The sequence below is a fragment of the Streptomyces sp. NPDC002328 genome (assembly GCF_042890065.1).
Taxonomy (GTDB): domain Bacteria; phylum Actinomycetota; class Actinomycetes; order Streptomycetales; family Streptomycetaceae; genus Streptomyces.
The window spans coordinates 172,040-228,382 of sequence record NZ_JBIARQ010000010.1 but is presented as its reverse complement, the minus strand read 5'-3'; the positions used below and the strand labels follow the sequence as shown (position 1 = coordinate 228,382).

At 71.7% G+C, this 56,343-nt stretch carries 55 protein-coding genes and 1 riboswitch (1 of these 56 running past the window's edge); of the genes, 13 read left to right on the top strand and 42 right to left on the bottom strand.

All coding sequences use genetic code 11. The features are described 5' to 3' along the window. Nucleotides 1-74 precede the first annotated feature (74 nt). On the top strand, nt 75-1,283 hold the full coding sequence (locus tag ACFYX4_RS25035) for a serine hydrolase domain-containing protein (protein ID WP_389337427.1): 1,209 nt from the start codon (nt 75-77) through the stop codon (nt 1,281-1,283). Between the two features lie 26 nt (nt 1,284-1,309). Here the strand turns inward: ACFYX4_RS25035 and ACFYX4_RS25030 are convergent, their stop codons facing one another. The 5 genes from ACFYX4_RS25030 to ACFYX4_RS25010 form a co-directional block, all read right to left on the bottom strand. Next, a complete protein-coding gene (locus ACFYX4_RS25030) occupies nt 1,310-1,831 on the bottom strand; it encodes a hypothetical protein (RefSeq protein ID WP_389337424.1) in 522 nt (173 codons plus the stop codon). 65 nt (nt 1,832-1,896) lie between these two features. After that, nucleotides 1,897-2,451: a hypothetical protein gene (locus ACFYX4_RS25025; RefSeq protein WP_389337421.1), complete on the bottom strand. Its 555-nt coding sequence runs from the start codon at nt 2,449-2,451 to the stop codon at nt 1,897-1,899. Then, complete coding sequence (locus ACFYX4_RS25020) at nt 2,435-2,929, bottom strand: RNA polymerase sigma factor (RefSeq protein ID WP_389337418.1); 495 nt, start codon at nt 2,927-2,929, stop codon at nt 2,435-2,437. Before ACFYX4_RS25020 ends, ACFYX4_RS25025 begins: the two co-directional genes overlap by 17 nt. After that, on the bottom strand, nt 2,926-3,690 hold the full coding sequence (locus ACFYX4_RS25015) for a class F sortase (protein WP_389337415.1): 765 nt from the start codon (nt 3,688-3,690) through the stop codon (nt 2,926-2,928). Before ACFYX4_RS25015 ends, ACFYX4_RS25020 begins: the two co-directional genes overlap by 4 nt. Then, nucleotides 3,687-4,124, bottom strand: a complete 438-nt coding sequence (locus ACFYX4_RS25010; protein ID WP_389337412.1) for a sortase-dependent protein — start codon at nt 4,122-4,124, stop codon at nt 3,687-3,689. Before ACFYX4_RS25010 ends, ACFYX4_RS25015 begins: the two co-directional genes overlap by 4 nt. A 219-nt stretch (nt 4,125-4,343) precedes the next feature. Between ACFYX4_RS25010 and ACFYX4_RS25005 the strand changes: the two genes are divergently transcribed. After that, nucleotides 4,344-5,003, top strand: a complete 660-nt coding sequence (locus tag ACFYX4_RS25005; protein WP_389337409.1) for a YceI family protein — start codon at nt 4,344-4,346, stop codon at nt 5,001-5,003. A gap of 108 nt (nt 5,004-5,111) precedes the next feature. Here ACFYX4_RS25005 and ACFYX4_RS25000 read toward each other — a convergent pair whose 3' ends face one another. Next, the gene (locus tag ACFYX4_RS25000; RefSeq protein WP_389337406.1) at nt 5,112-6,551 is read right to left on the bottom strand and encodes a gamma-aminobutyraldehyde dehydrogenase; all 1,440 of its coding nucleotides are present in this window, start codon (nt 6,549-6,551) and stop codon (nt 5,112-5,114) included. Nucleotides 6,552-6,717: 166 nt separating this feature from the next. Here ACFYX4_RS25000 and ACFYX4_RS24995 point away from each other — a divergent pair, with 166 nt between their 5' ends. The 7 genes from ACFYX4_RS24995 to ACFYX4_RS24965 all read left to right on the top strand — a co-directional run bounded on the left by ACFYX4_RS24995 (nt 6,718) and on the right by ACFYX4_RS24965 (nt 13,953). After that, complete coding sequence (locus ACFYX4_RS24995; protein WP_389337403.1) at nt 6,718-7,233, top strand: Lrp/AsnC family transcriptional regulator; 516 nt, start codon at nt 6,718-6,720, stop codon at nt 7,231-7,233. Between the two features lie 19 nt (nt 7,234-7,252). Then, nucleotides 7,253-8,617 carry an aspartate aminotransferase family protein gene (locus ACFYX4_RS24990; protein ID WP_389337400.1) on the top strand — a complete coding sequence of 455 codons (1,365 nt, stop codon included), beginning with the start codon at nt 7,253-7,255 and terminating at the stop codon, nt 8,615-8,617. Nucleotides 8,618-8,892: 275 nt separating this feature from the next. After that, a complete protein-coding gene (locus tag ACFYX4_RS24985; RefSeq protein ID WP_389337397.1) occupies nt 8,893-9,633 on the top strand; it encodes an ABC transporter ATP-binding protein in 741 nt (246 codons plus the stop codon). Beyond that, nucleotides 9,615-11,204, top strand: a complete 1,590-nt coding sequence (locus tag ACFYX4_RS24980) for a hypothetical protein (protein WP_389337394.1) — start codon at nt 9,615-9,617, stop codon at nt 11,202-11,204. Before ACFYX4_RS24985 ends, ACFYX4_RS24980 begins: the two co-directional genes overlap by 19 nt. A gap of 218 nt (nt 11,205-11,422) precedes the next feature. Continuing rightward, nucleotides 11,423-11,842 carry a VOC family protein gene (locus ACFYX4_RS24975; protein WP_389337391.1) on the top strand — a complete coding sequence of 140 codons (420 nt, stop codon included), beginning with the start codon at nt 11,423-11,425 and terminating at the stop codon, nt 11,840-11,842. A gap of 56 nt (nt 11,843-11,898) precedes the next feature. Continuing rightward, nucleotides 11,899-13,029: an LOG family protein gene (locus ACFYX4_RS24970; protein ID WP_389337388.1), complete on the top strand. Its 1,131-nt coding sequence runs from the start codon at nt 11,899-11,901 to the stop codon at nt 13,027-13,029. A gap of 159 nt (nt 13,030-13,188) precedes the next feature. After that, nucleotides 13,189-13,953, top strand: a complete 765-nt coding sequence (locus tag ACFYX4_RS24965; RefSeq protein ID WP_389337385.1) for an LAETG motif-containing sortase-dependent surface protein — start codon at nt 13,189-13,191, stop codon at nt 13,951-13,953. Between the two features lie 101 nt (nt 13,954-14,054). On the opposite strand, the gene ACFYX4_RS24960 is transcribed toward ACFYX4_RS24965, so the two are convergent. From ACFYX4_RS24960 to rpsB, 10 genes are all read right to left on the bottom strand, one after another. Then, nucleotides 14,055-15,074, bottom strand: a complete 1,020-nt coding sequence (locus tag ACFYX4_RS24960; protein ID WP_389337382.1) for an ABC transporter ATP-binding protein — start codon at nt 15,072-15,074, stop codon at nt 14,055-14,057. After that, nucleotides 15,074-16,693, bottom strand: a complete 1,620-nt coding sequence (locus tag ACFYX4_RS24955) for an ABC transporter permease (protein WP_389337379.1) — start codon at nt 16,691-16,693, stop codon at nt 15,074-15,076. The genes ACFYX4_RS24960 and ACFYX4_RS24955 overlap by 1 nt, the downstream gene beginning before the upstream one ends. A gap of 44 nt (nt 16,694-16,737) precedes the next feature. Continuing rightward, nucleotides 16,738-17,826 (bottom strand): thiamine ABC transporter substrate binding subunit, encoded by a 1,089-nt coding sequence (locus ACFYX4_RS24950; protein WP_389337376.1) that lies wholly within the window; start codon nt 17,824-17,826, stop codon nt 16,738-16,740. A gap of 80 nt (nt 17,827-17,906) precedes the next feature. Then, nucleotides 17,907-18,013: riboswitch (TPP riboswitch) on the bottom strand. A 27-nt stretch (nt 18,014-18,040) separates the two neighbouring features. After that, entirely contained in the window at nt 18,041-19,147 is a 1,107-nt protein-coding gene (gene rlmN, locus ACFYX4_RS24945) for a 23S rRNA (adenine(2503)-C(2))-methyltransferase RlmN (RefSeq protein ID WP_389337373.1), read from the bottom strand. A 58-nt stretch (nt 19,148-19,205) separates the two neighbouring features. Continuing rightward, nucleotides 19,206-19,778: a GNAT family N-acetyltransferase gene (locus ACFYX4_RS24940; protein WP_389337370.1), complete on the bottom strand. Its 573-nt coding sequence runs from the start codon at nt 19,776-19,778 to the stop codon at nt 19,206-19,208. 86 nt (nt 19,779-19,864) lie between these two features. Next, nucleotides 19,865-21,085 (bottom strand): phosphatidate cytidylyltransferase, encoded by a 1,221-nt coding sequence (locus tag ACFYX4_RS24935; protein WP_389337366.1) that lies wholly within the window; start codon nt 21,083-21,085, stop codon nt 19,865-19,867. Further along, complete coding sequence (gene frr / locus ACFYX4_RS24930) at nt 21,085-21,642, bottom strand: ribosome recycling factor (RefSeq protein ID WP_044388432.1); 558 nt, start codon at nt 21,640-21,642, stop codon at nt 21,085-21,087. Before frr ends, ACFYX4_RS24935 begins: the two co-directional genes overlap by 1 nt. Nucleotides 21,643-21,815: 173 nt before the next feature. Then, nucleotides 21,816-22,574, bottom strand: a complete 759-nt coding sequence (pyrH, locus tag ACFYX4_RS24925; RefSeq protein WP_389337362.1) for a UMP kinase — start codon at nt 22,572-22,574, stop codon at nt 21,816-21,818. 188 nt (nt 22,575-22,762) lie between these two features. Beyond that, nucleotides 22,763-23,599, bottom strand: coding sequence for a translation elongation factor Ts (gene tsf / locus ACFYX4_RS24920; RefSeq protein ID WP_389337359.1), 837 nt, complete (start codon nt 23,597-23,599; stop codon nt 22,763-22,765). A gap of 157 nt (nt 23,600-23,756) precedes the next feature. Then, entirely contained in the window at nt 23,757-24,674 is a 918-nt protein-coding gene (gene rpsB, locus ACFYX4_RS24915) for a 30S ribosomal protein S2 (RefSeq protein ID WP_389337356.1), read from the bottom strand. Nucleotides 24,675-24,944: 270 nt separating this feature from the next. Between rpsB and ACFYX4_RS24910 the strand changes: the two genes are divergently transcribed. Continuing rightward, the gene (locus tag ACFYX4_RS24910) at nt 24,945-25,538 is read left to right on the top strand and encodes a murein hydrolase activator EnvC family protein (RefSeq protein ID WP_389337353.1); all 594 of its coding nucleotides are present in this window, start codon (nt 24,945-24,947) and stop codon (nt 25,536-25,538) included. A 19-nt stretch (nt 25,539-25,557) separates the two neighbouring features. On the opposite strand, the gene ACFYX4_RS24905 is transcribed toward ACFYX4_RS24910, so the two are convergent. From ACFYX4_RS24905 to proS, 18 genes are all read right to left on the bottom strand, one after another. Next, nucleotides 25,558-26,112, bottom strand: coding sequence for a TetR/AcrR family transcriptional regulator (locus ACFYX4_RS24905; protein WP_389337611.1), 555 nt, complete (start codon nt 26,110-26,112; stop codon nt 25,558-25,560). Nucleotides 26,113-26,230: 118 nt separating this feature from the next. Further along, nucleotides 26,231-27,073 carry an RNA polymerase sigma factor WhiG gene (gene whiG, locus ACFYX4_RS24900; RefSeq protein ID WP_389337350.1) on the bottom strand — a complete coding sequence of 281 codons (843 nt, stop codon included), beginning with the start codon at nt 27,071-27,073 and terminating at the stop codon, nt 26,231-26,233. 344 nt (nt 27,074-27,417) lie between these two features. Next, a complete protein-coding gene (gene dprA / locus ACFYX4_RS24895) occupies nt 27,418-28,596 on the bottom strand; it encodes a DNA-processing protein DprA (protein ID WP_389337347.1) in 1,179 nt (392 codons plus the stop codon). Between the two features lie 212 nt (nt 28,597-28,808). Next, nucleotides 28,809-30,434: a YifB family Mg chelatase-like AAA ATPase gene (locus tag ACFYX4_RS24890; protein ID WP_389337344.1), complete on the bottom strand. Its 1,626-nt coding sequence runs from the start codon at nt 30,432-30,434 to the stop codon at nt 28,809-28,811. Between the two features lies 1 nt (nt 30,435). Continuing rightward, nucleotides 30,436-30,897: a YraN family protein gene (locus ACFYX4_RS24885; protein WP_389337341.1), complete on the bottom strand. Its 462-nt coding sequence runs from the start codon at nt 30,895-30,897 to the stop codon at nt 30,436-30,438. A 101-nt stretch (nt 30,898-30,998) separates the two neighbouring features. Next, nucleotides 30,999-31,307 (bottom strand): DUF2469 domain-containing protein, encoded by a 309-nt coding sequence (locus ACFYX4_RS24880; protein WP_003965949.1) that lies wholly within the window; start codon nt 31,305-31,307, stop codon nt 30,999-31,001. 56 nt (nt 31,308-31,363) lie between these two features. Continuing rightward, on the bottom strand, nt 31,364-31,888 hold the full coding sequence (locus tag ACFYX4_RS24875; RefSeq protein WP_389337338.1) for an NUDIX hydrolase: 525 nt from the start codon (nt 31,886-31,888) through the stop codon (nt 31,364-31,366). Beyond that, nucleotides 31,878-32,657, bottom strand: coding sequence for a signal peptidase I (lepB, locus tag ACFYX4_RS24870; RefSeq protein ID WP_389337335.1), 780 nt, complete (start codon nt 32,655-32,657; stop codon nt 31,878-31,880). The genes ACFYX4_RS24875 and lepB (ACFYX4_RS24870) overlap by 11 nt, the downstream gene beginning before the upstream one ends. Before the next feature lie 95 nt (nt 32,658-32,752). Next, nucleotides 32,753-33,733 carry a signal peptidase I gene (gene lepB, locus ACFYX4_RS24865; protein ID WP_389337332.1) on the bottom strand — a complete coding sequence of 327 codons (981 nt, stop codon included), beginning with the start codon at nt 33,731-33,733 and terminating at the stop codon, nt 32,753-32,755. Continuing rightward, entirely contained in the window at nt 33,621-34,715 is a 1,095-nt protein-coding gene (gene lepB / locus ACFYX4_RS24860; RefSeq protein ID WP_389337330.1) for a signal peptidase I, read from the bottom strand. The genes lepB (ACFYX4_RS24865) and lepB (ACFYX4_RS24860) overlap by 113 nt, the downstream gene beginning before the upstream one ends. Further along, nucleotides 34,708-35,424 (bottom strand): signal peptidase I, encoded by a 717-nt coding sequence (gene lepB / locus ACFYX4_RS24855; protein ID WP_389337327.1) that lies wholly within the window; start codon nt 35,422-35,424, stop codon nt 34,708-34,710. Before lepB (ACFYX4_RS24855) ends, lepB (ACFYX4_RS24860) begins: the two co-directional genes overlap by 8 nt. Nucleotides 35,425-35,469: 45 nt before the next feature. Continuing rightward, nucleotides 35,470-35,820 carry a 50S ribosomal protein L19 gene (gene rplS, locus ACFYX4_RS24850; protein ID WP_020138756.1) on the bottom strand — a complete coding sequence of 117 codons (351 nt, stop codon included), beginning with the start codon at nt 35,818-35,820 and terminating at the stop codon, nt 35,470-35,472. A gap of 133 nt (nt 35,821-35,953) precedes the next feature. Continuing rightward, nucleotides 35,954-36,787 (bottom strand): tRNA (guanosine(37)-N1)-methyltransferase TrmD, encoded by an 834-nt coding sequence (gene trmD / locus ACFYX4_RS24845; RefSeq protein WP_389337324.1) that lies wholly within the window; start codon nt 36,785-36,787, stop codon nt 35,954-35,956. Next, complete coding sequence (rimM, locus tag ACFYX4_RS24840; RefSeq protein ID WP_389337321.1) at nt 36,784-37,329, bottom strand: ribosome maturation factor RimM; 546 nt, start codon at nt 37,327-37,329, stop codon at nt 36,784-36,786. The genes trmD and rimM overlap by 4 nt, the downstream gene beginning before the upstream one ends. Before the next feature lie 84 nt (nt 37,330-37,413). Further along, on the bottom strand, nt 37,414-37,653 hold the full coding sequence (locus tag ACFYX4_RS24835; RefSeq protein WP_003973401.1) for an RNA-binding protein: 240 nt from the start codon (nt 37,651-37,653) through the stop codon (nt 37,414-37,416). 5 nt (nt 37,654-37,658) lie between these two features. Beyond that, entirely contained in the window at nt 37,659-38,081 is a 423-nt protein-coding gene (rpsP, locus tag ACFYX4_RS24830; RefSeq protein ID WP_389337319.1) for a 30S ribosomal protein S16, read from the bottom strand. 432 nt (nt 38,082-38,513) lie between these two features. Continuing rightward, nucleotides 38,514-39,110 (bottom strand): hypothetical protein, encoded by a 597-nt coding sequence (locus ACFYX4_RS24825; RefSeq protein WP_389337316.1) that lies wholly within the window; start codon nt 39,108-39,110, stop codon nt 38,514-38,516. 260 nt (nt 39,111-39,370) lie between these two features. Then, on the bottom strand, nt 39,371-40,786 hold the full coding sequence (gene proS / locus ACFYX4_RS24820) for a proline--tRNA ligase (protein WP_389337313.1): 1,416 nt from the start codon (nt 40,784-40,786) through the stop codon (nt 39,371-39,373). Between the two features lie 193 nt (nt 40,787-40,979). Here proS and ACFYX4_RS24815 point away from each other — a divergent pair, with 193 nt between their 5' ends. Continuing rightward, the gene (locus ACFYX4_RS24815; protein ID WP_389337310.1) at nt 40,980-41,885 is read left to right on the top strand and encodes an SAM-dependent methyltransferase; all 906 of its coding nucleotides are present in this window, start codon (nt 40,980-40,982) and stop codon (nt 41,883-41,885) included. 68 nt (nt 41,886-41,953) lie between these two features. Here the strand turns inward: ACFYX4_RS24815 and ftsH are convergent, their stop codons facing one another. From ftsH to ACFYX4_RS24785, 6 genes are all read right to left on the bottom strand, one after another. After that, a complete protein-coding gene (gene ftsH / locus ACFYX4_RS24810) occupies nt 41,954-43,888 on the bottom strand; it encodes an ATP-dependent zinc metalloprotease FtsH (RefSeq protein WP_389337307.1) in 1,935 nt (644 codons plus the stop codon). A 102-nt stretch (nt 43,889-43,990) separates the two neighbouring features. Continuing rightward, nucleotides 43,991-45,541 carry a signal recognition particle protein gene (gene ffh, locus ACFYX4_RS24805; RefSeq protein ID WP_389337304.1) on the bottom strand — a complete coding sequence of 517 codons (1,551 nt, stop codon included), beginning with the start codon at nt 45,539-45,541 and terminating at the stop codon, nt 43,991-43,993. A 220-nt stretch (nt 45,542-45,761) separates the two neighbouring features. Next, a complete protein-coding gene (locus ACFYX4_RS24800; protein ID WP_389337301.1) occupies nt 45,762-48,218 on the bottom strand; it encodes a [protein-PII] uridylyltransferase in 2,457 nt (818 codons plus the stop codon). 26 nt (nt 48,219-48,244) lie between these two features. Then, nucleotides 48,245-48,583, bottom strand: coding sequence for a P-II family nitrogen regulator (locus ACFYX4_RS24795; protein WP_003997576.1), 339 nt, complete (start codon nt 48,581-48,583; stop codon nt 48,245-48,247). Then, nucleotides 48,580-49,920, bottom strand: a complete 1,341-nt coding sequence (locus tag ACFYX4_RS24790; protein ID WP_389337298.1) for an ammonium transporter — start codon at nt 49,918-49,920, stop codon at nt 48,580-48,582. Before ACFYX4_RS24790 ends, ACFYX4_RS24795 begins: the two co-directional genes overlap by 4 nt. A gap of 396 nt (nt 49,921-50,316) precedes the next feature. Continuing rightward, entirely contained in the window at nt 50,317-51,807 is a 1,491-nt protein-coding gene (locus tag ACFYX4_RS24785; protein WP_389337295.1) for a hypothetical protein, read from the bottom strand. A 449-nt stretch (nt 51,808-52,256) separates the two neighbouring features. Here ACFYX4_RS24785 and ACFYX4_RS24780 point away from each other — a divergent pair, with 449 nt between their 5' ends. Then, nucleotides 52,257-52,913: a bifunctional DNA primase/polymerase gene (locus ACFYX4_RS24780; protein ID WP_389337292.1), complete on the top strand. Its 657-nt coding sequence runs from the start codon at nt 52,257-52,259 to the stop codon at nt 52,911-52,913. Nucleotides 52,914-53,180: 267 nt separating this feature from the next. Here ACFYX4_RS24780 and ftsY read toward each other — a convergent pair whose 3' ends face one another. Next, nucleotides 53,181-54,383 (bottom strand): signal recognition particle-docking protein FtsY, encoded by a 1,203-nt coding sequence (ftsY, locus tag ACFYX4_RS24775; protein WP_389337288.1) that lies wholly within the window; start codon nt 54,381-54,383, stop codon nt 53,181-53,183. A gap of 134 nt (nt 54,384-54,517) precedes the next feature. Here ftsY and ACFYX4_RS24770 point away from each other — a divergent pair, with 134 nt between their 5' ends. After that, nucleotides 54,518-55,486 carry an LLM class flavin-dependent oxidoreductase gene (locus tag ACFYX4_RS24770; RefSeq protein ID WP_389337285.1) on the top strand — a complete coding sequence of 323 codons (969 nt, stop codon included), beginning with the start codon at nt 54,518-54,520 and terminating at the stop codon, nt 55,484-55,486. Between the two features lie 102 nt (nt 55,487-55,588). Here the strand turns inward: ACFYX4_RS24770 and ACFYX4_RS24765 are convergent, their stop codons facing one another. Continuing rightward, nucleotides 55,589-56,343, bottom strand: the 3' portion of a protein-coding gene (locus tag ACFYX4_RS24765) for a sugar porter family MFS transporter (RefSeq protein ID WP_389337282.1). The gene runs 664 nt beyond the window's last position; only the last 755 of its 1,419 coding nucleotides appear in the window; the start codon falls outside the window, past its right edge; it ends in the stop codon at nt 55,589-55,591.

Sequence of the window (56,343 nt, the reverse complement as noted above, 5' to 3'; positions counted from 1 at the left end):
GGATCCGCGGACACGCGCACCGCCGGGAAGATCATCACGAGCTTTCCGACCGTCTCGTCCTCTGGAGCCCCTCCGTGCGCACTCACCGACGTACCGCCGTCCTCGCCGCCTCCCTGGTCCTCGCCCTCGCGGCGGCCGGACCGCTGGCCGCTCCCGCGTTCGCCGCCCCCGCGCAGGCCTCTCCCGCCTCGGCCCAGCATGCGAACGCCCCGCACACGAACGCCCAGCACACGAGCGCCGAGCACACGAGCGGGCTCGACAGCCAGGCGCTGCGTGCCGCGCTCGACGGCCTCCCGGGCCAGGACGCGACGGCGGCCCTGGTCCGGGTGGGCGGGAGCGACGGCGTCTGGCGCGGCAGCGCGGGCGTGCACGACCTGGCGAGCGGCCGGGCGGCCGACCCGAACGCCCGCTTCCGGGCGGGTTCGACGACGAAGGTGGTGACTGCGGCGGCCGTGCTCAGGCTCGCCGCCCGGGGCGAGATCGATCTCGACCGGCCGGTCCAGCGCTATCTGCCGAGCCTCCTCGGCCAGGACTTCCAGCCGGTCACCGTACGGCAGTTGCTGAACCACACCAGCGGCATCCAGGCCGGCGACGGCCTGGGGACCACCTTCGAGGAGCTGTACGCCCGCCGCTACGACACGATGACGCCGCAGCAGGTGGTGGCGTCGGCGGCGGCGAAGGGGCCGGAGTTCCGCCCGGGGAGCCGGCAGCACTACCTGAACATCAACTACACGATCCTCGGGCTGCTGATCGAGAAGGTGACCGGGCGGTCGTACGCCTCGGCGGCCACCGGGCTGGTGCTGAGGCCCGCCGGCATGCGGGACACGTACTTCCCGGGCGTCGATCCGCGGATCCACGGCCCGCACAACCGCGGCTACCAGGCGGTGAAGAGGGCCGACGGGACGACGGAGTTCGTCGACGTCACGGAGTGGAACCAGGCGGACCGGTTCGCGGCCGGGGACATGATCTCCACGACCGCGGACCTGGAGCGGCTGCTCACCTCGCTGTTCCGGGGCCGGATCGTGCCGGGGCCCCAACTGCGGGAGATGTTCACGGTCCCGGCGGACATCGAGGGGGCCACCTACAGCGCCGGCCTCCAGCGGTTCGAGTACGCCGGCCGGGTCTACTGGCTCAAGTCGGGTGGCCGGTACGGCTACAACTCGCTGATCGCCGGCACCCGCGACCTCGGCCGCACCCTGGTGTACTCCGTCAACTCCACCGACGCGAAGGGCGAGGGCATGAACCGGGTGGCCGAGCGGATCGCCATGGCCGCGCTCAAGTAGCCGCCCCGGTCGAGCAGCCGCCGCGCTCAAGTAGCCGCCAGGGTCCAGGCGTTCGGGGTGAGGGCCGCCAACCGCTTGATCTTCTCGCGGACGACGTACAGCGGGATCACCCCGAACACCCCGAACGCCATGTCGATCACGCTCCACCAGAAGGGGATCCCCCGGATCGGCCCGCAGATCAGGGCGAGCGGGACGACTCCGGCGCAGGCGATCATGCCGAACTCGACGACCCAGACGTTGCGGACGGGGTCGCGGTAGGGGCCGTAGAACGCGACCGCGATGACGAGGTGCGCGAACGCCAGCCAGTCGGTGCCGTAGAGGACGAAGGGGTAGTCGGCGTCGACGGTGTCGAGCCCCTGCCGGACGCGTTCGATCCAGTCCATCAGGGCGGGCAGGTGCTCCGGCACTGACAGGGACCGCAACAGGTCCTCGGTCCAGCGGAGTTCGTGCACCAGCGGGAAGGCCGTGACGCCGCTGAGCACCAGACAGACGGTGAAGAAGACAAGCCAGACGCGGATGCCCTTCAACAGGGCGGCTCTGTCGCTCATGAGGGCAGCCTACGCCTGAAGTTGAACGCGTTCAAAACCGCGTTCGCCTACGCCGCCCGCCCCCCTCAGCCGCGCCTCCCCCTGGCGACCCCCTCCGTCGAGTACGGACTCGACTCGACGGAGGCACCCGTCTCGGCCGCCGTCCCGGTGGTCGCCTCCGTCGTCGACTCGGTCGGCGGCCCGGACGGGGGAACCCGGTCCGATTCGGGGACCGGCATCGCGCCGGCGGTGCTGCGGTCGGGGACGGGAGTCCGGGAATCCTCGACAGGTGCCGGGGACGCGGCCGAGCCCGACGGCGACGGGGCAGGCGCCGTCGGCCGGGCGCTCCCGCCGGTCGCGGGGCTGCTCGCGGGCGGCGGGGCGAGCGGCCCCACCGGAGCCACGGGGTCCTGCGAGGCCGACAGCCGCAGCGGCAGGACGACGGCCGCGGCGACGGCGCAGGTCGCGCCGACCCCGGCCACCGCGCGCAGCACCCGGCGGCGGGCCGCGCCCCGGCGGATCTCCTCGTACCGTCCGGGCGGCGGGGCGAGGTGGCCGGCGGCGGGCCGCATGATGACGGCGAGGGGGTCGTCGGGGGCGTCGCGGGGGCCGTCGTCGAAGTCGTCAGCGGGTGTGATCAAGGCTTCTCCTCAGGTGGGCGCGGAGCAGTTCTCGGGCCGCGTGGAGGTCGGCCTTGACGGTTCCTTCCTTGCGCCCGGTCAGCAGGGACACCTCGCTGATGGGCATGTCAGCGTAGTAGTGCAGCAGGATCGGCACACGCAGCCGGTCCGGCAGGGACTGCACGAGCAGCCGCACCGAGGGGTCGGCCGGTTCCACCGGGGCGCGCACCGCGGCCTCGGCGGTGGCGCGGCGCACGGCTCTGCGTTCCCGCTCGACCTTGCGCCAGTGGTCGCGGACCAGGTTGGCGGCGGTGACGTAGAGGAAGCCCTGCGGCTCCGCCACCGCCGTCCAGCGGGCCCAGAGCCGGGTGAACGCCTCGGAGGCGATCTCGTGCGCCGTCCCGTCGTCGTCGACGAGACGGCGGCACCAGCCGGCGAGGCGGGGGTAGAGGGCGGCGAACAACTCGGCCGCCTCCTTCTCGCGGGACCGTTTCTTCACCGTTCTCCCGTGTCTCCCGCCGAGCCCCGCGCCAGGCCCCGCGCCGCGGACCGCGCCGAGCCTCGACCCGAGCCCCGCGCCGAGAACCGCCTGGCCCGTCCCGCCCGCCCCGGGTTCAGCGCGGCGAAGACGATCACGTTGTCGCGGTACTCGTCGCCGGTGCGGGGCCCGCCGCACGTGATGAGACGCAGCTCGGGCCGGTCCACGTTCCCGTAGACGTCCTCCGTCGGGAAGTCGGCCTTGGCGACCGTCCGGACGGAGGTGACGGCGAACTCGGCCGTCGTGCCGTTCTCCAGGCGCGCCGTGATCAGGTCGCCGCCGCGCAGCCGGTCGAGGCGGCGGAAGACGCCGTCCCCGAACTCGCCGACGGTGACGTGGCCGAGGATCACCGACGGACCGGTCTGCCCCGGCGTCGGCGAGTGGCGGTACCAGCCCGCGCGGTCCTCGGCCTCGATCGGGGGCACCTCCACGCTGCCGTCGGTGGCCAGCCCCAGCGCCATGACCGCGGTGTCCACCCCGATGACCGGGATCCGCAGCCCGACCGGCGTCGAGCGCGCGAGCGGACGGCCCGACACGGCGTCCCCGGCGGACGCGTCTCCCGGCAGCGCGTCGGACTGCCGGCCGGAGGGCTGGTCGGAGGGCCGGTCGGAGGGCTGGTCCGACGGCCGGTCGGAGGCCTGGTCGGCCTGCCCCCCGCCGCAGCCGGTGAGCAGTGCCGCCCCGGCCGCGGCGAGGAAGGCGCGCCTGGAGTACGGGCTCATGCCCCGGTCGTCCGCTGACGCCGAACGAAGTACACGCCCGCGCCGCCCGCGAGGAACACGGCGGCGGCGCCCGTGCCGATCAGCGCGGCGTCGCCGGAGGACTCCTGCGCGGTCGAGGCCGCGCCGGTGTCGGCCGCGCCCCTCGGGACGACGCCGACCTGGCCCGAGCCGGGGGCGGCCCGCGTGGCGTCCGGCGCCGGCGCGGGGACGGCGCTCGCGTCGGCGGGGCGCTCGGACGGGACGGGGCTCGCGTCCGTCGCGGGGGCCGCCCCGGTGGAGTGCTCGGTCGGGACGGCGCTCGGGTCCGTCCCGTCGGCGGACGCGGGCACGGCGGCGGCCAGCACGGCGGCGCCCGCGACAGCCAGGGCGGCGAGGCCGGTTCGACGGCTGACGCCGGTTCGACGGCTGCGGCCGGTTCGGCTCATGAAACGCATGAATCGCTCTCCTTCGTCGGTCCGCGCACACGGCACCCGGGCGAACTCCACGGGCTGTGTGACGGATCGAGCGGAGAGACGAGGCAGCGACCCGGCGGGTTGTAAAGGGATGGCAAAGTGTGGGATCCGGGTCGATGCTGGGGGGATCGGTGACGACCGTGTGCGCGAGTGTCGAAGGTGGCTTGCGGCCGTTTTCGGGGTCCCGTAAGTACCTGAAGCATGAACTTGTTCACCCGTGCTGCGTCCCTGCGCCGCCCGGCTCCCCCCACGGCCTCCCAACTCCCCGACGACGAAGCGGCTTTCGCCTCCTCCTCCCCGAGGGATCCCGCTCTGGCGGCGCTGACCGGGGAATGGATGATCGACCCGGCCCACAGCCGCATCGGCTTCTCCGTCCGCCACGCCATGGTGACGACCGTGCGCGGGGCGTTCACGGAATACCAGAGCCGGCTCTGGTTCGACGGGCGCGACCCGGCCCGCTCACGGGCCGAGATCGTGCTGTCCACCGCCTCCGTGGACACCGGTGTGGAGCAGCGCGACGCCCATCTCGTCGGCCGTGACTCCCTGGACGCGGCGACCTATCCCCGAATGCGCTTCATCAGCAAGGCCGTTCGCCGTACGGGCAGCGACGTCTACCGCATGACCGGCGACCTCACCATCAAGAGCGTCACCCGCCCCGTCGACCTGGAGCTCACCTACATCGGGCGGGTCACCGACCCGTTCGGGTACGAGCGGGTGGGCTTCGACGGCACGACCACCATCGACCGCTCCGACTGGGGCCTGACGTACAACACGAGACTCGCGGAGGGGGGAGCCATGGTGAGCGAGAAGGTGCGCCTCCAGTTCGACATCGCCGCGATCCGCAGCGGTTCCGGCGGCTGAGCGCGGGCGTCCCCCTGGCGGTCCGGGCGGCCGAGACGGACGTCCCCCTGCGGACCGGCCGTGGGACCGGCCCGCAGGGGGATGCAACCGCCCTTGCCCTCGCGGGAGTTACGCGTCGAGCGACGTCATCACGTGCTTGATCCGCGTGTAGTCGTCGAAGCCGTACCCCGAAAGGTCCTTGCCGTAGCCGGACTTCTTGAAGCCGCCGTGGGGCATCTCGGCGACCAGCGGGATGTGGGTGTTAATCCACACGCAGCCGAAGTCGAGCTTCTTGCTCATCCGCATCGCGCGGCCGTGGTCCTTGGTCCACACCGAGGAGGCGAGGGCGTACTCGACGCCGTTGGCCCACTCCACCGCCTGGTCCTCGTCGTTGAAGGACTGGACGGTGATGACCGGGCCGAAGACCTCGTTCTGGACGATCTCGTCGTCCTGCTTGAGGCCCGAGACGACGGTCGGCGCGTAGAAGTAGCCCTTCTCGCCGACCTGGTGGCCGCCCGCCTCGACCTTGGCGTGGGCGGGGAGGCGCTCGATGAAGCCGGAGACCTGCTTGAGCTGGTTGGGGTTGTTCAGCGGGCCGAAGAGGACGTCCTCGTCGTCCGGCTGCCCCGTCTTCGTCTCGGCGGCGGCCTTGGCGAGCGCGGCCACGAACTCGTCGTGGATGGCCTCCTGGACGAGGACCCGGGTGGCCGCCGTACAGTCCTGGCCGGCGTTGAAGAAGCCCGCCACCGAGATGTCCTCGACGGCCTTGGGGATGTCGGTGTCGTCGAAGACCACGACCGGGGCCTTGCCGCCGAGCTCCAGGTGGACCCGCTTGAGGTCCTTGGACGCCGACTCGGCGACGGACATGCCCGCGCGCACGGAACCGGTGATGGAGGCCATCGCCGGAACCGGGTGCTCGACCATCAGGCGGCCGGTGTCGCGGTCGCCGGTGATGACGTTGAAGACGCCCTTGGGGAGGATCCCCCCGATGATCTCGGCGATCAGGACCGTGGACGCGGGAGTGGTGTCCGACGGCTTCAGCACGACCGTGTTGCCCGCCGCGATCGCCGGGGCGAACTTCCACACGGCCATCATCATCGGGTAGTTCCACGGCGCGACCTGCGCGCAGACGCCGACCGGCTCCCGGCGCACGATCGAGGTCAGGCCCTCCATGTACTCGCCGGCGCTGCGCCCCTCCAGCATCCGGGCCGCGCCCGCGAAGAAGCGGATCTGGTCGACCATCGGCGGGATCTCCTCGGAGCGGGTCAGCCCGACGGGCTTGCCCGTGTTCTCCACCTCGGCCGCGATGAGTTCCTCGGCGCGCTCCTCGAAGGCGTCCGCGATCTTCAGCAGGGCCTTCTGGCGCTCGGCCGGGGTGGTGTCGCGCCAGCCCGGGAACGCCGCCTCGGCGGCCCGCATCGCGGCGTCCACGTCCGCCTGTCCGGACAGCGGGGCGGTCGCGTACGCCTCGCCGGTCGCGGGGTTGACCACCTCGGTGGTCCGTCCGTCGGCGGCATCCCGGAACTCACCGTCGATGTAATTGCGCAGACGACGCAGCTCGGTGCTCACTGCCGGCCCTCCAGTTCGCGTGTGTCCAATGGCTGAGACACCCACCCTAGTCCGTGCCCCGACGTTTTCAACACCCCTGATCCCATCGGGGCTGCGAAATCCGCAGGACTCGACGATGTAAACAACGAATTTCATCGCCTCGGCCTTGCGAAACTGTCGAGAGGTCGTGCACAGTGAGCCCGTGGCCAGTCGAAGCGCAGAGCAGCGGGACTCCCGCGAGTCCAGGAACGGCGCCCCCCATCTGGATGCCGTCAGCCTCGCCATCATCGAGCAGCTCCAGGAGGACGGCCGCCGGCCGTACGCCGCGATCGGCAAGGCCGTCGGCCTGTCGGAGGCGGCCGTGCGCCAGCGCGTCCAGAAGCTGCTCGACCAGGGCGTGATGCAGATCGTCGCCGTCACGGACCCGCTCACCGTGGGATTCCGCCGGCAGGCGATGGTCGGCATCAACGTCGAGGGCGACGTGGAGAAGATCGCGGAGGCGCTCACCGAGATGGCCGAGGTCGAGTACGTGGTGATGACCGCGGGCTCGTTCGACATCCTCGCCGAGATCGTCTGCGAGGACGACGACCACCTGCTGGACGTCATCAACAAACGCATGCGGACCCTGCCCGGCGTGCGCTCCACCGAGAGCTTCGTTTACCTGAAGCTGAAGAAGCAGACCTACATGTGGGGAACCCGATAACCGTGAGGACCCGATAACCGTGGACAGCAAGGACCTCAGCCGCACCGCGTACGACCACCTGTGGATGCACTTCACCCGCATGTCCTCGTACGAGAACTCCCCCGTCCCGACCATCGTCCGTGGCGAGGGGACGTACATCTACGACGACAAGGGCAGGCGCTACCTCGACGGTCTCGCCGGCCTGTTCGTGGTCCAGGCCGGTCACGGCCGCACGGAACTCGCGGAGACCGCGTTCAAGCAGGCGCAGGAGCTGGCGTTCTTCCCGGTCTGGTCCTACGCCCACCCCAAGGCCGTGGAGCTGGCGGAACGGCTCGCCCACCACGCCCCAGGCGACCTGAACAAGGTCTTCTTCACCACCGGCGGCGGCGAGGCGGTCGAGACCGCCTGGAAGCTCGCCAAGCAGTACTTCAAGCTCACCGGCAAGCCGACCAAGTACAAGGTGATCTCCCGCGCGGTCGCCTACCACGGCACCCCGCAGGGAGCCCTGTCCATCACCGGCCTGCCGGGGCTGAAGGCCCCCTTCGAGCCGCTGGTGCCGGGCGCGCACAAGGTGCCGAACACCAACATCTACCGCGCGCCGATATTCGGCGACGACCCGGAGGCCTTCGGCCGCTGGGCCGCCGACCAGATCGAGCAGCAGATCCTCTTCGAGGGCCCGGAGACGGTCGCCGCGGTCTTCCTGGAGCCCGTGCAGAACGCCGGCGGCTGCTTCCCGCCCCCGCCCGGCTACTTCCGGCGGGTCCGCGAGATCTGCGACCAGTACGACGTGCTGCTCGTCTCGGACGAGGTCATCTGCGCCTTCGGCCGCCTGGGCACCATGTTCGCCTGCGACAAGTTCGACTACGTCCCGGACATGATCACCTGCGCCAAGGGCATGACCTCCGGGTACTCCCCGATCGGCGCGTGCATCATCTCCGACCGCCTGGCCGAGCCGTTCTACAAGGGCGACAACACCTTCCTGCACGGCTACACCTTCGGCGGCCACCCCGTCTCGGCGGCCGTGGGCCTCGCCAACCTCGACCTGTTCGAGCGGGAGAACCTCACCCAGCACGTGCTGGACAACGAGGGCGCGTTCCTGTCGACCCTCCAGAAGCTGCACGACCTGCCGATCGTCGGCGACGTCCGCGGCAACGGCTTCTTCTACGGCATCGAACTCGTCAAGGACAAGGCGACCAAGGAGTCCTTCGACGCCGAGGAGACCGAGCGCGTCCTGTACGGCTTCCTGTCCAAGGCCCTCTTCGACAACGGCCTGTACTGCCGGGCCGACGACCGCGGCGACCCGGTCGTCCAGCTCGCGCCGCCGCTGATCTCGAACCAGGAGACCTTCGACGAGATCGAGCAGATCCTGCGCGCGACGCTGACGGAGGCCTGGACGAAGCTCTGACCCTCCCCCGGGTCATGTGACCTCGCCTCGGATCAGCGGATCGACCGCTCAGCACACCAGCTGATCATCCGATCCGCCGATCAGCTGATCGACCCCGGCCCCGGCGCCGTCCGTTCGAGTGAGAAACGGCGGCCCGGGGCCGTGTGCTGTCCGCGAGCCCGCCATGGGGTGCCTAGCGTGCACGTGACCGATCGGCCCCGCCTTCGTTCCCCCGGACGGGGGAACACACGGGGGATCGGCACGCGAACTACGGATCTGAACCGAGGTGTACGCCCATGGAGGCCCCGCCGGACAACGACGTGCTGTGGGCACGGTCCCTGCACTTCACTCACGACGACGGCTCCCCCGCGCTCGGCGGGATCTCGCTCGGCGTGCGCGAGGGCGAGATCCTCGCCGTCACCGGCCCGCGCGGCAGCGGCAAGACGACCCTGCTGCACTGTCTGTCGGGCCTCGTCCGCACCCAGCGCGGCGAGGTGTGGTTCAACAGCGTCCCCGTGCACACCATGGGCCCGCTCGCCCGGGAACGGCTGCGCCGCGACCGCTTCGGCTGGATCGACCCGGTCCCGGCGCTCGTCCCGGAGCTCAACGTCTGGGAGAACGCGGCGCTCCCCCTGATGCTGCGCGGCACCAGCCGCCGCCGCGCCAAGGTCGCCGCCCTGGAGTGGCTGGAGCGTCTCGACGTCGGCGACCGGGCCCGCTGCCGCCCGCACGAACTGACCCAGGCGGAACGCCAGCGCGTGTGCATCACCCGCGCCCTCGCCCCGGCCCCGTCGGTCCTCTTCGCCGACGAGCCGACCGCGCCCCTGCACCGCGCCGACCGCGCCCATGTGCTGCGCACCCTCACCACGGCGGCACGCTCGCACGGCATCACCGTCGTCCTCGCCACCCACGACGCGGACACCGCGGCCCTCGCCGACCGCACGGTGACCCTGCTCGACGGGCGAGAGGTGAAGACGATCCACCTCCCGCCCGTCGCCGAGACGGAAGGCCGGGCGGCGTGCTCGCTCTCCGCCTGACCCGCAGCGCCCACCCCGCCGTCCAGCTCCGCCGCCTGATGGTGGCGGCGGCCTCGGCGGGCACCGGCTTCCTCCTTCTGTGCGCCCTCGGCCACGCGCTGTCCCACCCGGACACCCCGGGCGCGTCCGCGCTCCGGCTGGCCTGGTGCGCGGTCCCGCTGGCCGCCACGGCCCACCTCGCCGTCGCGGTGGCCCGCACCGACCCCGGCACCCGGCCGCGCCCCGGACTGGCGGCGATCGGCCTGGGCCCCGGCCGCCTGATGGCGATCTCGGCCACCACGACGGCCCTCGCCACCGCCCTCGGCTCCCTCCTCGCCCTGCTGGTCTTCCTCCACCTGCGCGGCGACCTCACGGGCATGCCCTTCGACGGAGCGGCGGCCCCGGCCCTCGCCGCGGACACCCCCCTTCCCCTCCCCGCCACCCTGACCCTCCTCACCCTCCTCCCCCTCACCGCGTCGACCTCGGTGGCCCTGACCCTCCGCCCACGCGACAGCCGAACGCGGACAACACCCCCCGCAAAACCAGGCACCCCCATCCCCCGCATCACCCTGACCCGCCGCCCCCAGAAAGACAGCATCCGAGGGCGCGCGGCGCGGGGCACCACCCAACCCACGCAGCCTGCGGGCAGTCGTGCCGCTGGGGCGATGGGGGTCCCCCCGCTCGAGCGAAGCCGAGAGCGGGGGAGGGTGGGCGCAGGCGGCAACCGGCCGGCGCCGGACAGCGACACCCCACCCCCGGGCACCCCACACCCCGCCCGGACGACAGGCATCCCCCCGCTCATGCTGAGCAGGGGCGGCCACGCAAAGTCCGGCGCGACCGACATCCCCCCGACCTCGACCCTGTCCCACGGCACCCCCCAGACGCCGGACGCCCAATCCACCCCCCGGCCCAGCTCAACAGCCCCCACGGACGACGCCCTCCCCACCCCCACACCCCCCAACCCCACCGCCCTCCCCTGGGGCGCAGCCCTCCTCGCCGCCGGCCTGGCAGTAGAGGCCTACGCCGCCCGCACCACCACAACGGCAACCGGCGGCACCGACCTCACCCTCCCCGGCGGCCCCACCGGCCCCGCCACGGTCCTGGCCGGCTGGGCCCTCACCGTCCTGGGCCTCGCCCTGGCCGGCCCCGGCCTCACCCACCTCTGCGGCCGCCTCCTCCAGGCCGCCCGCCCCGGCGCGCTGCGCCTGCTGGCCGGCCGAGGCCTGATGCAGGAGGCGTCCCGCATCGGCCGCCCCCTCGGCATCCTCTGCGCCGTGGTCTCCGGCGTGTACACCATGTCGGCGCTGCACGACGCCATCGACCCCGCCGACCCCGCGAGCCTCGCCTTCGGCGGCCCCCTGGCCACCCTCGGCACCGCCCTCGTCGCCGGCTGCGCCCTCGCCACGCTCCTCACCACGGCCGTGGAGGCCCGTCAGGCCCGCGCCGACACCACCGCCGCCCTGCTCCGCCTCGGCGCTCCCAGCACCGCGCTGCGCAGCGCCGCGGCCCTCCGCGCCGGCGCGCTCGCCGCCCTGTTCGTCCCGCTCACCCTGACCGTGGCCGAACTGGCGTCCCTCCCCCTGACCGGCTGACCCACCCGACGAACCCACCCGATGAACCCGCGCAGAACACCCGCGCAGAACACCCGCGCAGAACACCCGCGCAGAACATCCGCGCAGAACACCCGCGCGAAAAACCCGGTGAGAAAAGTCCCCGCCCACCGATGAGTTCCGAACAACCCCCCGGTCTACAGAACCGAACGCACCGAGCACCACCCGCTCGCCGCAGGAACACCGATGGGAGAGACCCGATGACCGCCCGCGCCTACCAGCAGATGATCTTCGTCAACCTGCCCGTGAACGACCTCGACGCCTCGAAGAAGTTCTTCACCGAGCTGGGCTACGCGCTCAACCCCCAGTTCAGCGACGACAACGCGGCCTCCGTGGTCATCAGCGACACCATCGTGGCGATGCTGCTCACCAAGCCGTTCTACGCGACCTTCACCAAGAAGGAGATCGCGGACGCCACGAAGACCAGCGAGGTCCTCATCGCGCTGAGCGCCGAGAGCCGCGAGAAGGTCGACGAACTGGTCGACCGCGCCCTGTCGCTGGGCGGCAGCCCCGCCGGCGAGACGCAGGACCACGGCTTCATGTACGGCCGTTCCTTCGACGACCTCGACGGCCACACCTGGGAGGTCGTCTGGATGGACCCGGCGACCGTCCAGGACTGACCGCACGTCCGCCGAAGACCGACCGCCCACCCGGCGGCGCGGCCTAGCATGGGCGGGTGCAACCCACCACACCCGCCCAGCCGTTCGACGGTTCCCACGACCGTGAGATCGAGTCCCTCGCCGAGTTCGACGAGACGGTGGCAGCCCACGGCACGCTGGCCCGCTACCGTGTCCAGGCGGTCGACCTGACGGCCCGTACGGACGTCCTCCTCACCCTGGACACCACGGGCTCCGTCTTCCTCGGCTGCCCGATGGCCCCGGAGGCGGAGGCGAGGGCGCGCGCCGGCGGGGCCCTGGTCTTCCCGCCCGTCCCCGGCCTCTCCTTCGACCCGTACCGGGGCTTCGTCTACTCCCCCGACGAGTTGTTCGCGTCCCTGCGCGAGGGCGGCTACGAGGCGACCCCCGACGCCCGCGCCTACGCCTGGTTCCAGCGGACGAAGGCCGACGGCGACGTCTACGCCTCGATGCTCCGCTCGATCCACGACGACGCCGTCTCGGACGCCCTCGACGAACTCCTCGTCGGCGCACGGGTGGTGGGCGTGATGGGCGGCCACGCCATGGCCCGCGGCACGGACGCCTACGCCGGCGCGGCCCGCCTCGGCCGCGAACTCGCCCGCGCCGGGCTCACCGTCGCGACCGGCGGCGGCCCCGGCGCGATGGAGGCGGCCAACCTCGGCGCGTACGCGGTCCCCTTCGCCGACGGCATGCTCACCGAGGCGCTGCAACTCCTGGCCAAGGTGCCGCAGTTCACGCCCTCGGTCACCGACTGGGCGTCGGCCGCCTTCGAGGTGCGGGCCCGCTGGCCGCACGGCGGCCCCTCCGTCGGCATCCCCACCTGGTTCTACGGCCACGAGCCGCCGAACCCGTTCGCCGCGCACATCGCCAAGTACTTCTCCAACGCCACGCGCGAAGACGGCCTGCTGGCCCGCTGCACCGCGGGCGTCGTCTTCCTGCCGGGCGCCGCCGGGACCGTGCAGGAGGTGTTCGACAACGCGACGCCCAACTACTACGAGTCGCGCGGCGAGCCCACGCCGATGGTGCTCGTGGACCGGGCGCACTGGACGGAGCGGCTGCCGGCGTGGCCGTTGCTGCGGGCGCTCGCCCGGGAGCGTTCGATGGAGGGTCGAATAGCCCTGGTTGACCGGATCGAGGAGGCCCCGGAGGCGTTGAAACGTCTCGGCGGTTAATGAGCGGGCAAAGCCGAGGGCCGTGAACCCTTCCCGCATTGACAGTACTTATGGAACGCTTATAGACCTGTGAGCCCCCTGGGGTTGCTGCGACGCCAGCATCGGGGGCGTCACCGGACCCTCCACCCCCCGCAGTCGCGCATCACGTAAAGGACAAACGTGTCCCCATTCCGCCGTAACGCCGCTCTTTCGGGGCGCATCCTCGGTGTCACCGCGGCCTCGGCCGCCCTCGTGCTCGGGGCCTCGGGCTCCGCGCTGGCCGGCGACATAGCGGACTTCTCCGCGACCGCCTCCTGTGACGGCGCGAAGGGCGTCATCACCGTCACCGACAAGGACGCGACGGCGATCCCGGCCGTCGTCACGGTGTTCCTCCAGAACAACAACGCCGACCTCCGGCAGGTCGGCACGCCGCAGACGGTCATCGGCTCGGCCAAGGGCGCCACCGTCACCTTCGCCGAGGACTGGGAGCCGGGCGCCGTCTACCGGGTCCACGTCACAGCCGTCGACGCGGACCTGAACGCCGACATCACGCCCAACCTCACCACCCCGGCCAAGGGCTGCGCCGCAGCCGAGAAGCCCACCACTCCCACCACGCCCACCGCCCCGGCGACGACACCGTCGTCGACGCCGTCCGACACCGCCTCCTCACCCGCCGCGTCCGGGACGCCGTCGCCGTCGCCGTCGCCCTCGGGCTCCGCCTCGGCGGACGACGACAGCACGCCGTCGGACGACGCCGGGTCGGGCGCCGTCGCGGGCACGGGATCGAGCAACGCCCCGTCGCCCGGTCTCGGCGAGTCCAACCTGGCCGAGACCGGCGCCGACTCCCACACCGGTCTGGTCGCCGGCATCGCGGCCGCCCTGGTCGCCGTCGGCGGCGGAGCGGTCTTCTTCGGCATGCGCCGCAGGGGCACCGGCAACCGCTGAGCCCCGCACCGCACCGACCGTGGCCCGTCCCCCTGGGGGCGGGCCACCCGTGCGTCGATGCCCCTAAGGCCGGCCGCGTACGCGGCGGGCGAGGGCCGTCCTCAGTCGAGGACGACGATCTCCGTCGCGTCGAACGTCACGCCGACCGTGTCCCCGACCTCCGGCGCGAGCCGCAGCGCGCAGGCCGCTTCCAGGCGGGGCGCGTCGTCCGGCTGGAGGTGGAGGGCGACATGGGTTCCCTTGAAGGTGCGGGCGGCGACCGTGCAGCGCAGCCCCTCCTCCGCGTCGGCCAGGCGCACCCCGGCGGGACGGACGAGCAGCGTGCGCGCGCCCTGCGGGGAGCCAGGCGGGACCGGCGTCTTGCCCCACGGGGTGTCCGCGGCCTCCCCGGCGACGCTCGCCTCGACGACGTTGTCGAAGCCGAGGAAGCGGGCCACGAAGGCGTCCGCCGGCCGCTGCCACACCTCAAGGGGCGTGCCGGACTGGGCGATCCGCCCGTCCCGCATCACCACGACCCGGTCGGCCAGCGCGAACGCCTCGCCCTGGTCGTGGGTGACCGCGAGCACGGTGGTGCCCAACCGGCCGAACAGCTCCCGCAGTTCGACGACCAGCCGCTCCCGCAGCGACCGGTCGAGCTGACCGAGCGGCTCGTCGAGCATCAGCAGCCGGGGGCGGGGCGCGAGCGCGCGGGCCAGCGCCACCCGCTGCTGCTCGCCGCCGGAGAGCGCGGCGACGGCCCGGCGGGCGGCGCCCGGGAGGCCGACGAGGTCCAGCAACTCCCGCACCCGCTGCGTCTGTTGCTGCTTGCCGGTGCCGTGCATGCGCAGCCCGAAGGCCACGTTGCCGCCCACGTCCCGCTGCGGGAAGAGCTGGTGGTCCTGGAACATCAGGCCCAACTCCCGCTTGTGCGCGGGCACTCCTGACTGGTCCCGCCCGTCGAGCAGCACCCGCCCGGCGTCGAGGGGCTGGAGCCCGGCCACCGCCCGCAGCAGCGTGGACTTGCCGCTGCCGCTGGGCCCGAGCACGCACACCACCTCGTGCTCGGCGACGTCGAGGTCGACGCCGTCGAGCACGGCCCGCTCCCCGAACCGCACGGTCGCGCCCGCAAGCCGCAGCAGCATCAGAACTCCCCGGTCCGGTCGGTGCGCAGCCGCTCCAGCACCAGCAGGGCCACCGCGCACACCAGCATCAGAATCGTCGAAAGGGCCATCGCCTGGCCGTAGTTGAGCTCACCCGCGCGCCCCAGGAGCCGGGCCACGGCGACCGGCAGCGTCGGGTTGTCGGGCCGGGCGATGAACACCGTCGCCCCGAACTCCCCGAGCGACACGGCGAAGGCGAACCCGGCCGCGACCAGCAGCGCCCGCCGCACCATCGGCAGGTCGACCTCCCGCCACACCCGCCACGGCGACGCCCCGAGCACGGCCGCCGCCTCCCGCAGCCGTACGTCCACCGCCCGCAGCACCGGCAGCATGGTCCGCACGACGAAGGGCACGCCCACCAGCGCCTGCGCGAGCGGCACCAGGATCCAGGCCTCGCGCAGGTCGAGCGGAGGCTCGTCGAGCGTGATCAGGAAACCGAAGCCGACGGTCACCGCGGAGACGCCCAGCGGCAGCATCAGCAGCGCGTCGAAGCCCCGCACGAGGCGGCCCGCGCCGCTCCGGGTCAGCGCGGCGGCGGCCAGTCCGCCGATCAGCACGGCGATCGCGGTGGCGGCGAGGGCGTACTCGAGGGAGTTGCCGACCGCCTCGATCGGCGGGACCAGGAAGACGTTGCCGTCGTCCGAGGTCAGTGCCCGGTAGTAGGCGAAGTCCGGCGCGTCGAAGGAGCGTTGCACGAGCACCGCGAGCGGCAGCAGGAGCAGCGCGACGATCGTGACGAGGACGCCCGCCAGCAGCGCCCACTGTCCCGCGCCGCGCGGCCGTCGCGCCGTCATGGACGCGTCCACCAGCCGCAGCGCGCTCTCCCTGCGCCGGACCGTCCAGGCGTGCACGGCGAGGATCGCGCCCACCGCGACGAACTGCACGAGGGTCAGGACGGCGGCCGTGGACAGGTCGAAGATCTCCGAGGTCTGCCGGTAGATCTCCACCTCCAGCGTGGAGAAGGTGGGCCCGCCGAGGATCTGGACCACGCCGAAGGAGGTGAAGGTGAACAGGAAGACCATCAGCGCGGCGGCGGCCACGGCCGGCGCGAGCGCCGGGAGGGTCACCCGCCGCCACGCCCCGAAGGGCGAGGCCCCCAGCATCCGCGCCGCCTCCTCCTGCCGGGGGTCGAGCTGCGCCCACAGCCCGCCCACGGTCCGTACGACGACCGCGTAGTTGAAGAAGACGTGCGCGAGCAGGATCGCCCACACGGTGGTGTCCAGCCGTACGCCCCACAGCTCGTCGAGCAGTCCGCCGCGCCCGACCAGTGCCAGGAACGCCGTGCCGACGACGACCGTCGGCAGCACGAACGGCACGGTGACGACGGCCCGCAGCACCTCCTTGCCGGGGAAGGCGAAGCGGGCGAAGACATAGGCGGCGGGCAGCGCGAGCAGCAGGGTGAGCGCGGTGGAGGCGAGCGCCTGCCAGGTGGTGAACCACAGGACGTGCCGGATGTCGGACTGGCCGAGCACGTCGAGGAGCCGGCCGAACCGCCATCCGCCGTGGCCCTCGCCGTCCCCGTCGCCGTTCAGTCCGCGCGAGACGATCGCGGCGACGGGGTAGGCGAAGAAGACGCCGAAGAACGCGACGGGCAGGGCCATCAGCCCGAGCCGCGCCGCGTTCCCGGTGCGTCGCCGGCGGGTGGCTACTTCAGGACGAGCGAGGTCCACGTCTTGACCCACTGGTCGCGGTCCGCGGCGATCTTCGCCGGGTCCATGGTCTCGGGATCCTGGGCGGCGGGCCCGTACTTCGTGAACTCGGCGGGCACGGCCGCGCCCTTGACCACCGGGTAGACGAACATGTTGAGCGGCATGTCCTCCTGGAACTGCTTCGAGACCAGGAAGTCGATCAGGGCCTTGCCGCCCGCGCTGTTCTTCGCGTTGCTCAGCAGCCCCGCGAACTCGACCTGCCGGAAGCAGGTGCCGGTCGCGACGCCGGTCGGGGCGGTGGCGGGCTTCGGGTCGCCGAAGATCACCTCGGCGGGCGGGGAGGAGGCGTAGGAGACGACGAGCGGCCGGTCGGCGCCGGCCTTCTTGCCGCCGGCCGAACCGGAGAACTCCTCGTTGTAGGCCTGGTCCCAGCCGTCGACGACCTTGACGCCGTTGGCCTTGAGCTTCTTCCAGTACGCCTCCCAGCCGGCGTCCCCGTACTTCGCGGCGGTGCCGAGCAGGAAGCCGAGGCCGGGCGAGGAGGTGGAGGCGTTCTCGGTGACCAGGAGGTCCTTGTAGGCGGGCTTGACCAGGTCGTCGAAGGTGGCGGGCGGGGCCAGCCTCCGGTCGGCGAAGTACTTCTTGTCGTAGTTGACGCAGATGTCGCCGTGGTCGACCGGGGTGACCCGGTGCTTGTCCCCGTCGAGCCGGTACTCCGCGCCGACCTGGTCGAGGCCCTTGGCCGCGTACGGCTGGAACAGGTCGTTGTCGAGGGCGCGGGACAGGAGCGTGTTGTCGACGCCGAAGAAGACGTCGCCCTGCGGGTTGTCCTTGGTGAGGATCGCCTTGTTGACGGCCTGCCCGGCGTCGCCGTCCTCGAGGACCCGGACCTTGTACCCGGTCTGCTTCTCGAATTCGGGAAGCACGTTCTTGGAGACGGCCCACGAGCTGTGGCTGACGAGGGTGACGGTCTTGGAGCCGCCGTCCGAGCCGGAGCCCGAGTCGCCGGACGACGACGAACCGCACGCGGACAGCGTGACGAGGCCGAGGCTGACGGCCGCGGCGGCGAACGTCCTGGTGTGCACTGGATTCCTCCTGGGGGTGACCAGGAAGAGACGCGGCCCTGCCCGGGACCCGCGAGGGGAGCCCGGGCAGGGCGCAACAGCTCGAGTGATGACCGAACTTCCTACCCAGAATGACCTGGGCGAGGTTCAGAGGGTCTGCGGCCGGTTGCCGCACTCTCAGCGCTGTGGCGCTCCCCTGTCGGAATACGAAGGTATGAAGTTGTCTCGGAACAGACTACCGCTCGGTCGCCGCGAGCTGGCCACAGGCCCCGTCGATCTCCTGGCCCCGGGTGTCCCGGATGGTGACGGGCACGCCGTGCGCCGCGATGGCCTCGACGAACGCCTTCTCGTCCTCGGGCCGGGAGGCGGTCCACTTGGAGCCGGGCGTCGGGTTCAGCGGGATGAGGTTGACGTGCACGGGACGGCCCTTGAGCAGCCGGCCGAGCCGGTCGCCGCGCCAGGCCTGGTCGTTGATGTCACGGATCAGCGCGTACTCGATGGACAGGCGCCGCCCGGACTTCTCCGCGTACTCGAACCCGGCGTCGAGCACCTCGCGTACCTTCCACCGCGTGTTCACGGGGACGAGGGTGTCGCGAAGCTCGTCGTCGGGGGCGTGCAGCGAGATCGCGAGCCGGCACTTGAAGCCCTCGTCGGAGAACCGGTGGATGGCCGGCACCAGCCCGACCGTCGAGACGGTGATCCCGCGCTGCGAGAGCCCGAGCCCGTCGGGCGCGGGGTCGGTGAGCGCGCGGATGGAGCCGACGACCCGCTTGTAGTTGGCGAGGGGCTCGCCCATGCCCATGAACACGATGTTGGACAGCCGGGCCGGACCGCCGGGGACCTCGCCGTCGCGCAGCGCGCGCATGCCGTCCACGATCTGGTGCACGATCTCGGCGGTGGACAGGTTCCGGTCCAGGCCGGCCTGCCCGGTCGCGCAGAACGGGCAGTTCATGCCGCATCCCGCCTGCGAGCTGATGCACATGGTCACCCGGTCCGGGTACCGCATCAGCACCGACTCCACGAGCGTCCCGTCGAACAGCCGCCACAGCGTCTTGCGGGTCGTGCCCTGGTCCGTCGACAGATGCCGTACGACGGTCATCAGCTCCGGCAGCAGCGCCTCGCGCAGCTTCTCGCGCGCGCCGGCCGGGATGTCGGTCCACTCGGCCGGATCGTGCGCGTACCGCGCGAAGTAGTGCTGCGACAGCTGCTTCGCCCGGAACGGCTTCTCACCGATCTCCGCCACCGCCTCCTTCCGCTCGGCGGGCGAGAGGTCGGCGAGGTGCCGCGGCGGCTTCTTGGCTCCGCGGGGGGCGACGAATGTGAGTTCTCCGGGCTTAGGCATGGCTGTACCAGTGTGGCAGATCCAATCGGGTGAGGTTCCGCCCCGCCGCCGGCGGCGGTCAGCTCAGGGCGAGGCGCATCAGGATCCTCGGGTGGCCGGCCAGCACGGAGGTGGTGTCCGCGGCGTGGACGAAGCCGGCGCGTTCGAAGTTCTTCCGCAGGCCGGCGTAGGCCATCGTGAGGTCGACCCGGGCGTCGCCGTTGTCGAGGGGGTACGCCTCGATCGCCGGGGCGCCCTGGGCGCGGGCGAACTCCACCGCGCCCTCGATGAGCGCGTGGGAGACGCCCCGCTTGCGGTGACCGGGGCGGACCCGGACGCACCACAGCGACCACACCGGCAGGTCGTCGACGTGCGGGATCTTGCGGTTGCGCGCGAAGGATGTCTCGGCGCGCGGCGCGACGGCGGCCCAGCCGACCGGCACGTCACCGTCGTAGGCCAGCACCCCGGGCGGGCGCTCCGCACGGCACAGCCCTTCGACGTACTCGCCGCGGGCTTCTCCGCGCAGTTCGTTGTTGAGCCTGGACGGGATCCGGTAGCTCAGGCACCAGCACACGCCGGCCCCCGCCGACTTCGGCCCGAGCACGGCGCGCACGTCCTCGAAGACCGCGGCGGGACGAACCTCTGTGTCCATGCCCACACGATGTCACAACGAACGCGGCGGGCCCCCGCCCAGGACAGGACGGGGGCCCGTGCGCTGCACGTGTCGCGAGGGGCGGATCAGCCGGAGCCCACGAAGAGGACCAGCAGCAGCCAGACCACCGGGGCCGTCGGCAGGAGGGAGTCAAGCCGGTCCATGATGCCGCCGTGGCCGGGCAGGAGCGTGCCCATGTCCTTGATGCCGAGGTCCCGCTTGATCATGGACTCGCCGAGGTCGCCGAGCGTGGCGCTGACCGCTACCGCGAGGCCCAGCAGCAGCCCCTGCCACCAGGTGCCGCCGTCGATCATGAACTGCATGCACAGCGCGCCCGCGACCATCGCGAACGCCACCGCCCCGAGCAGGCCCTCGCGGGTCTTCCCGGGGCTGATGCGCGGGGCGAGCTTGTGCTTGCCGAAGCGCCAGCCGACGGCGTACGCGCCGGTGTCGCTGACCACCGTCAGCAGCAGGAACATGAGCACGCGCTGCGCGCCGTCCTCGGCCGTCAGCATCAGGGAGACGAAGGTGGCCAGGAACGGGACGTAGAAGGCCGCGAAGAGACCGGCCGTGACGTCCTTGAGGTAGCCCTCCGGCGGTTCCGTCATCCGCCAGACGAGGACCGCGAGCGCGGTCAGGGCCATGGCGACCCACGCGCCCTCGGTGCCCCGGAAGTACCCGGCGAAGACCATCGCCGCGCCGCCGATGGCGAGCGGCACGAGCGGCGCCTTGATCCCCTTGCGTTCCTGGAGCCTGCTGGTCAGCTCCCACAGCCCGACCACGACGGCGATCGCTATGACGCCGACGAACACGGCCTTGACGACGAACAGCGACGCGACGATCACCGCGCCGAGGCCGACGCCGACTCCTATGGCCGCGCCCAGGTCACGGCCCGCGCTCTTCTTCTGCGGTGCGGGCGCAGGCTGTGGGGCGTCGGGCATGGGCTCCGGATTCTGCGGCGCCGCCGCAGGGGGCTGCGCCGACGAGGTCTCGTCGCGGTACGGGGCGTCGCCGCCGCGGCGGCTCCCGTCGCGGAGGGACTCGTTGCGGAACGACGCGTCGCTGAACGGCGTGTCGTCCCGGAACGAAGGGCCGCCCGGCCGAGCGGCCCCCCGGTCGTCATCCTGGTGTCCGCCGTGAGCGGGTACGTCGGGGACGATGGGCATGGGGCGAGTCTGCTGCGCCTCAGGCGCATCGTACGCGGGACCCGCCGGGGCGGCCCCCCGGACAGGTCCCTGGTCGTTGGGCCCCCAGTACCCCGCCTGTGAACCGGCGTGCGGCGGAGCGCCCCAGGAAGAGTCGTTCATCAGACCTCGAGCAGCTCCGCTTCCTTGTGCTTGAGGAGCTCGTCCACCTGGGCGACGTACTTCGCGGTGGTGTCGTCGAGCTCCTTCTCCGCACGGCGGCCCTCGTCCTCGCCGACCTCGCCGTCCTTGACGAGCTTGTCGATCGCGTCCTTGGCCTTGCGGCGGACGGAGCGGATGGACACCTTGGCGTCCTCGCCCTTGCCCTTGGCGACCTTGATGTACTCGCGGCGGCGCTCCTCGGTGAGCTCGGGGAACACCACACGGATGATGTTGCCGTCGTTGCTCGGGTTGACGCCCAGGTCGGAGTCGCGGATCGCCTGCTCGATGTTGCGCAGCGCGCTCTTGTCGAACGGGGTCACGACCGCCATGCGCGGCTCCGGCACGGAGAACGAAGCCAGCTGGTTGATCGGCGTCGGCGCGCCGTAGTAGTCGGCCACGATCTTGTTGAACATCGCCGGGTGCGCACGGCCGGTGCGGATCGCGGCGAAGTCCTCCTTGGCGACCACGACGGCCTTCTCCATCTTCTCCTCGGCCTCGAGGAGGGTCTCTTCGATCACCACTTGCTCCTGCGTGTCTTGAGTAGGCCCGGCTGCGGTTCCTTGCGGGGGCGGCGGCCGGCTGCGTCGCGTCTTCTTCCTGCACGGTTCCCGACCGGCAGGACATTGTCCATCCCCTGACCAGGGTCCGTCCCCCGGTCAGGTGTTGTCGTACGAACCGCGGTCCGAACCGGTCAGGCCCGGCCGCCTTGGTCACCCACAAGCGTGCCGATCTTCTCACCCTTGACGGCCCGCGCGATATTGCCCTCGGCCAGAAGCTCGAAGACGAGGATCGGGAGCTTGTTGTCGCGGCACAGCGTGACCGCGGTGGCGTCGGCGACCTTCAGCTCGCGCGTGATGACCTCGCCGTAGCCGAGGGAGTCGAACCGGACCGCCTCCGGGTTGATCTTCGGGTCGGAGTCGTAGACGCCGTCCACGCCGTTCTTGCCCATCAGGAGCGCCTCGGCGTCGATCTCCAGGGCGCGCTGGGCTGCGGTGGTGTCGGTGGAGAAGTACGGCATGCCCATGCCGGCGCCGAAGATGACCACGCGGCCCTTCTCCAGGTGCCGCACGGCGCGCAGCGGGATGTACGGCTCGGCGACCTGGCCCATGGTGATGGCGGTCTGGACCCGGCTGTCGATGCCCTCCTTCTCCAGGAAGTCCTGGAGGGCGAGGCAGTTCATCACGGTGCCGAGCATGCCCATGTAGTCCGAACGGGCCCGGTCCATGCCGCGGACCTGGAGCTCGGCGCCGCGGAAGAAGTTGCCGCCGCCGATGACGACGGCGATCTCCGCGCCGTCGCGCACCACGGCCGCGATCTCGCGGGCGATCTTGTGCACCACATCGGGGTCCACGCCCAGGCCGCCGCCACCGGAGAACGCCTCTCCGGACAGCTTCAGCAGGAACCGGCCGCGTACCTTGCCGTCGTCGCTCTTCTGGGGCTTGGTGGTCATGGGAGATCCCGCCTCTTTCACGTGGTGCACATACGAAGAAGGCCATTGCCGGTGGGGTGTCGTTCGCATCCCATGCGCGGCAATGGCCTCCTCGTCAGATCTGCTGTCGTCCGTCACGCGCGCGTGACGGCGTACGCGGACGACTCACGTCGACCCTATAGGGGTCGCGCGTCGATCGCGGTACGGACTCAGATGCCGACCTTGATGCGCGAGAAGCGCTTCAGGGTGACACCGGCCTCGTCCAGGACCTTCTGGACGGACTTCTTGTTGTCGAGCGCGTACGGCTGACCGAGGACGGTGGCGTCCTTGAAGAAGCCGTTGAGGCGACCCTCGACGATCTTGGCGATCGCGGCCTCGGGCTTGCCCTCGGCGCGGGTGGTCTCCTCGGCGATGCGGCGCTCGGACTCGATGACGTCGGCCGGCACATCCTCCTTGGAGAGGTACTTCGGCGCGAAGGCGGCGATGTGCTGGGCGATGCCCTTGGCGACGTCGGCGTTCGGCTTGTCCAGCTCGACGAGGACACCGATCTGCGGGGGCAGGTCGGGCATCGTGCGGTGCATGTACGCGATGACGAAGCCGTCGGCGAACTGCGCGAAGCGGTCCAGGACGATCTTCTCGCCGAGGTTGGCGTTGGCCTCGTCCACGAACGCCTGGACGGTCTTGCCGGCCTCGATCTCGGAGCCGAGCAGGGCCTCGAGGTCGGCCGGGGAGGTCTTGGCGACGTGCTCGGCGATCGCGTTGGCGACGGCCTGGAACTTCTCGCCCTTGGCGACGAAGTCCGTCTCGCACTTCAGCTCGACCAGGACGCCGGAGGAGTTGTCGTCGGCGATGATCGAGACCACGGCGCCGTTCTCGGCGGAGCGGCCCTCGCGCTTGGCGACGCCCTTCTGGCCCTTGATACGGAGCGCCTCGACGGCCTTCTCGACGTTGCCCTCGGCCTCGTCCAGCGCCTTCTTGCAGTCCATCATGCCGGCGCCGGTGAGCTCGCGGAGCTGCTTGACGTCGGCGGCGGTGTAGTTCGCCATGAGTCTGTGAATCTTTCTCGAAGTCTGGAAGATCGGAGATCTGCACGGTCTGCGACCTACAGGAAGCTGTAGACGTCCGACTCCGCGCTGACCTACGGGTGAACGGCGGGAGCGGATTTCATGTCACCGCTCCCGCCGTCAACGCTGACGCTGACGGTCAGGCCTGGTCGCCCTCGGCGGCCGGCGTCTCGGCAGCGGCCTCGGCCGCAGGCGCCTCGGCGGTCTCCGTCGCGGGGGCCTCGGCGGCGGCCTCGGCGGCCGGGGCCTCGGCGGTCTCCGCGGCGGGGGCCTCGTCGGCCTTCTTCTCGCCCTCGAGCAGGTCGCGCTCCCACGCGGCCAGCGGCTCGCCGGCGGCCTTGTCGCCCTTGTCGCCGGTGGCGACGCCGGAGCGGGCGATGAGGCCCTCGGCGACGGCGTCGGCGATCACGCGGGTGAGCAGGGTGACGGAGCGGATCGCGTCGTCGTTGCCCGGGATCTTGTAGTCGACCTCGTCGGGGTCGCAGTTGGTGTCGAGGATGGCGACGACCGGGATGTTGAGCTTGCGGGCCTCGCCGACCGCGATGTGCTCCTTCTTGGTGTCCACGATCCAGACGGCGCTGGGCACCTTGGACATCTCGCGGATACCGCCGAGGGTCTTCTCCAGCTTGGCCTTCTCACGCGAGAGGACCAGGAGCTCCTTCTTCGTCAGACCGGACGCGGCGACGTCCTCGAAGTCGATCTGCTCGAGCTCCTTGAGGCGCTGGAGGCGCTTGTAGACGGTCGAGAAGTTGGTGAGCATGCCGCCCAGCCAGCGCTGGTTGACGTAGGGCATGCCGACGCGGGTGGCCTGCTCGGCGATGGCCTCCTGCGCCTGCTTCTTCGTGCCGACGAACATGACCGTGCCGCCGTGGGCGACGGTCTCCTTGACGAACTCGTAGGCGCGGTCGATGTACGACAGCGACTGGAGCAGGTCGATGATGTAGATGCCGTTGCGCTCGGTGAAGATGAAGCGCTTCATCTTCGGGTTCCAGCGACGGGTCTGGTGACCGAAGTGGACGCCGCTTTCCAGCAGCTCCCGCATCGTGACGACGGCCATGGCCGTTCTCCTTGAGTTTCTCGGTTGTGCCGCGGGTGCCGGACGGCTCCCGCGCCTGACGCCCGCGACGCGCCGAGCCACGAAGGACCGAGGGGCGCTGACACCGACCGGTGAGGGTCTGGTGTTGGGGCGTGCGAAGTCGACCCGGTGACCCGGATCGCCAGAAGAAGTGTACGGGACCGGCGGGCCGCCGGGTGACGCCGCTGTCCACAACCGGACGCCGGTCCACAGGTTCCGGCGCGGCCGGCGGTTTCACGCCAGGCTTTCCGCATGAACGCGAAGCGGTGCGGGGGCCTGCTGCTGCTCCTGCTGATCACCCTGACGACGGCCGTGGCCCGGGCGGACCCAGCGCCGCCCGGATCCCCTTCCTCGCCGGGATCCCCTTCTCCGCCCGGATCCCCTTCCCCGCCGGTCCCGGCGATCGGCCGCGTCTGGCCGGTGGGCGTCCGCCCGCCGGTGCTGCGCGGCTGGGAGCCCCCGGCGACGGCGTACGCGCGCGGCCACCGGGGCGTGGACCTGGCGGCCTCCCCCGGCGCACCCGTCCGGTCGGTGGCGGCCGGCCGGGTCTCCTACGCGGGGCAGGTGGCGGGCAGAGGAGTCGTCTCCGTGGAACTCGCCGGCACCGACCTGAGAACGACCTACGAACCGGTGACGCCGTCCGTGCGCAAGGGCGATGAGGTCGCCGCGGGCGCACAGGTGGGAACGGTCCAGCCGACGGGCTCCCACTGCCCCACCACCTGCGTCCACTGGGGCCTGCGCCGCTCCCGGACCTACCTGAACCCCTTGTCCCTGCTCCCCGCCCGGCTGCTCCGCACGGACCCGCCCCGCCTGCTCCCGGTGCTGGGAGTTCCCCTCCCGTCGTAGCCGCCGGCTCAGCCGAACCTCAGCCCAGAACCCCCCGCAACACCATCCCCACGGCCGCCTCGGTCACCCCGCCGGACTCCTCCACGCCCAGCTCGATCCTCCGCACGGCCGCGTCCACCACCCCCTGCACCAGCATCGCCGCCAACCGGGGCTCCCGGTGCCCCATCTCCGCCAACGCCTCCACGATCATCGCCACGAGCCCCCCGTGCGCGGCGCGGATCTTCTCCCGCGCCCCCGCGTCCAGCTCGCTCGCCGAGATCGCCACCACGGCCCGGTGCCGCCGGTCCCCGACCAGCGCCAACTGCCGCCGCACATACGCCTCGACCTTGGCCGCCGACCCGTCCGCCGCGGCCATCGCCGCCTCGACCTCCGCCGCCCAGACGGGGAAGTCCACCTCGCACAGTTCCTCGACCACGGCCGCCCGCGACCGGAAGTACTCGTACACGGACGACCGCGCGAGTCCCGTCCGCTCGGCGAGGGCGGGGAAGGTCAGCGCCTCCGTCCCGCCCTCGGACAGCAACGACCGAGCCGCGTCCAGCAGGGCGGCTCGCTGCATCGTCCGGTGCTCGGCCACGGAGGCCGCTCGAATCCTTGGCACATCGACCACTTTACGGACGCCGCCCCTCCGGCGGGAGGGACTCGACCCTGCCGACCGCCGGCCGGTGTCCCGTCCGCCTCACCGTTCCGCCAGGTCAACGACCGAAGCTCGCCAGTTTCGCGCGCAACTGAAGCACGGATTTGGTGTGAATCTGACTGACCCTGCTCTCGGTGACCCCCAGCACGTTCCCGATCTCGGCCAGGGTCAGCCCCTCGTAGTAGTACAGCGTCACGACCGTCTTCTCCCGGTCGGGCAGGGTGTTGATGGCCCGCGCCAGGAACCTCCGCAGCTCCCGGTCCTCGGCCACCTCCACGGGGTCGTCCGCGGCTGTGTCCTCCAGCGTGTCCATCACGCTGAGCCCGTCCCCGCCCTCGGCCCCGACGTGCAGCAGCTCCTCCAGCGCGACCACGTTGGCCAGCGACAACTGACTGAACACGGCGTGCAGTTCGTCCACCGGGATGCCCAGTTCGGCGGCGACCTCCCCCTCCGACGGCGTCCGCCGCAGCCGCGCCTCCAGCGTCGCGTACGCCCGCTCCACGTTGCGCGCCTTCTGCCGCACCGAGCGCGGGATCCAGTCCAGCGCCCGCAGCTCGTCGATCATCGCGCCCCGGATCCGGGTGATCGCGTACGTCTCGAACTTGATCTCGCGGTCGAGGTCGAACTTCTCGATCGCGTCGATCAGCCCGAACACGCCCGAGGACACGAAGTCGGCCTGCTCCACATTGGGCGGCAGCCCCACGCTCACCCGCCCGGCCACGTACTTCACCAGGGGCGAGTAGTGCAGGATCAGCTGCTCCCGCAGCCGCTCGTCCCCCGTGGTCTTGTACGAGCGCCACAGCTCGTCGAGGGTCGAGGGAGCGGGCGGCCGCACGCTGCCACCGTCGCGGGCGGCTGGGGGGATCGCCGCCCGGTCGGACCCGGAGGTGTGCTGGGGCATTCGTCGCCTTGTGCCGTTCTGCCGTGGAGTACGTGACGTCGGGGGTACGGGGGGTACCTGGGGTACCTGGCTGAGATGAGCTGTCGATCTGCTGCGGATTGACTGCAAGCGTGGTGGAGTGACTCGGTGTGGTGCCGTGTGGCCGTTCTGTGACGGAATCCTCGTGAGCGTAGCGTGACTGGAGTGTCGCGGTGCGCGAAGGGCGTGGTCGGACCTGTGCGCGGACAGGGCCCGCCGGCCGCCGCCCAGGAGCACGCCGGTCGCCCCGGGCGACGGCGGCGGCGCGTCAACTGCGGTTGTTCCCGCGGCCGTCGACGTTCCCCCGGACGGCCGAACCCACCCGGTCAACACGGATCTCCACCCCGTCGGGAGGACATCACCGCCTGGCGTGTCAACTTCCAGTCGTCGCCATGTCGTTCGACGTACCCGAGTGCCCTGAGTTCGTACAGCCGGGCGATCGCGTCGTCCGGCGTGGTGCGCGCCTCGCGGGCGATCTCGCCCACGGGCGCGGCCCGCCGGGCGGGAAGCGCGGCGAGAACAGCGCGGGCGTCCGGTTCCAGCAGGTCGCGGGGGAGCGCCGGCGTCCGCCGCTCCGGGGCCAGCTCGCCCATGTCCCCGACCAGCTCGACGACCTCGGCGGCGTCGGTGACGAGCACCGCCTCCTCGCGCAGGAGTCCGTGCACCCCCGCCGACAGTCCGCTGGTGGCCGGTCCCGGCACCCCCATCGTGTGCCGGCCGAGCCGCCGCGCCGCCCGCGCGGTGACGAGGGAGCCGCTGCGGTGCGCCGCCTCGACCACGACGGTGCCTCGAGTGAGGGCGGCGATGACCCGGTTGCGCAGGATGAACCGGCTCGGCGTCGGATGGTCTCCCGGTGGCAACTCGCCCACCAGCAGGCCCTGTTCGGCGATCCTGTTGAGCAGCTCCGTGTGGCCGGGCGGATAGGGCCGGTCGACTCCGCAGGCCAGGACGGCGACCGTGGCGCCGCCCGCGCCGAGGGCGCCCCGGTGGGCCGCGCCGTCGACGCCGTAGGCTCCGCCGGAGACGACCACCCAGCCGCGCTCGGCGAGGCCCGCGGCGAGGGTGGCCGCCATGTGCGCGCCGTACTCGGTGCAGGCGCGGGCGCCGACGACGGCGACGGACCGCAGCGCCCATATGCGCAGGCTGGGGCCGCCCCGCACCCACAGGCCGAGCGGCCGGGCGTCCCCCAGGTCGTCCAGCGGGCCGGGCCACTCCGCGTCCCCCGGGCGGACGAACCGCACCCCCGCCTCCCGCGCCACGGCGAGGTCCCGCAAGGGCTCCGCCTCGGCCGCCCGCGCCCGCAGCCCCGCCCAGCGCCTGGGGCTCACCCCGGGCAGCGCCTCCCCGTTGCCGCGCAGCCGCCGAACCGCCTCAGGCGCTCCGTACTCGCGCACCCAGCGCCCGCCAATCTCGTCGCCCGGTTCGATGACCCGCGCGAGGAAAACCCGCGCAAGCCGCTCACCGTCCGTCTCGTCGAGCCGGCTCGCCCCACCGGGCCTGGCCACACCACCGCTCCTGCTCACGCCGCCGGGCCTGGCCACACCATCGGGCCTACTCACGCCGTCCGGCCTGCTCACGCCGTCGGGCCTACTCACGCCGTCCGGCTTGGCCACGCCGTCCGACTTGGCCACGCCATCGGGCCTGGCCACACCATCAGGCCTGGCCACACCATCGAGCCTGCTCACGCCGTCCGGCCTGCTCACGCCGTCCGGCCTGTTCACGCCATCGCCCCGAGTGCCATGGGCGCGCCGCGTGGCACGCCGGTGCGTAGTTGGAGGGCCAGGGCGACGTCCGTCGCGTCGGGCCGGTCGTGTCCGACGAGGTCGGCGACGGTCCAGGCCACGCGCAGGACCCGGTCCAGTCCGCGGGCGGTGAGCACCCCGCGCTCCAGGTTCCGTTCGGCCTCCTCCATCGCCCCGCCCAAGGGCTGCCAGCGGCTGCGCAGCTCGCGGCCGGGGACCTCGCTGTTGGTCCGCCAGGGGGTGCCGGCCAGCCGGGCCGAGGCGCGGTCCCGCGCGGCCCGGACACGGTCGGCGACCGTCGCCGTGGACTCCCCGCCGGGACCGCGGTGGGCGAGTTCCGCCCTGCTGACCGGGTCCACCTCGACCCGCAGGTCCACCCGGTCGAGCAGCGGGCCGGAGAGCCGCGCCTGGTAGCGCCGGACCGCCGAGGGCGAGCACTCGCACAGGCTGTCCCGCAGCGAGAAGCGTCCGCACGGGCAGGGGTTCGCCGCGAGCACCATCAGGAAGCGCGCGGGGAACCGCACCACGCCGGCGCTGCGCGCGATCACGACGTGTCCCGCCTCCAGGGGCTGCCGCAGGGCGTCGAGGGCGTGGCTGCTGAACTCGGGCGTCTCGTCAAGGAAGAGCACCCCTCGGTGGGCCATCGACACCGCTCCGGGCCGGGCGATGTGGGGGCCGCCGCCGACGAGCGCCTGCATGGTCGCCGAGTGGTGCGGGGCGCAGTACGGGGGCAGGTCGATCAGGGGCTTGCCCGGTGGCAGGAGCCCGGCCACCGAGTGCACCGCCGTCACCTCCAGGGACTCCTCCCGGCTCAGCTTCGGCAGAACCGCAGGCAGCCGCTCGGCCAGCATGGTCTTGCCCGCGCCCGGCGGTCCTTCGAGGAACAGGTGGTGTCCGCCGGCCGCGGACACCTCCACCGCCGTCCGCGCCGAGCGCTGGCCGACGACGTCCGCGAGGTCGTGCCCCTGGTCGTGCTGGGCGGCGTCGACGCTGTGCATGCCGGTGGCGGCGCCCGTGCCGGGCATGCGCAGCCCGGCCATGAGCGGGTCGGGGCGGCCCGCCTCGTCCGGCTCCTCCTCGGGCACCGGCTCGTCGGCGAGCACGGCGATCAGCTGCCGCAGGCTGCGCACGCCGAGCACCGAGACGCCCGGCACGAGGGAGGCCTCGGCGGCTGCGCACTCCGGGACGACGACCTGTTCGTACCCCGCGTCCGCCGCGGCCAGCACCGCAGGGAGGATGCCACGCACCGGGCGCACCCGCCCGTCGAGCCCCAGCTCGCCGATCATGACGATGTCGGCGAGCACCCGCGGGTCGATCCGCTCGGCCGCGCCGAGCACCGCGCTGGCGATGGCGAGATCGAAACCGCTGCCCGCCTTCGGCACCGACGCCGGGCTGAGGCCGACGGTGAGCTTCTTCTGCGGCCATTCGCCGCCCGAGTTCACCACCGCCGCCCGCACCCGGTCCCGGCTCTCGCTCAGGCTCTTGTCCGGCAGCCCCACCAGGGTGAAGGCCGCGACCCCTGGTTCCAGGTCGGCCTGGACCTCGACCACGACCCCTTCGACGCCCACCAGCGCCACCGAGCACGTCCGCGCGAAGCCCATCTCAGGCCACCCCCCGCACGTGCTCGACGAGGGCGGCCCCGCGGCGCGGCAGCACGACGCCGACCAGGTCGATGCGGACGCCGCCCGGTGGCGCTCCCCCGTGCGCGTGGATCCACCGTTCGGCCAGGCAGCGCAGACGCCGGGCCTTGTCCGGCGTCACCGCCGCCATCGGGTGCTGGAAGCCGCCGTGGCGGCGGGTCTTGACCTCGCAGACGACCAGGACGTCGCCGTCCCGCGCGACGATGTCGATCTCGCCGGTCCTGCCGCAGCGCCAGTTGCGCTCCAGGACCGTCATCCCGGCCTCGGCCAGCCGCCGGGCGGCCAACTCCTCGCCGTACCGTCCGAGCGCGCCTCGCGCCAGATCCGTGCTCGTGCCCGCACCGGCGTCCATGCCTGTGCTCGTGCCCGTGTTCGTGTTCGTGTCCGCGTTCATGTCGGCACCACCTCCGGCACCAACGATCACGCAACCACCGCACCGAAAAGGATCTTGGTGCGTAACTCAGCGGTTGTGGACAACCCGGTCACCCACACAGGGCACGCTCACCCGCCGGGCGGCCCCGGAACTCACCCGCCGGGCAGCTCCAGATCGCTCTTGTTCAGCTCCTCGATGTTCACGTCCTTGAACGTGAGCACCCGCACCTGCTTCACGAAGCGCGCCGGCCGGTACATGTCCCACACCCACGCGTCCGCCATCGAGACCTCGAAGAACACCTCACCCTGGACCGAGTGCACCTGCATCTCGTAGTCGTTGGTGAGGTAGAACCGCCGCTCGGTCTCGATCACGTATTTGAACAGACCGACGACATCGCGGTACTCCCGGTAGAGCTTCAGCTCCATCTCGGTCTCGTACTTCTCGAGGTCCTCGGCGCTCATGGCATGTTCCCCTTCAGCCGTGCGATCCCACCATTGTGCGCCAGTCCCGTGAGCCGCTAGACGATTTCCGTGTCAAGAGTTACGGGGCCGGCCGGGGGACCTTCGTCGAGCAGCCTGCTCAGCAGCTCGGCGAGTCTGGTCGGATACACCGTCTCATGTGCCCGGCCCAGTTCCCGACACGTCCACCAACGCGCTCCCGCGACGCTGCGCCGTTCCAGTTCGGTCAGGGCCGTGGGGCGGGTCGCCGTCACGGTCGTACGGGCCAGGTAGTACCACTCGTCCTGGTCCCAGCGACGGCCCGCGAACGGGAAGGAGCACCTCCGCCGCCACAGCACCGGGCCGAGTTCGACCTCGGTGATGCCGGTCTCCTCGGCGAGTTCCCGCAGCGCGGCCTCTTCACGGGTCTCGTCGCCCTCCACTCCGCCGCCGGGCGTGAACCACCAGTCGTCGGCCGGATCGTCCGGCTCGTGGCCGTGCAGCAGCAGGATGCGGTCCTCGGGATCGAGCAACACGACCCGGGCCACCTTGCGCAGCCCGCCCTCGTACGTGTCGACGCCGGGGCCGGCCGTCTCAGCGGACACCCGCGGCCCCCGCGCTCGGGCCGGTGCGGCGGCGGGAGGCCAGCTTGGCGACCGGGCCGTACGCGCCGCCGCCGAGGACGAGCACCGCGCCGACGACGATCAGTGAGACGATCGTGCGCAGCGGGCCCGGCTCGGAGAGGGCGCCCAGCGCCTGGAAGCCCGTGGGCCGCTTCAGCAGGCCGTCCATGGGCCACACCACGGCGTCCACGCGCGCGGTGACGGCGGACACGGCCACGGTGCCCTGGGCGGCGTCGGCGAGGTGGGCGGTGGAGTCCAGGGAGCCCTGGCGTTCGTCGCCGAGCAGGAACAGCCGGCCCTCGGGGACCTGCACCTCGGGGATGCTCTTGCTCTCGGCGGGGGCGCCGGCGGGCAGATACGGTTCGTCGATCTGCTTGCCGTTGACGGTCAGCTTGCCGTTCGTGCAACAGGAGACGGTGTCGCCGCCGACCGCGACCACGCGCTTCACCACGGGGGCGTCGGCCCAGGCGGTGTCCTTGAAGACGACGACGTCACCGCGGCGCACCTCGTCGCCGTCCACGACTTGCGCCAGCACACGCTCACCGGCGTTGATCGTCGGCGTCATGGAGCCGGTGGGCACGGTGTACGGGCGGTAGATCAGCGCCGCCCAGCCGAAACCGCCGAGGAACAGCACGAGGCCCAGCGCGACGGCCAGGCCGGACAGGCGCTGTCCGGTCCGGCTGCCCACCGGGCCACTGCTGGTGCCACCGCCGCTGTGCGGGGCCGTACGCGTCGTGCTCTCGCCACCCATGGGTCCGCACCCTACCCGGGGGTACCGAGCCGGGTCAGCCCTTCCCCGTCGGCCGGGGACCCATCCTTGGGAAAGGGTTTGCCGAGGCCGTGACCTCAGCGGCTGTCGGAGTCCTCGGTCCGGCGGCGGCGCCACAGGACCAGCGGGACGGCGCCGGCGAGGGCGAGGCCCTGCGGGGCGACGGTCAGCGCGGTGGAGGCGGCGGCCTGCGCGTTCAGGCCCTGCTGGTCGAAGGTGTCCGGCACCGGCAGCGTGCCCCAGCGGGTGATCGGCCAGGCCTTGACGATGGCGCGGCCGACGACCTGGTCGACGGGGACCATGCCGTGGTTGCGGTCGGACTGGTTGTAACGGGAGTCCCGGGAGTTCTGGCGGTGGTCGCCCATCACCCAGATGAAGCCCTCGGGGATCTTCACCGAGAACTGGCCGCCCTGCTCGTCCTGGCTGCACGGGGTGTTGCCCGGGTAGACGTACGGCTCGTCGAGGGCCTTGCCGTTGACCGTCAACGGGCCGGTGCCCTTGCAGGTGACCGTGTCGCCGCCGACGCCGACGACCCGCTTGATCAGGTCCTTCTCCTCCGCCGACGGCATGAGGCCGATCCAGCTGAGGAAGGTCTGCACCGCGTTGGGTTCGAGGGTGGGCTCGCCCGCCAGCCACTTGTCCGGGTCGTGGAAGACGACGACCTCGCCGCGCTCGGGCTCCGAGCCGAACCACGGGGTGAGCTTGTCGACGAGGACGCGGTCGCCCTCCTGGAGGGTGTTCTGCATCGAGTCCGAGGGGATCGAGAACGCCTGCACCAGGAAAGTCTTGATCAGCAGGGCCAGGACGAGCGCGATGCCGATCAGGATCGGCAGCTCCTTCCAGAAGGAGCGCGGCTTCTTCGCCTTGGGGGCGCCGTCGTCCGGCCCCGGCTCAGTCGTGGGGGGCTGTCCGCCACCGGGACCCTCGCCGCCCGCCGCCGGGGAGTCATTCCCGGAGGTCACGGCGCCGTCCATAGCCGGGTCGGCGGCTTCCACGGGACGTCCGCGGTACTCCTCGCCGTCGTGCCCGGACCGTGCGCCAACCGCCACATCCCCCACGCCAACTCCTTACTCTGTGCCGCTGCCTGCCCCACATACGGCGCAGGCCCACCACTCCCATAACGAGCGGGAGTTCCGCAGGGGTCGGGAGTCGGACCGTTCCGTTCGGATCGTCGGGAGCAACCCTATGCGACAGCTCGGGGGCCGCGGTCGTCGCGACGGCCGAGTCGGTCACCGAGGAGAAGGTTTGCGGTTCCTTTAGGGAGTTCCAGTGGCCCAGGGGCCAGGCGATGACCATGGCGCGGCCCACCACGCCGTCCTCGGCGACGGTGCCGCCGAAGGTGTCCTGGTGGGCGCGGGAGTCCGCGGAGTTGCCCCGGTGGTCGCCCATCACCCAGAGCCGGCCCTGCGGGACGGTGATGTCGAAGGGCGTGGCCGAGGGGGCGTCACCGGGGTAGATGTAGGTTCCCTCGTTCAGGGGAACGCCGTTGACGGTGACCCGCCCCGAGCCGTCACAGCACTGGACGCGGTCGCCGCCCACGCCGACGACCCGCTTGATGAGGTCCTTCTCGTCGTCGGACGGCAGCAGACCGATGAAGGTGAGCCCTTCCTTGATCTGCTTGATGCCGACGGGGTCCTCCGCCTTCGGGGTGGTCTGCTCGCCCTCCAGCCAGCCGCCGGGATCCTTGAAGACGACGACGTCCCCGCGCTGCGGCTTTGAGCCGAACCAGGGGGTGAACTTGTCGACCAGGACGCGGTCGCCGATCTGGATCGTCTGCTCCATGGAGCCGGACGGGATCACGAAGGCCTGCACGAGGAAGGTCTTCAGCACCAGGGCGATGAGGACGGCGACGCCCACGAGCAGCGGGATCTCCCGCACCGCGCCCCGCCTGCGCTTGCGCTTGACCTTGCGCTGGAGCTTGCGCCGCTCCGTGCGCGAGCGGCCGACGGCGCCGGGGCTGGAAGCACGCCGGGCTCCGGTGGGCAGGAGGTTGTCCGCGGCGCTGCTGGGCACGCCGCGCGGTTTGCCGCGGTTACCCATCGGCGCCCTCCCCGGCGGGCACGCGCGCGTAGGCGCTCGGGCGGTGCAGACGGGCCAGGTGGGCGGAGGGCCAGACGATCCAGTCGGCGCGGCCGATGACCTCCCCGACGGGGATCATGCCGCCGCCGGGCGACCCCAGGTGGTCGCGGGAGTCGCTGGAGGCGCTTCGGTGGTCGCCGAGGACGAACAGCGCGCCCTCGGGCACGACGACGTCGAAGCGCACCGTGGAGGGGCTGTCGCCCGGGTACAGGAACGTCGACTCGTCGACCGGTCGGCCGTTCACCTGGATCCTCCCGTCCTTGTCGCAGCAGACCACGTGGTCTCTCCCCACACCCACAACGCGTTTGATGTAGTCGGCGTGCCCGAAGTACCCGGTGCCGTCGAACACGACGACATCGCCGCGCCGCGGCTCGGCACCGAAACGGTACGCCAACTTATTTACGAGAACCCGGTCCCCGATCCTCAATCCCGTTTCCATGGATCCGCTGGGAATCTGGAAGGGCTGCGCTACGAAAGCGTTGAGGAACAGCGAAAACAGCAGGCAGGCGAGCAGGGTGAGACTGATCCGTCCGCCGGGGACCCACTCCGTGACGCGCGCCACCAACGCGAAACGCGACCGTCCCTCCGGTCCCGCCGCTTCCGAGGTGTGCTCGGGAGGGGAGGGCGCGGAGGAGCGGTCGCGCTCCGTGTGCTGTGCTTCGGTGTCCATCGAGGCCAGATGCTATCCGGCCGCGCCGTGGACTCCGGAGAGCGCTCAGTTGTCGCGCTTCTCCTTGATCTTCGCGGCCTTGCCGCGCAGCTCGCGCAGGTAGTACAGCTTGGCGCGGCGCACGTCACCGCGGGTGACGAGCTCGATCTTCTCGACGATCGGGGTGTGCACCGGGAAGGTGCGCTCGACGCCGACGGAGAACGAGACCTTGCGGACCGTGAAGGTCTCGCGGACACCGGCGCCCTGACGGCGGATGACGACGCCCTTGAACTGCTGCACACGAGAGCGGTTGCCCTCGATGACGCGGACGTGGACGTTGACGGTGTCGCCCGGGCGGAAGGCCGGGATGTCGCTGCGCAGCGACGCGGCGTCGACGGAGTCGAGCAGGTGGGACATTTCGTCTGCTTTCTTCGCTGATGCCACAGGTCATCAACGGCACTAGAGGTTCTGAAGGAGAGCCGTGCGCATCGGGACGGGCGTCGTGTCCCCCTGTGGCAGGGGCGCACGCCGGACGGCGCACAGCAGCGGCCTATTCTTCCACGCCCTCGGTCCTGCGCCAAAATCGGCCGTAGGGCTCGCCCTCCGGATCCGGGGACCAGCCCAGGATGGAGAGCATCTCGCGGTCCTTCTTGTCGAACGCCTTGGGCTCGCAGCGTTCGATCAGGTCGGGCCGGTGGGCCGTCGTGCGCCTGAGCGCCTCGTCGCGGCGCCAGCGGGCGATCTTGCCGTGGTGGCCGCTGAGCAGTACCTCGGGGATCTCCCGGCCGCGCCAGGCGGGCGGCTTGGTGTAGACGGGCCCTTCGAGGAGGGCGGCCATGGCGCCGGGCGCGAAGGAGTCGTCCCGGTGGGACTCGGCGTTGCCTAGGACGCCGGGCAGCAGCCGGGCCACGGCCTCGGTGACGACGAGCACGGCCGCCTCGCCGCCGGCGAGGACGTAGTCGCCGATGGACACCTCGTACACCGGCAGGCGGGTGGCGTACTCGTCGACGACGCGCCGGTCGATGCCCTCGTAGCGGGCCGGCGTGAAGATCAGCCAGGGGCGCTCGGAGAGTTCGACGGCGAGTTCCTGGGTGAACGGACGGCCGCTGGGGGTGGGGACGACGAGCGCGGGGGCGTGCGCGCCGGTCTCGTAGCCGTCGGCGAGGACCGAGTCGAGGGCGTCGCCCCAGGGGTCGGTCTTCATCACCATGCCGGGACCGCCGCCGTAGGGGGTGTCGTCGACGGTGTTGTGGCGGTCGTACGTCCACTGCCGGAGGTCGTGGACGTGGACGTTCAGCTGTCCGCGCGCGCGTGCCTTGCCGACGAGCGAGACGTGCAGCGGGTCGAGGTACTCGGGGAAGATCGTGACGACGTCGAGCCTCATGCGTCGTCGTCCCTGGCCGAGGCGATCTCCGCGCGGTCGTCGATCAGACCGGGCGGCGGGTCGATGACCGCGCGCTGCTCCTGGAGGTCGATCTCGGTGACGATCTCCTCGACGAACGGGATCATCACCTCGCTGCCGTCGGGCCGCTCCACGATGAAGAGGTCCTGGGAAGGCAGGTGGGAGATCTCGGTGATCCGGCCGACCTCCACCCCGTCCGCGGTCACCACGTCGAGGTCGATGAGCTGGTGGTCGTAGTACTCGTCCTCCTCCTCGGGGAGTTCCTCGGGGTCGATCTCCGCGATGAGGAGGATGTTGCGCAGGGCCTCGGCGCCGGTGCGGTCGAGGACGCCCGCGAAGCGCAGCAGGAGACGGCCGCTGTGCACCCGGCCGGTCTCGATCGTGAGCGGACCCGCGGCGGCGGGGTCCGTGAACAGTACGGCGCCGGGGGCGAGCCGCAGTTCCGGCTCGTCGGTGCGGACCTCCACGGTGACCTCGCCCTTGATGCCGTGGGCGCGGCCGATCCGTGCGACTACGAGCTGCACTTTCGAAGATCTCCTGTCGTGACGACTGCGGGCCGGGGACGGCCCAGTGGCCCTCCCCGGCCCGAGCCGGTGCTGCGATATGCGTCAGCGGACGTGGTCCACGTCGACGAGGTCGACGCGGACACCGCGGCCGCCGATGGCGCCCACGACGGTGCGCAGGGCGCGTGCGGTGCGGCCGTTGCGGCCGATCACCTTGCCGAGGTCGTCCGGGTGGACCCGGACCTCCAGCACACGCCCGCGGCGCAGGTTGCGCGAGGCGACCTGCACATCGTCAGGGTTGTCGACGATGCCCTTCACGAGGTGCTCAAGCGCCTCTTCGAGCATGCTGCTCAGGCCTCGGTCGACTCGGAGGACTCGGCGGCGGCCTCGTCCTTCTTCTCGGCCTTCTTCTTCTGGGTGATCGCCTCACCCTTGCCCTCGTCGTCGCCACCGAGGGCCTCGAACGAGGGACGCGCCTTCTTCGGCTCGGCGACGAGCAGCGGAGCCGGGGCGGGCTCGCCCTTGAACTTCTGCCAGTCGCCGGTCTTCTTCAGGATCGCGAGCACGGGCTCGGTCGGCTGCGCGCCGACACCCAGCCAGTACGCGACGCGGTCCGCGTCGACCTCGATGATCGACGGGTTGTACGTCGGGTGGTACTTGCCGATCTCCTCGATCGCACGGCCGTCACGACGGGTACGGGAGTCGGCGACGACGATGCGGTAGTGAGGCGAACGGATCTTGCCCAGACGCTTCAGCTTGATCTTGACTGCCACGGGAGTGGGTTCTCCTGGTTTTGACGTGGTTGGGCACGGCGAGATTGCCGCGTGGGGTTGCGGTACCCGAGTGCCCGATGGACGCGTCAGCCGGAGGAGAGAGGGGTCCTGTGCGACTGTCGAGTACAGCTAGCCATTGTGCCATACCCTGCGGGTCGCCTTGGGCCGCGGGGTGCGCCGGCGCATGCCTGAGGGTCACCCGGCGAGGTCCCTCCCGGGGCCTGGCGCAACCGGACGCCGACAGGTCGCCGCCGCGCCCACCACACCGTCCCGCGGACAGGCCTGCGACGCCCGCGCCGCGCCGGCGCGGGCAGGGCGCACGCGCCCGGGCGGCCGGACCCGGGCGGTGTGCGTTCCGTTCGATGAGTCGTGTCGCGCTGCGGGCGGGGCCGCGGGCGACCGGCAACCACGAGATGCCGGTGGCTCGCCGGGCTACGCCGCGCCCGCGATCTCCGGGATGCGGAACGGCTTGCCGCAGCCTCCGCACACGATCGGGGCCTGGGCCAGGACCGACGGCACGACGCGGACGTTGCGGCCGCAGTCGCAGACCGCCTTGACGCGGACGCCGCCGCCGGAGGAGCCGTGCCGGGCGGCCGGGCCGCGGAAGGAACGGGTGGTGTCGGCGGAGGTGGCCGCCAGGTGGGCCTTCAGGGCCCGCTGGAGGCGCTCCATCGTCGGACGGTAGCGCCGCTTCGCCTCGGGGTTGAGCGTGACCAGCGAGAAGCCGCTGCTGGGGTGCGGCTCCTCCGGGTGGTCCAGGCCCAGCTCCTCGGCGATCGCGAGGAATCTGCGGTTGTGGTAACGGCCGGCCCGGGAGGTGTCACGGACGCCGCGCGAGGCGGCGATCCCGTGGACCGCCTCGTGCAGCAGCCGTTCGAAGGAGAGCTCGTGACCGCAGGCGGACGACGACTCCCCGATCAGGGACTCTGGCGCGGCAAGGTCCGGCAGCTCGGGGTGGTACCGCTGAATGTCGGCCCACGCCTGCGCCAGCTCTGCGGCGAGAACAGGTGGTGTCTGTGTCGTGCTCACGTAATGACAACGAGCGGGGGTGCCGCTGTGTTCCTATTCCGGGCCATCCCAAATAATTTGCACGTACCCGTCAGTTGCCGCTGATGCGTCCTGACGAGGGCGGGTGCGCTGATCTGCGGAGAAGCCTCACAGGGCGTAACAAGGTGGTACGTAGCCAGCCATACGCCCCGGCGCGTAGACGATGTCCGCGCGCCGGGGGACGGAACTTCCGCAGGGGCGCAAGAGGCGTTTCGGACGCTCCCGCGCCGAAGGGCGCCGTCTCAGTAAGCGCGTGCGACGATCGCGACGTTACCGGGCGCGTCCCCGTCCTGCGGCACCGACCCGTCCTCGGCGACCAGACACCGTACGGTCACCGCGTGCTCGGCGAGTGCCGCCTCGCCCTCCTCGCCGAGGACGGCCCACGGGATGCGCGCCCAGCCGCCGGCGACGGCCGCCTCGACGGCCTCCCCGATCGTGGCCACGTCCGTGGTCCGGGACTCGCGACGCTCCCGGGACTGCCTCAGCAGCAGCGCCTGGTCCTCCTCCAGCACCGCGGGGAGCAGCTCGGCCAGCGCGTCCAGCGGCACCGGCTCCTTCCCGCCCCGGATACGGCGCGCCACCATCACGATGCCGTTCTCCAGGTCCCGGGGGCCGATCTCGACGCGCACCGGCACCCCCTTGAGCTCCCAGTCCACCGCGCGCCGCCCGAACGGCGTGTCGGTGCGGTCGTCGATCTGGACGCGCACCCCGGCCGCCCTCAGCCGGTCGCCGACCGCGCCAACCTCGGCCAGAACCGCATCGTCCCCCTTGATCGCGAGAACGACGGCCTGCACCTGCGCCAGCCGCGGCGGGACGCGCAGCCCGTCGTCGTCGCCGTGCATCATCACCAGCGCGCCGATCATGCGCGTCGTCGAACCCCACGAGGTCTGCCAGACCAGCTCCTGCCGGCCGTCCTTCGACAGGTACGAGGTGTTGAACGCCTTGGCGAAGTTCTGCCCCAGCTCATGGCTGGTCGCCATCTGAAGGGCCTTGCCGTCGCCCATCATGCCTTCGAGCGTCAGCGTGTTGACGGCCCCCGCGAACCGCTCCTTCACGGTCTTGCGACCGGGCACGACGTCCATCGCGAGGACGTTCAGCATGAAGTCCTCGTACACCTCGCGGTGGATGTGCGCGGCGAACTCCCGGGCCTCCTCGTACGTCGCGTGCGCGGTGTGGCCCTCCTGCCACAGGAACTCCGAGGTACGCAGGAACAGCCGGGGCCGCAGCTCCCAACGCACCACGTTCGCCCACTGGTTGATCAGCAGGGGCAGGTCGCGGTAACTCTGCACCCACTTCGCGAAGTAGTCGTTGACGATCATCTCGGAGGTGGGCCGCACGACCGCCGGCTCCTCCAGCTCCTTGCCGCCGCCGTGCGTGACCACGGCCAACTCCGGCGCGAATCCCTCGACATGGTCCGCCTCACGCGTGAGGTACGACTGCGGGATGAGCAGCGGGAAGTACGCGTTCTGGGTGCCCGTCTCCTTGATGCGGGCGTCCATCTCCGCCTGCATCCGCTCCCACAGTCCGTACCCGTACGGTCGGATCACCATGGTGCCGCGCACCGGCCCGTTGTCGGCCAGCTCGGCCTTGGTGATCAGATCCTGGTACCAGCGGGGGAAGTCGTCCGCCCGCGAGGTGAGAACGGGTGCCTTGGCCATGGCGCGATGGTACGGGTCCAGGTTGCCGGAATGTGAAATCTCGCCACACCCGCGAACCGACCGCAAGCGGGGCTCCGCAACCCCTGGACGCGGAACCCGCCGCGGAGTTACCTGGCATACGGGGAGTGCGAGCGCACTGACGGGGCCACCCGAACGATCACCGGCAACTCTCGGCGGATTGGGGCGCTTTTCCATGACACCTACGCTCGTGCGTCGGCACCGGTCTCGAACGGGGCCGGCGCCCCGCACGGACCTCGGTGCACGCGCGCGTGACTGGTCCGAGATCCAGGAGCGGATGCTCGTCCCGCTCTACGAGGCCGTCTACGAGCGACTGGAAGTGGGGCCGGGCACACGGCTGCTGGGCCTCGGCTGCGGCTCGGGGCTCGCCCTGCTGACGGCGGCCTCCAGAGGCGCCGCCCTCACCGGCGTCGAGGCCGCCTTCCCTGAGCGGCTGTCCCTCGCCCGTCAGCGGCTGGTCCCGCAGGCCTTCGGCCCGCACCCGCGCAAGCCCGTCCGGCTCGTCGACGGCACCCCGCGGGACCTCGCCGACGGGACGCGAGGCGGGAAGCCCGACGCGAAGTCGGCCCCGAAGCCGGGCCCGAAGCCGGCCCCCTACAACCTCGTCACCGCCTTCGAGCCCATCGGCTGCCTCGCCGGCGACTCCGAGGGACTCGGCGAGCAGCTCGCGGCCGCCGCCCCGCTCGCCGAACGAGGCTCCCCCGTCGTGCTCGTCGGCTGGGGCCCGCCGGAGCGCTGCGCCACCTCGACGGTGCTGCGGGTCGCCACCGAACTGGCCGAACCCGTTCACCACACGGGCAGTTGGCGCCCCGCCCTGCGCGACGACCTGGAGGAGGTCGCCCACCGCGCCGGGCTGAAGCCGGACGGATCCGGGCGCGTGGCCTGCCCGTTCGGGTACGCGGGCGTGGACAGCGCCCTCAAGGGCCTGCTGTCGACAGGGCTGTTCGACGCGGCGATCACCGCGACGGACCAGGCACAGGTCGACAAGGAGGTCACCGAGGCGCTGCACCCCTACCGGCGCAAGGACGGCACCGTGTGGATGCCGAACGTGTTCCGGTACCTGATCGCACGGACCACCTGAGCACCGACCGCACGGACGGCCCGAGAACCGAGCGCGCGGACGACCGGTCCACGTGGGCCACCCGGACTTCACCCCTCGCCCTTCGTCAGCCGGGTGATCCCCGCGATGCGGTACGCGTCCGCCTCCTCCAGCGTCTCGTGCTCCAGCAACGCCTCCGCCAGCGCGTCCAACTGCCCGCGGTGATCGCGGAGTTTGCGATCGGCCTCCGCGTAGCACTCCTCCACGATGCGCCGCATCTCGTCGTCGATCACATCGAGGGTCTGCGGCGCGGCAGCCAGCCCGTAGGCCTGCTGGGCGTCGTTCGGGAGCGCGGAGAGACGGCCCACGCGCTCGCTCATCCCCCACCGCGCGACCATGCCCCGCGCGATGTTGGTGACCTGCTCCAGGTCGTTCTCCGCCCCGGTCGTGACCACCCCGTAGATCACCTGCTCCGCCGCCATCCCGCCCAGAGCGCCGATGATGCGACCGCGCAGATACTCCTCCGACAGCGCGTACCGCTCCACCTCCGGCGTCGACATCGTCACCCCCAGCGCACGCCCGCGCGGCACGATGGTGACCTTGCGGACGGGGTCCGCGCCCGGCTGGAGCATGCCGAGGAGCGCGTGCCCGCTCTCGTGATAGGCGGTGCGACGGCGGTCCTCCTCCGGCATCACCAGCGTGCGCTCGGCCCCCAGCTGCACCTTCTCCAACGCCTCCGACAGATCCGACGACGTCACCTGGTCCTGCTTGCGCTTCACCGCGAGCAGAGCCGCCTCGTTGGCGAGATTGGCCAGATCCGCACCCGTCATGCCCGGCGTCGTACGGGCCACCTGCGTCAGATCCACGTCCGCGGCGAGCGGGATCCCCCGCGTGTGGATCCGCAGGATCGCCTCCCGCCCGCCCCGGTCCGGCGGGGACACGTTGACCACCCGGTCGAACCGGCCGGGCCGGGTCAGCGCCGGGTCCAGGATGTCGGCCCGGTTCGTCGCCGCGATGACGATCACGCCCTCCGACCCGGAGAATCCGTCCATCTCCGTCAGGATCTGGTTGAGCGTCTGCTCCCGCTCGTCGTGACCGCTCACCGACGCGCCGCCGCCGCGCACCCGCCCGATCGTGTCGATCTCGTCGATGAAGATGATCGACGGCGCGACCTTGCGCGCCTCGGCGAACAGCTCCCGGACCCGGGACGCGCCCACACCGACGATCATCTCGATGAACTCCGACGCGGACGCCGAGAAGAACGGCACCCCCGCCTCCCCCGCCACCGCGCGCGCCAGCAGCGTCTTCCCGGTGCCGGGCGAACCCGCCAGCAGCACACCCCGGGGCATCTTCGCGCCCATCCTGCGATAGGCGTCCGGATGCTCCAGGAAGTCGACCACATCATCCAGCTCGCCCTTGACCTCGTCGATCCCGGCCACGTCGGCGAACGTCGTGCGCTGCGTGCCGGACCTCAGCTCGACCGGTTTGGGCGGCGCCTTGCGCCCGAGCATGCCGCCCGCGCCCCCGAGCCCCCCGCCGAACCGCCGGGCGACGAAGATCCACACCGCGACCAGCACCACGATCGGCACCAGCGAGATCAACAGGTTGGACAGCAGACCGCGCTGCTGCACCACCGGCTGCGCGGTCACCGTGACATCGCGCCGGTCCAGGCTCTGCCAGAGGTCGTCGTCCGCGAAGGCCGGCCGCTGCGTCCGGAACCGCGTGTACTCGCCGCCGCCGTCGGGATCGTCCCGGGCCTGCTTGAGCTGGCCCTCGATCGCGTCGCCCTTGGAGTAGATCTTCTCGACGTTGCCCGCGTCGACCTGCTTGCTGAACTCGGTGTACGAGATCGTCGGCCCGTCGCCCTCGTCGAGGTAGTTCAGCCCGATGTACGCCAGCAGGAAGACGATCACCGCGGTGACGGCGAGACCCCACCAGCGGCCGCGCGTCTTCTTGCCGCCGGACCGCCCTGGCGGCTCGTCCGGAGTGCCCTCCGTGCGCCACGGCTGGTCAGGGGCCCTGCGCGGCGGCGCGGCATCGCTCATATCTGGACGTTACGGCACACAGCGGGCCATGGCACGCGCTGAGGGCGCCCTCCCTCGCGGAAGGACGCCCTCAGAACCGTACGAATGTCAGCCCCTGAGCTCTCAGCCCATGAACTTCTTGAACTCGTCCGGCAGCTCGAAGTCCTGGCCGCCCTGCTGGCCCGGCAGACCGAAGGCGCCGCCCTGCCCGGCGGCGGCCCTGCGCTCCGCCTCCTCCTGCTCCTGCTGCTTGCGCTTCATCGGGTTGCCGGAGCGCTGCTTGCCCTTGGCCTTCTTCGGCTGCTTCTTGGTGCGGCCGGGGCCGCCGCCCATGCCCGGCATCCCCGGCATCCCGGGCATGCCGCCGCCCTGGGCCATGCGGGACATCATCTTGCGGGCCTCGAAGAACCGCTCGACCAGGCCCTTCACGGCGCTGACGTCGACACCGGAGCCCTTGGCGATACGGGCGCGGCGCGAGCCGTTGATGATCGTCGGGTCCTGGCGCTCGCCCGGGGTCATCGACTTGATGATCGCGGCCGTACGGTCGACGTCCCGCTCGTCGAGGTTGTTGATCTGGTCCTTGATCTGCCCCATCCCGGGCAGCATGCCGAGCAGCTTGCTGATGCTGCCCATCTTCCTGACCTGCTCCATCTGGGCCAGGAAGTCGTCCAGGGTGAAGTCCTGGCCCTTCTTGGACGCCAGCTTCGAGGCCATCTTCTGGGCCTCTTCCTGGCTGAACGTCTTCTCCGCCTGCTCGATCAGGGTGAGCAGGTCACCCATGTCGAGGATGCGGGAGGCCATCCGGTCCGGGTGGAACGCGTCGAAGTCCTCGAGCTTCTCGCCGTTCGACGCGAACATGATCGGCTTGCCGGTGATCTGCCGGATCGACAGGGCGGCGCCACCGCGCGCGTCACCGTCGAGCTTGGAGAGCACCACGCCGTCGAAGCCGACGCCGTCACGGAAGGCCTCGGCGGTGTTGACCGCGTCCTGACCGATCATCGCGTCGACGACGAACAGGATCTCGTCGGGGCCGACCGCGTCCCTGATGTCGGCGGCCTGCTGCATCATCTCCTGGTCGATGCCCAGGCGGCCGGCGGTGTCCACGATCACGATGTCGTGGACGCGGGACTTCGCGAAGTCGATGGAGTCCTTGGCGACCTGGACCGGGTCGCCGACGCCGTTGCCAGGCTGCGGCGCGTAGACGGCCACGCCGGCGCGCTCGGCGACGACGCTCAGCTGGTTGACGGCGTTGGGGCGCTGGAGGTCACAGGCGACGAGCAGCGGCGAGTGGCCCTGCTCCTTCAGGTGGCGGCCGAGCTTGCCCGCGAGCGTGGTCTTACCGGCGCCCTGGAGACCGGCCAGCATGATGACCGTGGGCGGCTGCTTGGCGAAGCGCAGGCGCCGGGTCTCGCCGCCGAGGATGGTGACGAGTTCCTCGTTGACGATCTTGAGGACCTGCTGGGCCGGGTTGAGCGCCCGGGAGACGTCGGCGCCGAGGGCACGCTCCTTGACGTTCTTGATGAACGTCCGCACGACGGGAAGGGCCACGTCCGCTTCGAGGAGCGCGATGCGGATCTCGCGCGCGGTGGCGTCGATGTCCGCCTCGGTCAGCCTGCCTTTGCCGCGGAGGTTTTTGAAAGTCGCGCTGAGGCGGTCTGAGAGGGTATCGAACACGGCGGCGTCGGTCCTTGGGGTCGGCGACAGTCTGGGCTGCCCTCCAGGGTATCCGGCCCCGCAAGCAAATCGCCCCCGCCCGCTGAACACAGCAGGCGAGGGCGGAAGCCCCGCGTCGGCGGGGACCATGTGACCACGCTGGGTGCCAACGCGGTCGACGCTGGACCATCCCCGCGGAAGCGGGGAGCACGCTGCGGTCAACGCGTGACCCGCCCCGAAGTCACGCCCGCAGCGTCTCCTCGAGCTTTCGCGCTGCCGAAGCCGCCTCGTCTCCTGCCAACGGCAACCCGCCGATGGTCGTCACATAGAAAGCATCAACCGCGTTCGACCCCAACGTCGAGACGTGCATGCTGCGCATCCGCACCCCCGCGTCCTCCAGCGCCCGTCCGATCCGGAACAGCAGCCCGGGTGCGTCCTGGGCGCGGACCTCGATCACGGTGGCGTGGCGGGAGGCCGCCGGGGCCACCGTCACGCGCGGCGGCGGCGCGATCACGCCCCGGCGGCGGGGGTAGGCGGCGTCGCGTTCCGCGAGCCGGCCCGCGATGTCCAGCGAGCCGTCCAGCGCGCGGACCAGGTCGGCGCGGAGCCGGGCCGCCTGGGGCAGGGATCCGTACTCGGCGGCGACGCGCCAGTTCAGCAGGAGGACGGAGCCCTCGACGCCGGAGGGCAGGTCCAGGGCGCGCAGTTCCGCCGTGCGCACGGTCAGCCGGTGCATGGCGAGGACGCCGGCGAGCGCGGGGAGCACGCCGGGCTGGTCGGGCACGGCGATGAGGAGTTCCACGCCGAGCGGCTCGGGGTCGCCCGGCGTCTGATCCGCCGTGGGGTCGGCGGGCGGCTCGGTCTGGGCGCGCAGCGCGAGCACCGGGCTGCCGGTGGCGACGGCCTCGATGGCGAGCCGTTCCTGTTCGGCGGTGGCCGCGGCGGCCTCGGGTTCTTCCGGCTCGTCTCCCGCGAGGACCGCCGCGACCCGTCTGACCAGGTCGGCGACGAGTGAGCCGCGCCAGGAGGACCAGGCGGCCGGTCCGGTGGCGAGGGCGTCCGCCTCGGTCAGGGCGTGCAGCAGTTCGAGCGTGCCCGGGGAGCCGACGGCCTCGGCGACCGAGCGGACGGTGGCCGGGTCCTCCAGGTCGCGTCGGGTGGCGGTGTCGACGAGCAGCAGGTGATGGCGGACGAGGGTGGACAGGACGGCGACGTCGGCGCGGTCGAAGCCGATGCGGGCGGCGACGTCCTTGGCGATGATCTCGCCGGCCACGGAGTGGTCGCCGGGCCAGCCCTTGCCGATGTCGTGCAGCAGCGCGGCGACGAGGAGGAGGTCGGGGCGGCTGACGCGGCGGGTGAACTCGGAGGCGCGGACGGCGGTCTCGATGAGGTGCCGGTCGACGGTCCAGATGTGGACGGCGTTGCGCTGCGGCCGGCAGCGGACCCGCTCCCAGTCGGGCAGCAGCCGGGTGATGAGGCCCTCGGCCTCCAGCGCCTCCCAGACCTCGACGGTGGGCCGGCCGGAGCCGAGCAGGGTGACCAGTTGCTCGCGTGCCTCGGCGGGCCAGGGCGCGGGCAGGGGGCGCACGGTGGCGGCGAGGCGGCGTACGGCGTGCAGGGAGAGCGGCAGGCCGGCCTGGGCGGCGGCGGCCGCGGCGCGCAGCGGGAGCACGGGGTCGCGTTCGGGGCGTGCGGCTCGGGCGAGGACGACCTCGCCGTCCTGTTCGACCACTCCTTCGGCGAGGGGGGACCGTTCGGCGACCGGTTTGCCGCCGCCCAGCATGGCGCGCAGCCGGGGCCGCACGGCGCGCGACTTGAGCACGCGCCCCACTTCGCGCCAGGTGACGTCGCTGGCGTAGGAGACGACCCGTGCGGCCTCGTAGACCTGGCGCAGGAGGGTGTCGGCGTCGAGGAGGCCGAGTTCGGCGGCGACCTGGTCCTGTTCCTGGAGGGCGAGGCGGTCGGTGGCGCGGCCGGTCGTCAGGTGGAGGGCGTCCCGGACGTCGAGGAGCCGGCGGCGGGCGTCGTCGAGTCCCTCGCGGGGCGCGTCGGCGAGCCAGGAGGCGGCGACGGCGCGCAGGGCGGTGGCGTCCCTGAGTCCGCCGCGGGCCTCCTTCAGGTCGGGTTCCAGCAGGTACTGGAGTTCGCCCTGGCGTTCGGCGCGCTCGGCGCAGAGCTCCTGGAGCTGGGGCAGGCGTTTGGGCGCCTGGTTGCGCCAGTCGGCGAGGACGGCGGTGCGCAGGCCCGCCGTCAGTCCGAGGTCGCCCGCGAGGTGGCGGGCGTCGAGGAGGCCGAGGTGGGCCTTGAGGTCCTCGCCGGCGGTCTTGCGGGCCTCGGCCGGGGTGCGCACGGAGTGGTCGAGGGCGAGGCCCAGGTCCCACACCGGGTACCAGAGGCGGTCGGCGAGGCCGGCGACGGCCTCGGGGTCGCTGCCGTCGTGCAGCAGGAGCAGGTCGAGGTCGCTGCGCGGGGACAGCTCGCCGCGGCCGTAGCCGCCGACGGCGACCAGCGACACGCCCCTCAGGTTCTCGGCGCCCGCGGTGAACAGTCCCGCGAGCCAGTCGTCGGTCAGTTCGGACAGGGCCGTACGGCGCGGCGGCCCGGACCGCGCCTCCTCGGTGAGGAGGCGCAGCCGGGCCGCCGCGTAGCCGCTGGGTCCCGAGTCCTCTGCTTCTTTCCGCACGTCCGTACTCGTCACCCAGTGACTCCTGTTCTGTTCTGCCGTCAGAGCGCGTCCGGGCCGCGCTCGCCGGTGCGGACCCGTACGGCCGTCTCGACCGGGAGGGACCAGACCTTGCCGTCGCCGATCTTGCCGGTGCGGGCCGCCTTGACGATGACGTCGATCAGCTGCTCGGCGTCGTCGTCCTCGGCCAGCACCTCGATGCGGATCTTGGGAACCAGGTCGACCGTGTACTCGGCGCCGCGGTAGACCTCGGTGTGGCCCCGCTGACGACCGTAGCCGCTGGCCTCGGTGACCGTCAGGCCGTGCACGCCGAAGGCCTGGAGGGCTTCCTTGATCTCGTCGAGCCGGTGGGGCTTGACGACGGCGGTGATGAGCTTCATGCGTCCACCTTCTTGGCGGTGTCGGGCACGGGGGCCGGGGCGGCGCTCGTGCGGGCGCCGCCGCCGGCGCCGCTGAAGTCGTATGCGGTCTCCGCGTGCTCGGCCTGGTCGATGCCGGCGACCTCGTCGTCCTCGGAGACGCGCATGCCGATCGTCTTGTCGAGGATGAGGGCGAGGATCGCGGAGGCGATCAGCGAGTAGGCGAGGACGCCGCCGACACCCGCGAGCTGCTTCCACAGCTGGTCGAAGTTGTGGTCGCCGTAGAAGACGCCGGTCGCGGTGGACTGGCCCTTTCCGGTGGCGAAGAAGCCGATCAGCAGGGAGCCGAGGACACCGCCGACGAGGTGGACGCCGACGACGTCGAGGGAGTCGTCGTAGCCGAACTTGTACTTCAGGCCGACGGCCAAGGCGCACAGGACACCGGCGATCGCGCCGACGGCGATCGCGCCGAGCGGGGAGACCGCGCCGCCCGCGGGGGTGATGGCGACCAGGCCGGCGACCGCGCCGGAGGCGGCGCCCAGGGTGGTGAACGCGCCGTGGCGGATCTTCTCGTAGATCAGCCAGGCCAGCATGGCGGCGGCGGTGGCGATCTGGGTGTTGACGAACATCAGCGCGCCGACGCCGTCGTCGTTGCCGAGCCAGGAGCCGGCGTTGAAGCCGAACCAGCCGAACCACAGCAGACCGGCGCCGAGCATGACCAGCGGGAGGCTGTGCGGGCGCATCGGGTCCTTCTTGAAGCCGACGCGCTTGCCGATGACCAGGATCACGCCGAGGGCCGCGGCGCCGGCGTTGATGTGGACGGCCGTGCCGCCGGCGAAGTCGATGACGCCGAGCTCGAAGGCCCAGCCGCCGGCGCCCCAGACCCAGTGGGCGACCGGGAAGTAGACGACCGTGGCCCACAGGGCGACGAACAGCGCCCAGGCGCTGAACTTCACGCGGTCGGCGAGGGCGCCGCTGATCAGGGCGGGCGTGATGATGGCGAACATCAGCTGGAAGACCAGGAACACGAAGACGGGGATGGTGTATCCGTCCCAGAGCTCGGTCAGGCCGATGTTGCTGAGGCCGACCCAGTCCGAGTTCCAGCCGATGAGGCTGCCGGAGTCGGTGCCGAAGGCGAGGGAGAAGCCGTACAGCACCCACAGGATGGTGACGATCCCGAGGCTGATGAAGCTCATCATCAGCATGTTCAGGGTGCTCTTGACGCGGACCATGCCTCCGTAGAAGAAGGCCAGGCCGGGTGTCATGAGCATCACCAGTGCGGAACAGATGAGCATGAAGCCTGTGTTCGCGGACGACAGCGTGGGTGCGTCCGCCGCAAGCGTGATGGCTGATGCCATCGGCGTCTCCTCGTCGTAGGTACGGCCCCGTGCGGGCGAAGCCTGTGCGGATTGAGGGGTGGGCCGGTTATGCGCCATGAGATTGGCGCAGCGCGGTTTCGGTGGAGGCCCCTCGTTGTTTCGCCGCCGTGACGAAGGTGCTGTGCGTGTTACGCGTCGATGAACTGCCGGATATCGCCCGAGCCGATCGTTATCGTGGCGCAACCTTCGCTGAAGGGCGACTCGGGAGGGCTGACGGGCGACTCGGGAGAAGGGACCGGCCGCGGGCGGCCTTCCGATGACCTGGCATGGGGGAGCCGAGTCGGGCTGTTCGGGAGGGCCGGCCGCGGCCGGGGTCATGGAGTTGTCCCGGGAGTCGCTCCGGGGTGGTGCCGGGTGGGGCGTGGCGCCGGGTCGTCAGACGGCTTCGGCGGTCTCCGGCAGTTCGACGGCGAGCCGGTCGGTGAGGTCGACGACCTCGGTGAGGTCCCCGAAGTCGCGGACCGCGGAGTCGACGGTCTTTCGGATACGAGTGTTCACCCGTTCGGAGCGGACCTTCTTGGCTTCCTTCATGGCCTGCGCGGCGAGCACCGCGCTCTGTTCGGGCTCGCTCCGCAGCAGATGGACGGTGGCCATCCCGATCAGGTTGAGCACGTACGAGCGCGCGTGGTCGGTGTCCTTCGCGAACAGGTCGACGGCCCTCTGCATCAGGGGCTCGGCCAGTGAGGCGTAGGCGGGGCTGCGGCCGGCGACATAGGCGAGGTCGCGGTAGGAGTGGGAGTTCTCGCCGTACAGCTCGGCCTCGGAGAAGAAGCGGATCCAGTCGGGGTCGGGCTCGTCCCACTCCTGTGCGTCGGCGAAGGTGTCCTCGGCCATCCGGACCGCCCGCTTGCAGCGTCCGGGCTGCCCCATGTTGGCGTAGGCGCGGGCCTCCATCGCATACAGCATCGACTGGGTGCGCGGGCCCGCCGACTCCCGGCTGCCGTACTGGGCGAGGTGGATCAGCTCCAGGGCGTCATCGGGCCGTCCCAGGTGGATCATCTGGCGGCTCATGCTGGACAGGATGTACGAGCCGAGCGGCCGGTCGCCGGCCTCCTTGGCGGCGTGCAGGGCGAGGACGAAGTACTTCTGCGCGGTGGGCTGGAGCCCCACGTCGTAGCTCATCCAGCCGGCCAGCTCGGCGAGTTCGGCGGCGACCTTGAAGAGCCGGCGGGCGGTGGCCTCGGGCTGGGGCTCCTGGAGGAGGTCCGTCACCTCGTGGAGCTGTCCGACGACCGCCTTGCGGCGCAGTCCGCCGCCGCACTGGGCGTCCCACTGCCGGAACATCACGGTGGTGGACTCCAGCAGGTCCAGCTCGGGTTTGGACAGCCGCCCGCGCGCGCGGCTGGTCGGCAGGGGCTCGTCCACCGGCGGGGAGGGCGGCGAGGGGACGAGCCAGCGCTGCATGGGCTCGATGAGGGACGGGCCCGCGGACAGGGCCAGCGAGGTTCCGAGGAAGCCGCGCCGCGCCAGCATCAGGTCGCTGCGCGAGAACTCGCTGAGGAGAGCCACCGTCTGCGGGCCCGTCCAGGGAAGGTCGACACCTGTGGCGGCGGGCGCCTGCCGCGCGGTGCGCAGACCGAGGTCCTCGACGGAGACGACACAGCCGAACCGCTCGGAGAACAGCTCGGAGAGGATCTTGGGGATGGGCTCGCGGGGGTTCTCGCCGTCCAGCCAGCGGCGCACCCGGGAGGTGTCCGTGGAGATGTGGCCGGCGCCCAATTGGCGGGCCCGGCGGTTGACCTGGCGGGCCAGTTCGCCCTTCGACCAGCCGCTGCGCACGAACCAGGACGCGAGCAGCTCGTTGGGGCGCTTGTCGGCGGGCGCAGCGCTCCCAGCACTCGCCCCACTACCGCTGTTGCCGCTCACTGGAACGCCCCCATCCCTGAGACCACTTGTCGCTTCGGTGCGCCAAGCCTTATCAGAATGCCGGTAAATAGGGCCCGCCGTCCGCCGGTTCTCACCCTTCGAACAGCTGGCCGACTTGCTTCCGGCATATCCACAGGGGCATGTGCCCCCGGGCCTCGCACACACAAAGTAATCCTACGATCACGCGTCCAGCCACGGCGATCCCGGAAACGCCACCATTCGCCACCCCTTCGAATGAACTCACGATGGCGCGTCCGCGATTCACTTGACATAGGACGGCCGGGAGTGGGCGTAGCGGAGCACTCAGGGGCGTGCACAGCTGAACACACCACCCGGAGTGCTTCCGGACGCCGCCTGAAAACGGCGACTCCCGGGAAGCCGTGAGTACGCAGAGTCACTGAGTACATCCGTTACGTAACCATCGGTGCGCCGGACCCGTTGGAGGGGGCATGGGCTTCACGATCGGCGGCATTCGCGAGATCCGCTCCAGCGCGCGCAGGCGCGGTCGCTCGTCCGAGTGCACCGCCGTCGCCGAGTTCACCGGGCTGTGGGGCTGGGACGTGGTTCCGGGCGCGCGGGCCGCGGCGGGCGCGTGCTCGTGCGGTCGCCGCGACTGCGCCGCACCGGGCGCGCATCCCCTGGAGTTCGCGCCGCGGGTCCCCGCCGGCGCCACGCTCGACGACGCGGTGCGCGCCTGGGCGGAGTTCCCCGGGGCCTCGGTGATGCTGCCCGTCGGACAGGCCTTCGACGTGGTCGAGGTGGCCGAGCCGGCCGGGCGGCACGCCCTGGTCCGCCTCGAACGCATGGGGCTCCCCCTCGGACCGGTGACCGCCACCCCCGAGGGCCGCGCCCAGTTCCTGGTCGCCCCCGGGGCCGCCGCCGAGCTCGCCGGCCTGCTCTACCGGATGGGCTGGGACGACCCGGCCGCCCTGGACCTGCGCGGCCTCGGCCCCGGCACGCACATCACCGCGCCGCCCTCGGACCGGGCGGGCCTCGGCCCGGTGCGCTGGCTGCGCCCGCCCGCCCTGGACTCGGCGACCCGGCCGCCGGAGGCGAGGCTGCTGCTGGGGACCCTGGCGTACGTGGCACACCGTTCACGCGCGTAGGCCGCGCAGCTCACCGGTTCACGCCGGTCGCGCGGTTCGCGCCGGTTCGCGCCGGTCACGCGGTTCGCGCGGGCCGCGCGGGCCGCGCGGACACGCAGGTGACGCGGGCCTCGCAGGCACACAGGTCACGCGCGTCGCCCAGGCACCCACCTCACCCGCCGGCCGTCGGCCGCGTCGGCCGCACAGCGAAGGGCCCCACCGCATCTGCACCATGCGGCGGGGCCCTTCTCGATGTGCGGGTCGTTTCTCGACGGACAGGAGGGCCAACTAGTCCCCGATGAGCGCGTCGACGAAGGCCTCCGGCTCGAACGGCGCCAGGTCGTCCGCGCCCTCGCCCAGACCGATCAGCTTGACCGGCACGCCCAGCTCGCGCTGGACCGCGACGACGATGCCGCCCTTGGCCGTGCCGTCCAGCTTGGTCAGCACGATGCCGGTGATGTCGACGACCTCGGCGAAGACCCGTGCCTGGACGAGTCCGTTCTGCCCGGTGGTGGCGTCGAGGACGAGCAGCACCTCGTCGAGCGGGGCGTGCTTCTCGACGACGCGCTTGACCTTGCCGAGCTCGTCCATGAGCCCGGTCTTGGTGTGCAGTCGGCCGGCGGTGTCGATGAGGACGACGTCGACGCCCATCTCCTTGCCTTCCTTGACCGCGTCGAAGGCCACGGAGGCGGGGTCGCCGGCCTCGGGACCGCGCACGGTGTGGGCTCCGACGCGCTCGCCCCAGGTCTGGAGCTGGTCGGCGGCGGCGGCGCGGAAGGTGTCGGCGGCGCCCAGGACAACGGTGCGGCCGTCCGCGACGAGCACGCGCGCGAGCTTGCCGGTGGTGGTGGTCTTGCCGGTGCCGTTGACGCCGACGACCATCACGATGCCGGGCTTGCGGTCCTCGGGCTCGGTCTTGACGACACGGTCGAAGTCGGTGCCGACCAGCTTGAGCAGCTCCTCGCGCAGCAGGCCGCGCAGCTCCACGGGGGTGCGGGTGCCGAGCACCTTCACCCGCTCGCGCAGCCGTTCGACGAGCTCCTGGGTGGGCTGCACGCCGACGTCGGCGGTGAGCAGGGTGTCCTCGATCTCCTCCCAGGTGTCCTCGTCGAGGTGCTCGCGCGAGAGCAGCGTGAGCAGGCCCTTGCCGAGGGCGGTCTGGGAGCGGGAGAGGCGGGCGCGGAGGCGGACGAGCCGCCCCGCGGTGGGCTCCGGGATCTCGATCGGGGGAGCCTCGACGACGGGAGGCTCCTCGACGGCGGTGGGAGCGCCGCCGCCCGGGAGGTCCACCTCCTCTATGGTGCGGCGCGGTTCGTCGCGCGGCGTCTCGGCCTCGTCGCCGACGTGCGGCTCGGCCGGAGGCGCCGTGATGTCGGGCGCGGCGGGGGGCGGCGGAGGCAGCGGCTTCTTCCGCCGGCTGCCGACGATGAGCCCGCCGAGCGCGCCGAGGACGACCACGGCGATGACTACAGCAAGGATGACGATGTCCATAACGCGTCCAGTATGCGCGACCCCTCCCCGCCGGGTCGGCTGCCCACGCGTCCGAACGGGGCACTGCCCGGCTCTGGCTACCTGACGGTCCGTCAGCTAACGTCCTCACCTCCACGCCCGAAGGGGGGCCTTCCATGCCCGTGACCGTCGTCCGTTTCAACCTCGTCGCCCCCGGCGCCTCCCCGGCCGAGCTCGGCGCGCGCTACCGGGCGGCCCTGGAGATGGCCGCGTACGCCGACGAGCACGGGGTCACCACCGTCCAGACGGAGGAGCACCACGGCGTCGAGAACAACTGGCTGCCTTCGCCGTTCGCCTTCGCGGGCGCGGTCCTCGGGGCGACGCGGCGGCTGGCGGTCACGGTCTCGGCGGTGATCGGCCCGCTGCACGATCCGCTGCGGCTGGCCGAGGACATCGCCGTGCTGGATCTGCTGAGCGGCGGCCGGCTGGTCACCGTGGCCGGGATCGGGTACCGGCCCGAGGAGTACGCGCGTGCGGGGGTGGACTGGAAGCGGCGGGGGCGGCTCCAGGACGAGTTGCTGGAGACGCTGGTGCGGGCCTGGACCGGCGAGGAGTTCGTGTACCGGGGCCGTACGGTGCGGGTGACCCCGCGGCCGGGCACCGAGCCGCATCCGCTGCTCCTGGTCGGGGGCTCGTCCCGGGCCGCCGCCCGCCGGGCCGCGCGGCTCGGGCTGCCGTTCTTCCCCAGCGCGCATCTGCCGGAGCTGGAGGCGTACTACAAGGAGCGGCTGGTGGAGTACGGCACCGAGGGCTGGGTGATGATGCCGGCGGCGGAGACCCCGTTGCTGCACCTCGCCGAGGACCCGGACCGGGCGTGGGCCGAGTACGGCGAGCACTTCCTGCACGAGGCCCGCACCTACGCCTCCTGGCAGTCGCCGGAGATCCGCTCGGCGGTGCGTTCGGCGGCCACGTCGGTGGAGGAGCTGCGCGCGGAGGGCGTGTACCGCGTCCTCACTCCGGAGGAGTGCGCGGCTCAGGGGCTGGACAACCTGGTCCTGCATCCGCTGGCGGGCGGGATGCCCCTGGAGGAGGGCTGGCGGAGCCTGCGCCTGTTCTGCGAGGACGCACTGCCCCGGCTCGCGTGACCTGTTCGGTCCGAGCCGGGGCGGTGCGTCTCACGGGTGTCGAGGAGAGGGGCGGCGGGGACTTGGCCCTTCTCCTCGAGTGCGGGGGCCTCGATGCGAGGCTCAGCCCATCTCCTCCAGGGACTTGCCCTTCGTCTCCTTGACGTACTTGAGGACGAACGGGATGGAGAGGGCGGCGAAGGCCGCGTAGATCACGTAGGTGAGGGAGAGGTTCCAGTCGGCCAGCGACGGGAAGCTCGCGGTGATGGCCCAGTTGGCGATCCACTGCGCGGAGGCGGCGACGCCGAGCGCGGCGGCGCGGATCCGGTTGGGGAACATCTCGCCGAGGAAGACCCAGACGACCACGCCCCAGGACAGGGCGAAGAAGAGGACGAACACGTGGGCGGCGATGAGGGCGATCCAGCCCTGGGTGGCCGGGAGCCTGCCGTCGACCAGGTCGTAGGAGAAGGCCCAGGCCTCCAGCGCGAGGCCGATGACCATGCCGACGGAGCCGATGACGGCGAGCGGCTTACGGCCGACGCGGTCCACGAAGATCATGGCGATCACGGTGCCGACGATGTTGATGATCGACGTGGTGAACGAGTAGAAGAACGAGTCCGCCGGGTCGACGCCGACCGACTGCCACAGCGTCGAGGAGTAGTAGAACGCGACGTTGATGCCGACGAACTGCTGGAAGACCGACAGGCCGATGCCGATCCAGACGATCGGCTTGAAGAAGAAGGAGCCGCCGAGCAGGTCCCGGAAGCTGGACTTGTGCTCGCTCTTCATGGCGTGCTCGATCTCGGCGATCCGGGCGTCGAAGTCTACGTCCTTGCCCTCGACCTCCTGGAGGATCTCCCGGGCGCGCTCCCGCTTGC

What these genes read in the sequence shown, in the direction of transcription:
- trmD (WP_389337324.1), bottom strand. Translation starts at nt 36,787, where the DNA reads ATGAGGCTCGACGTCGTCACGATCTTCCCCGAGTACCTCGACCCGCTG.
- rpsB (WP_389337356.1), bottom strand. Translation starts at nt 24,674, where the DNA reads ATGGCCGTCGTCACGATGCGGGAGCTGCTGGAAAGCGGCGTCCACTTC.
- lepB (WP_389337335.1), bottom strand. Translation starts at nt 32,657, where the DNA reads ATGGGTGGCGAGAGCACGACGCGTACGGCCCCGCACAGCGGCGGTGGC.
- ACFYX4_RS25005 (WP_389337409.1), top strand. Translation starts at nt 4,344, where the DNA reads ATGAACTTGTTCACCCGTGCTGCGTCCCTGCGCCGCCCGGCTCCCCCC.
- ACFYX4_RS24790 (WP_389337298.1), bottom strand. Translation starts at nt 49,920, where the DNA reads ATGGCATCAGCCATCACGCTTGCGGCGGACGCACCCACGCTGTCGTCC.
- rplS (WP_020138756.1), bottom strand. Translation starts at nt 35,820, where the DNA reads ATGTCCCACCTGCTCGACTCCGTCGACGCCGCGTCGCTGCGCAGCGAC.
- ACFYX4_RS24890 (WP_389337344.1), bottom strand. Translation starts at nt 30,434, where the DNA reads ATGGGCTTCGCGCGGACGTGCTCGGTGGCGCTGGTGGGCGTCGAAGGG.
- pyrH (WP_389337362.1), bottom strand. Translation starts at nt 22,574, where the DNA reads ATGACCACCAAGCCCCAGAAGAGCGACGACGGCAAGGTACGCGGCCGG.
- ACFYX4_RS25010 (WP_389337412.1), bottom strand. Translation starts at nt 4,124, where the DNA reads ATGCGTTTCATGAGCCGAACCGGCCGCAGCCGTCGAACCGGCGTCAGC.
- ftsY (WP_389337288.1), bottom strand. Translation starts at nt 54,383, where the DNA reads ATGGACATCGTCATCCTTGCTGTAGTCATCGCCGTGGTCGTCCTCGGC.
- lepB (WP_389337330.1), bottom strand. Translation starts at nt 34,715, where the DNA reads ATGGGTAACCGCGGCAAACCGCGCGGCGTGCCCAGCAGCGCCGCGGAC.
- tsf (WP_389337359.1), bottom strand. Translation starts at nt 23,599, where the DNA reads ATGGCGAACTACACCGCCGCCGACGTCAAGCAGCTCCGCGAGCTCACC.
- ACFYX4_RS24835 (WP_003973401.1), bottom strand. Translation starts at nt 37,653, where the DNA reads ATGCTCGAAGAGGCGCTTGAGCACCTCGTGAAGGGCATCGTCGACAAC.
- lepB (WP_389337327.1), bottom strand. Translation starts at nt 35,424, where the DNA reads ATGGACACCGAAGCACAGCACACGGAGCGCGACCGCTCCTCCGCGCCC.
- ACFYX4_RS24910 (WP_389337353.1), top strand. Translation starts at nt 24,945, where the DNA reads ATGAACGCGAAGCGGTGCGGGGGCCTGCTGCTGCTCCTGCTGATCACC.
- ACFYX4_RS24955 (WP_389337379.1), bottom strand. Translation starts at nt 16,693, where the DNA reads ATGGCCCTGCCCGTCGCGTTCTTCGGCGTCTTCTTCGCCTACCCCGTC.
- ACFYX4_RS24880 (WP_003965949.1), bottom strand. Translation starts at nt 31,307, where the DNA reads ATGAGCGCCGAGGACCTCGAGAAGTACGAGACCGAGATGGAGCTGAAG.
- ACFYX4_RS24940 (WP_389337370.1), bottom strand. Translation starts at nt 19,778, where the DNA reads ATGGACACAGAGGTTCGTCCCGCCGCGGTCTTCGAGGACGTGCGCGCC.
- ACFYX4_RS24960 (WP_389337382.1), bottom strand. Translation starts at nt 15,074, where the DNA reads ATGCTGCTGCGGCTTGCGGGCGCGACCGTGCGGTTCGGGGAGCGGGCC.
- ACFYX4_RS24795 (WP_003997576.1), bottom strand. Translation starts at nt 48,583, where the DNA reads ATGAAGCTCATCACCGCCGTCGTCAAGCCCCACCGGCTCGACGAGATC.
- rlmN (WP_389337373.1), bottom strand. Translation starts at nt 19,147, where the DNA reads ATGCCTAAGCCCGGAGAACTCACATTCGTCGCCCCCCGCGGAGCCAAG.
- ACFYX4_RS24815 (WP_389337310.1), top strand. Translation starts at nt 40,980, where the DNA reads ATGACACCTACGCTCGTGCGTCGGCACCGGTCTCGAACGGGGCCGGCG.
- ACFYX4_RS24780 (WP_389337292.1), top strand. Translation starts at nt 52,257, where the DNA reads ATGGGCTTCACGATCGGCGGCATTCGCGAGATCCGCTCCAGCGCGCGC.
- ACFYX4_RS24985 (WP_389337397.1), top strand. Translation starts at nt 8,893, where the DNA reads ATGGAGGCCCCGCCGGACAACGACGTGCTGTGGGCACGGTCCCTGCAC.
- ACFYX4_RS24770 (WP_389337285.1), top strand. Translation starts at nt 54,518, where the DNA reads ATGCCCGTGACCGTCGTCCGTTTCAACCTCGTCGCCCCCGGCGCCTCC.
- whiG (WP_389337350.1), bottom strand. Translation starts at nt 27,073, where the DNA reads ATGCCCCAGCACACCTCCGGGTCCGACCGGGCGGCGATCCCCCCAGCC.
- ACFYX4_RS25015 (WP_389337415.1), bottom strand. Translation starts at nt 3,690, where the DNA reads ATGAGCCCGTACTCCAGGCGCGCCTTCCTCGCCGCGGCCGGGGCGGCA.
- proS (WP_389337313.1), bottom strand. Translation starts at nt 40,786, where the DNA reads ATGGCCAAGGCACCCGTTCTCACCTCGCGGGCGGACGACTTCCCCCGC.
- ACFYX4_RS25030 (WP_389337424.1), bottom strand. Translation starts at nt 1,831, where the DNA reads ATGAGCGACAGAGCCGCCCTGTTGAAGGGCATCCGCGTCTGGCTTGTC.
- ACFYX4_RS24935 (WP_389337366.1), bottom strand. Translation starts at nt 21,085, where the DNA reads ATGAACGACTCTTCCTGGGGCGCTCCGCCGCACGCCGGTTCACAGGCG.
- ACFYX4_RS24975 (WP_389337391.1), top strand. Translation starts at nt 11,423, where the DNA reads ATGACCGCCCGCGCCTACCAGCAGATGATCTTCGTCAACCTGCCCGTG.
- ftsH (WP_389337307.1), bottom strand. Translation starts at nt 43,888, where the DNA reads ATGAGCGATGCCGCGCCGCCGCGCAGGGCCCCTGACCAGCCGTGGCGC.